45 protein-coding genes are annotated in these 47664 nt (G+C 36.9%); 16 read left to right on the forward strand and 29 right to left on the reverse strand.

Features of this window, described 5'->3' with window-relative positions:
• On the forward strand, positions 1 to 275 hold a 275-nt coding region (locus tag WBG45_RS11540; protein ID WP_424414701.1), incomplete at its 5' end, for an AI-2E family transporter.
• 1038 nt (positions 276 to 1313) lie between these two features.
• Here WBG45_RS11540 and WBG45_RS11545 read toward each other — a convergent pair.
• The 7 genes from WBG45_RS11545 to cyoE form a co-directional block, all read right to left on the reverse strand.
• Positions 1314 to 1775: a DUF420 domain-containing protein gene (locus WBG45_RS11545; RefSeq protein WP_424414703.1), complete on the reverse strand. Its 462-nt coding sequence runs from the start codon at positions 1773 to 1775 to the stop codon at positions 1314 to 1316.
• 39 nt (positions 1776 to 1814) lie between these two features.
• The gene (gene ctaG / locus WBG45_RS11550; RefSeq protein WP_424414705.1) at positions 1815 to 2729 is read right to left on the reverse strand and encodes a cytochrome c oxidase assembly factor CtaG; all 915 of its coding nucleotides are present in this window, start codon (positions 2727 to 2729) and stop codon (positions 1815 to 1817) included.
• Positions 2730 to 2870: 141 nt separating this feature from the next.
• Entirely contained in the window at positions 2871 to 3203 is a 333-nt protein-coding gene (gene ctaF / locus WBG45_RS11555; protein ID WP_424414707.1) for a cytochrome c oxidase subunit IVB, read from the reverse strand.
• Between the two features lies 1 nt (position 3204).
• Positions 3205 to 3831 carry a cytochrome (ubi)quinol oxidase subunit III gene (locus WBG45_RS11560; RefSeq protein WP_424414708.1) on the reverse strand — a complete coding sequence of 209 codons (627 nt, stop codon included), beginning with the start codon at positions 3829 to 3831 and terminating at the stop codon, positions 3205 to 3207.
• Positions 3831 to 5696, reverse strand: coding sequence for a cytochrome c oxidase subunit I (ctaD, locus tag WBG45_RS11565; protein WP_424414710.1), 1866 nt, complete (start codon positions 5694 to 5696; stop codon positions 3831 to 3833). The genes WBG45_RS11560 and ctaD overlap by 1 nt, the downstream gene beginning before the upstream one ends.
• Before the next feature lie 33 nt (positions 5697 to 5729).
• On the reverse strand, positions 5730 to 6821 hold the full coding sequence (gene coxB, locus WBG45_RS11570; RefSeq protein ID WP_424414712.1) for a cytochrome c oxidase subunit II: 1092 nt from the start codon (positions 6819 to 6821) through the stop codon (positions 5730 to 5732).
• Positions 6822 to 6917: 96 nt separating this feature from the next.
• Positions 6918 to 7835 carry a heme o synthase gene (gene cyoE / locus WBG45_RS11575; protein ID WP_424414714.1) on the reverse strand — a complete coding sequence of 306 codons (918 nt, stop codon included), beginning with the start codon at positions 7833 to 7835 and terminating at the stop codon, positions 6918 to 6920.
• A 324-nt stretch (positions 7836 to 8159) separates the two neighbouring features.
• On the opposite strand from cyoE, the gene WBG45_RS11580 reads away from it, so the two are divergent.
• A complete protein-coding gene (locus WBG45_RS11580; RefSeq protein WP_424414716.1) occupies positions 8160 to 9080 on the forward strand; it encodes a COX15/CtaA family protein in 921 nt (306 codons plus the stop codon).
• A gap of 764 nt (positions 9081 to 9844) precedes the next feature.
• Here WBG45_RS11580 and pyc read toward each other — a convergent pair.
• The 3 genes from pyc to WBG45_RS11595 all read right to left on the reverse strand — a co-directional run bounded on the left by pyc (position 9845) and on the right by WBG45_RS11595 (position 14812).
• The gene (pyc, locus tag WBG45_RS11585) at positions 9845 to 13285 is read right to left on the reverse strand and encodes a pyruvate carboxylase (protein ID WP_424414718.1); all 3441 of its coding nucleotides are present in this window, start codon (positions 13283 to 13285) and stop codon (positions 9845 to 9847) included.
• Positions 13286 to 13301: 16 nt separating this feature from the next.
• Positions 13302 to 14465 (reverse strand): FtsW/RodA/SpoVE family cell cycle protein, encoded by a 1164-nt coding sequence (locus WBG45_RS11590; RefSeq protein WP_424414720.1) that lies wholly within the window; start codon positions 14463 to 14465, stop codon positions 13302 to 13304.
• 62 nt (positions 14466 to 14527) lie between these two features.
• Positions 14528 to 14812: a YlaN family protein gene (locus WBG45_RS11595; protein WP_024535125.1), complete on the reverse strand. Its 285-nt coding sequence runs from the start codon at positions 14810 to 14812 to the stop codon at positions 14528 to 14530.
• Positions 14813 to 14980: 168 nt separating this feature from the next.
• Here WBG45_RS11595 and WBG45_RS11600 point away from each other — a divergent pair, with 168 nt between their 5' ends.
• Genes WBG45_RS11600 through WBG45_RS11610 form a run of 3 tightly spaced genes read left to right on the forward strand, consistent with a single transcriptional unit; the run spans position 14981 to position 16152 of the window.
• On the forward strand, positions 14981 to 15481 hold the full coding sequence (locus WBG45_RS11600; RefSeq protein WP_024535126.1) for a hypothetical protein: 501 nt from the start codon (positions 14981 to 14983) through the stop codon (positions 15479 to 15481).
• Positions 15482 to 15493: 12 nt separating this feature from the next.
• Positions 15494 to 15697: a YlaI family protein gene (locus WBG45_RS11605; protein ID WP_024535127.1), complete on the forward strand. Its 204-nt coding sequence runs from the start codon at positions 15494 to 15496 to the stop codon at positions 15695 to 15697.
• Positions 15697 to 16152, forward strand: coding sequence for a hypothetical protein (locus WBG45_RS11610; RefSeq protein WP_424414723.1), 456 nt, complete (start codon positions 15697 to 15699; stop codon positions 16150 to 16152). The genes WBG45_RS11605 and WBG45_RS11610 overlap by 1 nt, the downstream gene beginning before the upstream one ends.
• Here the strand turns inward: WBG45_RS11610 and WBG45_RS11615 are convergent.
• Together WBG45_RS11615 and typA are read right to left on the reverse strand one after the other, a co-directional pair.
• Complete coding sequence (locus WBG45_RS11615; RefSeq protein WP_024535129.1) at positions 16149 to 16478, reverse strand: YlaH-like family protein; 330 nt, start codon at positions 16476 to 16478, stop codon at positions 16149 to 16151. The genes WBG45_RS11610 and WBG45_RS11615 overlap by 4 nt on opposite strands.
• Before the next feature lie 24 nt (positions 16479 to 16502).
• Positions 16503 to 18350: a translational GTPase TypA gene (typA, locus tag WBG45_RS11620; protein ID WP_024535130.1), complete on the reverse strand. Its 1848-nt coding sequence runs from the start codon at positions 18348 to 18350 to the stop codon at positions 16503 to 16505.
• 114 nt (positions 18351 to 18464) lie between these two features.
• Between typA and WBG45_RS11625 the strand changes: the two genes are divergently transcribed.
• Entirely contained in the window at positions 18465 to 18650 is a 186-nt protein-coding gene (locus tag WBG45_RS11625; RefSeq protein ID WP_424414725.1) for a DUF5325 family protein, read from the forward strand.
• Between the two features lie 251 nt (positions 18651 to 18901).
• Here the strand turns inward: WBG45_RS11625 and WBG45_RS11630 are convergent, their stop codons facing one another.
• Together WBG45_RS11630 and WBG45_RS11635 are read right to left on the reverse strand one after the other, a co-directional pair.
• Entirely contained in the window at positions 18902 to 19693 is a 792-nt protein-coding gene (locus WBG45_RS11630) for an inositol monophosphatase family protein (protein ID WP_424414727.1), read from the reverse strand.
• Positions 19694 to 19801: 108 nt separating this feature from the next.
• On the reverse strand, positions 19802 to 19999 hold the full coding sequence (locus WBG45_RS11635; protein WP_424414729.1) for a hypothetical protein: 198 nt from the start codon (positions 19997 to 19999) through the stop codon (positions 19802 to 19804).
• 162 nt (positions 20000 to 20161) lie between these two features.
• Here WBG45_RS11635 and WBG45_RS11640 point away from each other — a divergent pair, with 162 nt between their 5' ends.
• Positions 20162 to 20788: a YktB family protein gene (locus WBG45_RS11640; protein ID WP_424414731.1), complete on the forward strand. Its 627-nt coding sequence runs from the start codon at positions 20162 to 20164 to the stop codon at positions 20786 to 20788.
• A 12-nt stretch (positions 20789 to 20800) separates the two neighbouring features.
• Here WBG45_RS11640 and WBG45_RS11645 read toward each other — a convergent pair whose 3' ends face one another.
• Together WBG45_RS11645 and WBG45_RS11650 are read right to left on the reverse strand one after the other, a co-directional pair.
• Positions 20801 to 21079, reverse strand: coding sequence for a UPF0223 family protein (locus WBG45_RS11645; protein ID WP_424414733.1), 279 nt, complete (start codon positions 21077 to 21079; stop codon positions 20801 to 20803).
• Between the two features lie 18 nt (positions 21080 to 21097).
• Positions 21098 to 22054, reverse strand: a complete 957-nt coding sequence (locus tag WBG45_RS11650; RefSeq protein WP_424414735.1) for an NAD(P)H-dependent flavin oxidoreductase — start codon at positions 22052 to 22054, stop codon at positions 21098 to 21100.
• A 285-nt stretch (positions 22055 to 22339) separates the two neighbouring features.
• Here WBG45_RS11650 and WBG45_RS11655 point away from each other — a divergent pair, with 285 nt between their 5' ends.
• Positions 22340 to 23809 carry an aminotransferase class I/II-fold pyridoxal phosphate-dependent enzyme gene (locus WBG45_RS11655; RefSeq protein ID WP_424414737.1) on the forward strand — a complete coding sequence of 490 codons (1470 nt, stop codon included), beginning with the start codon at positions 22340 to 22342 and terminating at the stop codon, positions 23807 to 23809.
• 74 nt (positions 23810 to 23883) lie between these two features.
• Here WBG45_RS11655 and WBG45_RS11660 read toward each other — a convergent pair whose 3' ends face one another.
• From WBG45_RS11660 to WBG45_RS11685, 6 genes are all read right to left on the reverse strand, one after another.
• Positions 23884 to 24711, reverse strand: coding sequence for a polysaccharide deacetylase family protein (locus WBG45_RS11660; protein WP_424414738.1), 828 nt, complete (start codon positions 24709 to 24711; stop codon positions 23884 to 23886).
• An 851-nt stretch (positions 24712 to 25562) separates the two neighbouring features.
• On the reverse strand, positions 25563 to 26975 hold the full coding sequence (gene lpdA / locus WBG45_RS11665) for a dihydrolipoyl dehydrogenase (protein ID WP_424414740.1): 1413 nt from the start codon (positions 26973 to 26975) through the stop codon (positions 25563 to 25565).
• A 4-nt stretch (positions 26976 to 26979) separates the two neighbouring features.
• The gene (locus tag WBG45_RS11670) at positions 26980 to 28383 is read right to left on the reverse strand and encodes a dihydrolipoamide acetyltransferase family protein (protein WP_424414742.1); all 1404 of its coding nucleotides are present in this window, start codon (positions 28381 to 28383) and stop codon (positions 26980 to 26982) included.
• Between the two features lie 41 nt (positions 28384 to 28424).
• A complete protein-coding gene (locus WBG45_RS11675) occupies positions 28425 to 29402 on the reverse strand; it encodes an alpha-ketoacid dehydrogenase subunit beta (protein WP_424414744.1) in 978 nt (325 codons plus the stop codon).
• A 3-nt stretch (positions 29403 to 29405) separates the two neighbouring features.
• Complete coding sequence (gene pdhA / locus WBG45_RS11680) at positions 29406 to 30527, reverse strand: pyruvate dehydrogenase (acetyl-transferring) E1 component subunit alpha (protein WP_424414745.1); 1122 nt, start codon at positions 30525 to 30527, stop codon at positions 29406 to 29408.
• Between the two features lie 257 nt (positions 30528 to 30784).
• The gene (locus WBG45_RS11685; RefSeq protein WP_424414747.1) at positions 30785 to 31429 is read right to left on the reverse strand and encodes a YkyA family protein; all 645 of its coding nucleotides are present in this window, start codon (positions 31427 to 31429) and stop codon (positions 30785 to 30787) included.
• A gap of 138 nt (positions 31430 to 31567) precedes the next feature.
• Between WBG45_RS11685 and def the strand changes: the two genes are divergently transcribed.
• A complete protein-coding gene (gene def / locus WBG45_RS11690) occupies positions 31568 to 32122 on the forward strand; it encodes a peptide deformylase (protein WP_424414749.1) in 555 nt (184 codons plus the stop codon).
• 79 nt (positions 32123 to 32201) lie between these two features.
• Here def and WBG45_RS11695 read toward each other — a convergent pair whose 3' ends face one another.
• Positions 32202 to 32972: a Cof-type HAD-IIB family hydrolase gene (locus WBG45_RS11695; RefSeq protein ID WP_424414751.1), complete on the reverse strand. Its 771-nt coding sequence runs from the start codon at positions 32970 to 32972 to the stop codon at positions 32202 to 32204.
• A 277-nt stretch (positions 32973 to 33249) separates the two neighbouring features.
• On the opposite strand from WBG45_RS11695, the gene WBG45_RS11700 reads away from it, so the two are divergent.
• Together WBG45_RS11700 and rnjA are read left to right on the forward strand one after the other, a co-directional pair.
• Entirely contained in the window at positions 33250 to 33459 is a 210-nt protein-coding gene (locus WBG45_RS11700; protein ID WP_108584429.1) for a DNA-dependent RNA polymerase subunit epsilon, read from the forward strand.
• Positions 33460 to 33464: 5 nt separating this feature from the next.
• On the forward strand, positions 33465 to 35132 hold the full coding sequence (gene rnjA / locus WBG45_RS11705) for a ribonuclease J1 (protein WP_424414753.1): 1668 nt from the start codon (positions 33465 to 33467) through the stop codon (positions 35130 to 35132).
• Between the two features lie 341 nt (positions 35133 to 35473).
• Here rnjA and WBG45_RS11710 read toward each other — a convergent pair whose 3' ends face one another.
• From WBG45_RS11710 to WBG45_RS11735, 6 genes are all read right to left on the reverse strand, one after another.
• Positions 35474 to 36133: a potassium channel family protein gene (locus WBG45_RS11710; RefSeq protein ID WP_424414755.1), complete on the reverse strand. Its 660-nt coding sequence runs from the start codon at positions 36131 to 36133 to the stop codon at positions 35474 to 35476.
• A 62-nt stretch (positions 36134 to 36195) separates the two neighbouring features.
• Positions 36196 to 38010, reverse strand: coding sequence for an ABC transporter ATP-binding protein (locus tag WBG45_RS11715; protein ID WP_424414757.1), 1815 nt, complete (start codon positions 38008 to 38010; stop codon positions 36196 to 36198).
• A 15-nt stretch (positions 38011 to 38025) separates the two neighbouring features.
• Positions 38026 to 39771: an ABC transporter ATP-binding protein gene (locus WBG45_RS11720; protein ID WP_424414759.1), complete on the reverse strand. Its 1746-nt coding sequence runs from the start codon at positions 39769 to 39771 to the stop codon at positions 38026 to 38028.
• 595 nt (positions 39772 to 40366) lie between these two features.
• Positions 40367 to 40819: a TlpA family protein disulfide reductase gene (locus WBG45_RS11725; RefSeq protein WP_424414761.1), complete on the reverse strand. Its 453-nt coding sequence runs from the start codon at positions 40817 to 40819 to the stop codon at positions 40367 to 40369.
• A gap of 161 nt (positions 40820 to 40980) precedes the next feature.
• Complete coding sequence (locus tag WBG45_RS11730; protein ID WP_424414763.1) at positions 40981 to 41523, reverse strand: peroxiredoxin; 543 nt, start codon at positions 41521 to 41523, stop codon at positions 40981 to 40983.
• Positions 41524 to 41729: 206 nt separating this feature from the next.
• Positions 41730 to 41999 carry a hypothetical protein gene (locus tag WBG45_RS11735; protein WP_424414765.1) on the reverse strand — a complete coding sequence of 90 codons (270 nt, stop codon included), beginning with the start codon at positions 41997 to 41999 and terminating at the stop codon, positions 41730 to 41732.
• Positions 42000 to 42068: 69 nt separating this feature from the next.
• Between WBG45_RS11735 and WBG45_RS11740 the strand changes: the two genes are divergently transcribed.
• The 5 genes from WBG45_RS11740 (at position 42069) to WBG45_RS11760 (ending at position 47531) form a co-directional block, all read left to right on the forward strand.
• A complete protein-coding gene (locus WBG45_RS11740) occupies positions 42069 to 43517 on the forward strand; it encodes a hypothetical protein (protein ID WP_424414766.1) in 1449 nt (482 codons plus the stop codon).
• A 236-nt stretch (positions 43518 to 43753) separates the two neighbouring features.
• Complete coding sequence (locus WBG45_RS11745; protein WP_424414768.1) at positions 43754 to 44860, forward strand: ABC transporter ATP-binding protein; 1107 nt, start codon at positions 43754 to 43756, stop codon at positions 44858 to 44860.
• A complete protein-coding gene (locus WBG45_RS11750) occupies positions 44850 to 45674 on the forward strand; it encodes an ABC transporter permease (RefSeq protein ID WP_424414770.1) in 825 nt (274 codons plus the stop codon). The genes WBG45_RS11745 and WBG45_RS11750 overlap by 11 nt, the downstream gene beginning before the upstream one ends.
• Positions 45658 to 46461, forward strand: coding sequence for an ABC transporter permease (locus tag WBG45_RS11755; protein ID WP_424414772.1), 804 nt, complete (start codon positions 45658 to 45660; stop codon positions 46459 to 46461). Before WBG45_RS11750 ends, WBG45_RS11755 begins: the two co-directional genes overlap by 17 nt.
• On the forward strand, positions 46458 to 47531 hold the full coding sequence (locus tag WBG45_RS11760; RefSeq protein ID WP_424414773.1) for an ABC transporter substrate-binding protein: 1074 nt from the start codon (positions 46458 to 46460) through the stop codon (positions 47529 to 47531). Before WBG45_RS11755 ends, WBG45_RS11760 begins: the two co-directional genes overlap by 4 nt.
• Positions 47532 to 47664 lie beyond the last annotated feature (133 nt).

Genomic DNA, 47664 nt, shown 5'->3' on the forward strand with positions numbered 1-47664 from the left:
TTGGGCCATGGTCAATATACCAATTTGCTACCGGAGACATTGCTTTAGGCACTAAACTAGCAATACTAGCACTTGTGTTACTTGTTATTAGGCGCTCAGTGGAACCAAAACTAATGGGCTCACAAATCGGCTTATCGCCTCTAGCAACATTAATTGCCATGTTTATCGGTTTACAAATATTTGGCTTCTTAGGTTTAATAATAGGACCATTCGTCGTCATTATTTTCACTACAGCGAAAGAGGCTGGCATTATTAAAACTAATTTCAAATTATAAAAAGCGCCATTCACTGAGTTTACACTGGTGAATGGCACTTTTTATATAATGTATGGTTAAAGAATGGTGTTGATATTAAATTGTTTCTTTCAAGCGGTACGTGCCACTATCGCACATGTACAATAAACTACAGTGTAGATTAACAGAGCTTATAATGTTAAAACATTTTAGTGAAATTCAATGTTTGTAAGTATTTCAATTCAAAATCTTGATTTTACATTATGAACATGCAGGTTTCCAGTTCGCTTAGAACGCTTTACCTGCTGCTCAATAATCTAGAAAATAAAGAGGATGGGCTTGTGACTGCGTCACTCGCCCATCCTCTTTATGTTAGATTATCCTACGACGGGTGTGCATCCTTCGCTCCCTTGCAACCTGGACGTACACAATAACTTTATTTTGGTTAACTAATGATTAGAAAGTTTCTTTAGCTAGATGGTCGGTTGAAGATGCAATTTCGACCTCTTTCTGCTTTATTTATTTTTGCTAATAATGGTTTCTGATATATAAAACATACAAAGGCATTTAACGTGCCTTTTATACCGCAAGAAAGAATATGAGTATATCCAATTATCCCCTAATTTAAAGTAAGTGAAGACACATGAGCATTTTATCTGTGCCTACATTCGAATATTGTAAACAGGTATAATATTCAACTTTTGCACATGATGAAACTATGGTTGATTGGAGTGGAAGACGGCGATTACAGAGGGAATAGCAGATGTTTTCGTCACCGAAAGCGAAACGGCAGGTGCATGAGCTGAAGACCCCTCAGAGAACAATTGTGCATTTTTTTTGCACAACATTTTGATCGTCGAGAAGGCTGAGGCCATGCCCGCAGAAAGCGTCCGCCTGAATGGAAATCAACCTTCCACTAAATATAAAAGGGAGAATCCTTAGTCATATTTTATGACTAAATACAAACACAATTTAATGGAATCTATAAAAAAATTATAATGTATTATAGACCAAAAAAAGTACATTTGCTGCGAGCGCAAATGTACAATATACAACTATTTAGTTTAACAAAACCGTTATTTAAAATCCTAATATGGCTTTGAACACGGAAGTCGTTTCTCCACCTTGATAGATAATGTACAGCAATAAATATACCATTACTCCTGTAATTGCTGTAAAGAACCAAATGATGCTTGTGACTGGCCCAATTTTACGATGTCGTACTAGATTATTTTTATAACCAGCCAATATCGTTACAATTCCAAATACTGCCCCTGTTGTAGCTAGTATGATATGAAAAACCAAGAAAATAGTGTAATAGATTTTGTATTCATCAGGTCCACCAAAAGCAGTGTTCCCAATGAATAACGTTCGTGAAACGTAAATAATAAAGAATGTTAATGCTGAAATAGCCGCAGCAAACATCGTTTTTTTGTGAGCTTCAATTTTTTTGTTTTTAACTAATGCCCAGCCAATTGCAACTAGTACTGCACTTAAGACGATAAAGAACGTGCTTATTGAGGATAATAATAGTGAACTCATCTTTTTTTCTCCTAACACTCATCTACTAAAGAAAGTTGATTATTTGTTTGCTGCATATGCTTGACGCTCTAATAACGCATTATTTGTAATCTCTTCTGCATTTTCTTGTTCGGATTTATACCACTGGAAGAAAACCATGGCCAAGAGAACACCGTAAATAATTTCTTGGATAATCTTCATTATCACTCCACCAAGTTGTTGATCATCCACTGGAGGCATATTTGTAAATAGTTCAGGACCTGATAATGTCAAACCTGACAATGTGGATGCCGGTACACATAATTCCATTGCTTTTAACCATGCATCTCCATTGGTATAGGTTGCATACATCGGTTGATCCGCAAAAATGATTAATGCACATGCAGGTGTAATTAGAATCGCACTGCCAATAATATAACCAATTTTACTTAGCCCATGAACTTGATGCTCACCTTGTAATTTATTCATAATCGGCCACCATAAAAACATGGATGATAAGAAAAGAATGAGAGTAAATAAACTGTGATAGAATTCGTTTTGTTTGATTACATCAAAAATGAGAGGGATATGGTAGATCGAAAACAGTCCACTAAAAACAATTAATGCTAATAATGGTTTTGTAAAGAAACGAAATGAAGGTTGCACAAACTTATTTTCAACGATTGGTTTCCAAATCCAAACTGGAATCCCTGCTATTAATAATGGTGGCACCAGCATTAACAGTAATGCCATTTGAGCCATATGGACAGAGAATAATATATGTCCTAATAGATCTGCTGGAGAACCTTTAACGATATACAATAAGACCATTCCAATTACAAATGCGCTAGCTTCCTTTTTACTTAAGGGCTGGTTCCCTTCAAACAGATGCCGCTTTTTTATCGTAATGAAAAAATAAATAGCTATGACAACTAATGTTGAAATTATAAAAACTGGACTCCATAAAGCTTCAAATCCAAATATATTTAAAGGCATCGAATATCGCTCCTTTTTTCTTCAGTAGTTCTATTATAAATCTCATCCTTCATAACATCAATGAACGAACTATGAACATTATAAGACCATAAGAAAAAGAGCTAGGAAAAATTAATTCCCTAGCTCTTTTTGCATCTTACTTTACCACCAAACGACAGTTAAAAATGCTAATACAGTAATGAAAGCTACAACTACACCACTGAATAAAAACAACTTCGCATTTTCATGGCCTTTGTGGCTCATATGCATGAAGTAATACAATTGCATAATAACTTGTATTACTGCTAATAACAAAATGATTGGTACGACTAAGTTTGCAGAAAAACCAGCATACACAGCTGTAAATGAGATTAATGTTAAAAAAATCATTATCGCAAATGTTGTCACTTGGCCACGCATTTCGTTTGCAGAACGGCGACGGCTATATTCAAACTCAGTTTGTGTTCTCATTTGATTTTGTACATCGTGTGCCATATTAACCCACAACTCCCATCAAATAAACTACCGTGAAGATGAATACCCACACGACGTCAATAAAGTGCCAGTATAGTGAAGCAACATAGAATTTAGGTGCATTATAAAGATTTAAACCGCGTTTTGAATTGCGAAGCATTAATAGGATAAACCAACCAAGACCAATTAATACGTGTAGTCCGTGTGTTCCAACTAGTGTAAAGAACGCTGAACTAAATGCACTTTGATTATAAGTGAATCCTTCATGTACATAATGGTAAAACTCATAAATTTCAAATCCAAGGAATGCAGCTCCAAGGAGAACAGTAATCATCAACCAAGCTTGCATCGATTTAAAATTATAGTTTTTCATATGGTACATGGCATAAACACTTGTTAATGAAGAAGTTAAAAGTAACATTGTCATGATAAATACTAGTGGTAACTGATACAGTTCTTGAGTAGTGAACTCCATACCTTCTGGTCCTTTGTTCTTAAGAGCTAAGTAAGTAGCAAACAAAGTAGCAAATAAAACTGTCTCACCACCAAGGAAAAGCCAAAAACCTACGAATTTGTTTTTCCCTTCAAGTGTCGAGCTTTCTGAATGTTGCGGCCAAGATTGTGGGGTGTACTTAGTATTCAAGTCCATTAGTGTTTACCCCCTTTTGTATCCATTAAATCTTCTTTGTGAATGTGGTATCCAAGATCATCTTTCAACGAACGAGTCGCCATAGAAGCAAATGTAATCAGTAATCCTAAGATTAATACCGGTACTGCCCATGGTTGTTCTCCGTTATACAAAGCTCCAAATGCTCCCACGAAAAGACCAAATGACATGACTAAAGGAATAATAGAATTGTTTGGCATATGAATATCACCAATTGGCTCTGCATATGTCATACCTTCTTTATTGCCTTCTTGTTTTTCAATCCAGAATGCATCAAGACCACGAACAAGTGGTGTTTGTTTAAAGTTATAGAAAGGAACTGGTTGAGGAATAGCCCATTCAAGTGTTCGACCATCTCCCCAAGGATCGCGACCTACAGCTTTATTTTGCATAATTGTTTTCACAATGTTTACTACTAATATTGTTACGGCTAACGCCATGAAGATGGCACCAATAGAACTAATTAAGTTAAATAAATCCCAACCTTGATCCTCACCATACGTGAATACACGACGTGGCATACCAAGTAACCCTAGGAAATGTTGAATAAAGAATGTTAAGTTGAATCCAAATAGGAATAACCAGAAAGTTATTTTACCTAACGTTTCGTCTAACATCGTGTTAAACATTAATGGCCAGTAGAAATGCAAACCAGCTAATAATCCTAACACTGTTCCACCAACAATTACGTAATGGAAGTGAGCAACGATGAAGTAAGAATCATGTAATTGGTAATCAAGTGGCGCTGACGCTTGCATGACACCCGTTACACCACCCGCAACGAACATAGGAATGAATGCAACAGCATATAGCATAGCTGTTGTGAATTTAATACTTCCGCCCCACATTGTTAATAACCAGTTAAAGATTTTAACTCCTGTTGGTACAGCGATTGCCATTGTAGCTACAGCAAAGATTGCGTTAGCAGTTGGCCCCATTCCTGTTGTAAACATATGGTGAGCCCAAACCATGAAACCTAAGAAACCGATTAATACAGTCGCAAAGACCATTGCCGAGTAACCAAACAAGCGCTTACGAGAGAATGTCGCAAATATTTCAGAGAAAATACCAAATGCAGGTAAGATTAAAATGTATACTTCAGGATGTCCGAAAATCCAGAATAAATGCTCCCAGATTACTGAGTTACCACCCATAGTATGGTCAAAGAAATTCCCACCAAACATACGGTCAAAGATCATAAAGAATAATCCCACTGTCAATGGAGGGAAAGCGAATAAAATTAGAGCAGATGCTACAAACGTAGACCATGTAAATAATGGCATACGCATATAAGTCATACCTGGAGCACGCATATTGATAATTGTAACTAAGAAGTTAATTCCGGCAATTAACGTACCACCACCTGAAATTTGTAATCCTAGTGCATAAAAATCAATACCATGACCTGGAGATGCGATAGATAATGACGCATAAGATGTCCAACCAGCGTCAGGTGCTCCGCCCATAAACCAAGATAAGTTCAAGAAGATTCCTCCAAAGAAGAACATCCAGAAACCTAAAGAGTTTAAGAATGGGAAAGCTACGTCACGTGCACCAATTTGAAGTGGCACTACGGCATTCATAAATGCGAATAAAAGTGGCATGGCGGCCAGGAATATCATGGTTGTACCATGCATGGTGATAATTTCATTATATAATCCTGCACTTACAAAATCATTATCAGGTTTTGCAAGTTGGATACGGATAAGCATAGCCTCGATACCACCAACGATGAAGAAAAATCCGCCGGTTACGAGGTAAAGGATGGCAATCTTCTTATGGTCGACTGTTGTTAAATAGTCCCAAAGAACGGCTCCAAAGCCTTTTTTCTGTGCGATTGAACTCACAACTTTAACCTCCTCTTGTCATTCTCTAGAAGATTATTCTTCTACAGATAGTCCCATTAAGTATTCTGTCAGAGCTGTGAGCTCTTGATCTGTAAATTTCTTGCCATTATTTATATCTTCTGGTTGAGGCATTATGTTACCTGGTTTATGTTTTTCAGGATCATTAATCCATGCCTTAACGTTTTTATCTGTTTTATCCAAGTAACCCGCGACACGATTTCGATCGCCGAAAGTCGCTAAGCTTGGACCTTGAGCACCTGATGTGCCGGCACCTGAAACAGCATGACATCCGATACAGCTTTTGTTAGCAAAGAGATCCTGACCTTGTTGAGCTACATCAGATTCAGGTGTTTCTTCTTTAGTAGCTTTCATATCTGCAGCCCATTTATCAAAGTCTTCACGGTCTAAAGATTTCACTTTAAAGTCCATTAGTGCGTGTGAAGGACCACATAGTTCCGCACACTTACCATAGAACACGCCATCTTCAAGACTTTCAGATGGGTTGTCGAATGTTAAATAGAATTTGTTTAGGTTATCAACATTCGTATCTAATTTACCACCTGCAGCAGGTATCCAGAATGAGTGCTTTACATCAGCAGCTTTCAGGTTAAAGTAAACTTTTTCTTGAGTTGGTACTACTAGTTCTTGAGCAGTAACGATTCCTAAATCTGGATACTCGAATTCCCACCAGTATAGGTTTGCTGTAACGTTAACGGTAACTGCTGTCGCATTACCTTCTGCATCCTTTTTATCCATTCCACTTACATCCGCTAAGTTGTATGTAGCAATTACAGTTGGAACAGCCAAAATTAAAAGTAAAATAATTGGAATGATTGTCCAAATAAGTTCTAGTGTGTGATTTCCTTCAACTTGCTTTGGAATCACATCTTCGCCCACTTTAGAACGACGGAACTTAATGATTGTAAGAAGATAAACAACTAAAACTACAACAATTACTAGTACCATGATTCCTGTTGAAAGTACCATTAAATTTAATTGATCTCTACCAACTTGTCCTGCTGGTGTTAGTGTCGATAAGTGCTCTCGACCACCACATCCAGATAAAAAGACCATTAGAGCAGTCACAAGTGAAAAAAGACGCCATTTTTTGATCCCTTTTATCATAGCTTAATCAACCCCCTCTTTCGTTTGAGTATTCAAGTTTAAAGCGGTCTGGTTCTATTCTATATGAATTCTACATTCAAAGAAAGAATCCCAAAGTTAGCTAAAAATCGAGAAAATAATCATCGAAACAAACATAATGGTCATGTAATTTAAAGAATAAATAAACATACCTTTTGCCCATTTTAAATCATCTTCCGCTTTAAAGCCTTTTAAAGCAAGTGCGAGCCAACCTAAATTCAATACAGTTGCTAGAACGAGGAACCAAATTCCAAGTTGCATGAGTAGGAATGGGAGTGGGAAAAGAACTAAAATCCATAAAAGCATTGAGCGCTTTGTATGAGCAAATCCTTTAACTACCGGCAACATGGGAATGCCTGCTGCTCGATATTCTTCCGTACGTTTCATAGCAAGTGCGTAAAAATGTGGTGGTTGCCATGCAAACATGATGAGAAATAGTGAAAGTGCTCCCCATCCAAGTGCTGGTTCAACAGCAGCCCAACCAATGACTGGTGGAATTGCTCCAGAAATACTACCAACAATTGTATTGCTTACATGCTTTCTTTTTGACCACATGGTGTATAAAACGACATAACTGATAATACCAGCTAAGCCCCATACTCCAGCGGAAACCGATGCCATAAATAACAAAATCTCACCAACAACTAAAAAAGATAGAGAAACGGACAATACGGCAGTAGGTTTAAATCTGCCCGTCACAGTTGGTCTTGATTTAGTTCTTGACATAACTGGGTCAATATCACGATCGATGAAGTTGTTCATTGCTCCTGAACCAGCAATAATCAATGCTGCACCAAATAATGTATAGAACATTAAGTCTAGTTCGTCTAAAAAGTGACGATTTGAAAATTGGAAAGCTAACCACAATCCAGTAAACGTAGTTACCATATTTGAGTTTACGATTCCAATCTTGATTAAAGCAAGAAAGTCCTTAACAAATGATGTTGTTACAGGATTCACATCTGAACTTGCAGTAATCGCTCTACCGTTTGACATGAAACTCCCCCTTTCAAAGTTGTAAGCATATTCCGCTACCTTTACTATATCGAAAAACTGATGTTAATTCTATATATAACTAGAAATTCGATAAAAAGCATTAAGCGGTTTCTTGTCAACGATACACAACATCTCTATACTAAAGCATTTTGGTAAAAGTTTTGTGAATGGAAAAAGAATTTTTTATGAACAATTTGTGAAAAGGCTATTCATATACATTTAGATTGTAGGCTAGACATTGTATTTTCGCCGTTTCTTAGCTATTATCAAACATGCAGGTTATCGCGTTTTTCGCGATCAGTATATACAAAGTAGGTGTCATTCATGCAACAAAGTAAATACTTAAAATGGTTTGCTGTTGCTGCAACAATCGGCATGTTACTCATTCTCCTTGGTGGTGCACTTGTCACCAAAACAGAAAGTGGCATGGGTTGTGGTAGGCATTGGCCAGGGTGTAATGGACAATTAATTCCAGATGAAATTACTCCAGAAGTGTTAATTGAATTTTCTCATCGGGTCGTAACTGGATCTGTAGGTTTTCTTATATTAATATTATCGGTTTGGTCATGGAAAGTGATCGGTCATATCCGCGAAACGAAATTTTTAGCTGTAATGGCTATGTTTTTCTTAATTCTCCAAGCTTTAATAGGAGCTGCACAAGTATTGTGGGGACAAGGTGATTTTATATTAGCACTTCACTTTGGAATCTCCTTACTATCATTTGCTTCCGTATTATTGTTAACACTTCTTATATTTGAAGTCGATCGAAAATTTGACGCTGATAAATTGAAAATAGGTTCTAAGTTAAAATGGCATACAGTTGGTGTGACCTTATACTCTTACATTGTTGTATATACAGGCGCTCTCGTTAGACATACAGATTCTGGTTTAATTTGTGCAGATTGGCCATTGTGTAACAATGATAAATTCGCGTTACCTTCTAACCTCTATGAATGGGTTCAAATGGGACATCGCACTGCAGCAGCATTAATTTTTATTTGGATCGCATTTATAGCTTGGCATGCAGTTAAACAGTATAAAGACCAACGAGTTTTATACTTTGGTTGGATAACTGCTTTTGTTATCGTATCTCTTCAAGTTATCGCAGGTATGCTAGTAGTATTAACCAAACTTAATTTATACTTCGCGTTAGTTCATTCTCTATTGATATCCTTATTATTCGGCTTATTGTGTTATATGATTTTGTTGCTTTCACGAAGCCGATCTAAAAAAACACAAAAATAAATGGACTTGGTAATAAGTCCCTAAATAAAAACAGGTGGAGGAAAACGACTCGTTTTCCTCCACCTGTTTTTAAGTTTTACCATATTTCTCAAGAAAGTAGTACCCACTACTTCCAAAAGATTATGGGCTAATGCTACAATCCCTAACTCATTTTAAGGTTGTATAATTACTTTTTACAAGTTGCGACGAGTAACCGCAGGAACAAAGTTTACCTACATGACTAGGAAACTCAACAACTATCCAACACCCTCCTAATTTCTCGGTCAAAAGCATTCTATTTCTTCATAATGTGAAATATGGAGTAACAGCGTAGACTCCAGCGGGAAAATGTCGAAATCCACTCGAACTCATAGTTCTAGTTAGTTCGGGGCAAACCCGCGGAAAGCTTAGCTGTTTTGCGGAATATCAACCTAACATGAATTGATTATAGACAACAAAAAAAGAAGAGAACAACTTAAAGAAAGTGCCAGGCTTCCGAAATTGCATCCCTGCAGGCCTTATTAGTAAAGATGTACCTCTTCTTTGTGAACCCAAATCCAAAACACCATATCATATTGACTTTATTTGAATTCATTTCTCATGGCGTGTGGGATGTTCCATCTAAGTACGATAATCGATAAAGAAAGAGCGAAGTGACTAAAGTCAATTGGCATAACAGTTTCTGCATCAGCCTTTAATCTCCTTTTCTCCGAAAGTTGAATTAATGTATAAAGGGGCAGTCCTTAAAAGCCATTTTAATGACTTTTGGACTGCCCCTTTTTATTTTATTCTTTTTCCATTTCTATTAATAAATCACCAGTTGCTATTGCAGTTCCAGCTACCACATGGATTTCTTTAACCACTCCATTATATGGAGCCTGAACTGTTGTTTCCATCTTCATTGCTTCCGTAATTAGTAAATGATCTCCGCGTTTTACTCGACTACCGTTTGCAATAACGACTTTTAACACAGTTCCTGGCATTGTTGCACCAATATGATTTGGGTTCGAGACATCTGCTTTCTGCTTTTGTGTAATGTCTGATTCAACCGTCATATCTTGAATAATTACTTCTCGTGGTTGCCCATTCAATTCAAAATAAATCACACGATTGCCGTCTGAATGTGGTTCACTTATGGATACCATTTTGATAATTAATGTTTTACCTTTTTCGATCTCTACTTCTATTTCTTCCCCTAAACGCATTCCGTATAAGAAAGTCGGTGTATCAAGAACCGATACATCACCAAATTTTTTCTCCATGATTGAATATTCATCAAACACTTTTGGATACAACGCGTACGCTAGTGTTTCGTGACTGCTGACTGGACGACTAAGTTTGTGGAAAAGTTCTTCTCTTAATTGTTCAAAATCAACAGGTTCCAACAATTCGCCTGGACGTACCGTAATGGCTTGACGATCTTTTAATATTACTTTTTGTATTTCTTCTGGGAAGCCACCATACGGTTGTCCAATATACCCTTGGAAAAACTCAATAACTGAATCAGGGAAATCAACCGTTTTTCCTCGTGTTAACACCGTTTCTTCAGTTAAATCATTTTGGACCATAAAGAGAGCCATATCCCCTACTACTTTGGATGAAGGAGTAACTTTTACTACATCACCAAACATAATATTAACATTTGAGTACATTTCTTTTACTTCTTCAAAACGAGCACCTAGTCCGACTGATTTCGCTTGTTGTTGCAAGTTCGAGTATTGTCCACCAGGCATTTCATGCACATAAATTTCTGTATGAGGACTCATCATGCCAGATTCGAATTCTTTATAATATTTACGTACATCTTCCCAATATTGAGATAGTTGTTCGAGAGCTTTAATATCTGTACGAACTTCACGTTTACTGCCCTTTAAGGCATACGATAGGGAATTCGCACTTGGTTGAGATGTTAATCCTGCCATTGTACCAAGAGCGGTATCTACGATGTCAACACCAGCATCAATCGCTCTTGCATATAAGTAAATACCATTACCACTCGTATCGTGCGTGTGTAAATGAATAGGAAGGGATACCGTTTCCTTTAACTCTGAGATTAAACGATATGCTGCTTCTGGTTTTAATAAGCCAGCCATGTCTTTAATCGCTAAAATATGAGCTCCGGCTGATTCTAACTCTTTGGCCATTTCTTTATAGTAGGCAACCGTATATTTAGCGCGAGTATCATCTAAAATATCGCCAGTATAACAAATAGCTGCTTCTGCGATTTTACCAGATTGACGAGCAGAATCGATTGCAACTTCCATTCCTTTAATCCAGTTCAAGCTATCAAAGATGCGGAATACATCGATACCTGCTTCTGCTGACTGTTGGATAAATTCGCGAATAACATTGTCTGGATAGTTTTTATATCCAACAGCATTAGCTCCACGAACGAGCATTTGCAGTAAGACATTAGGAATCATTTCACGCAGATTAAGTAATCGATCCCACGGATTTTCTTTCAAGAAGCGGTAAGCAACATCAAATGTTGCTCCTCCCCACATTTCAAAAGAAAAAGCATTATGCATAGCTCTCGCTGACTGCTCTGCAATTTCATACATATCATTTGATCGAACGCGAGTCGCCAAAAGTGACTGATGTGCATCACGGAAAGTAGTATCTGTTATCAACACATCTTTTTGTTCGTGAATCCACTTAACAAGTCCTTCTGCTCCACGCTCATTTAAAATTTGTTTTGTACCAGAAATTGGTGGAACCAACAAATCAATTTGTGGTTTTCTTGGAATAGCGAAAACAGGCTTTGAAGCTTTTTCGATTCCAGGGAATCCATTGACTGTTACGTTTCCAATATAATTTAATAATTTAGTCCCACGGTCTTTCCGAGTTGGGAACAGAAATAATTCTGGTGTTGAATCAATAAAGCTTGTATTGAAATTTCCCGTAATAAAATTATGATGTTTGACTACATTTTCTAAGAAAGGAATATTAGTTTTAATCCCGCGAATTCGGAATTCTTGTAAATTACGATCCATTTTTGCAGCTGCTTCTTTAAACGTTTTACCCCAAGTTGATACTTTGACTAACAATGAATCGTAGTAAGGAGAAATGACAGCACCTTGGAACCCATTACCTGCGTCTAGACGGACACCAAAGCCCCCGCCAGAGCGATAGACCATCAATTTCCCAGTGTCGGGCATGAATTGATTTAATGGATCTTCCGTTGTTACACGAGACTGTATAGCGAAGCCAAATAATGGAATGTCTTTTTGAGCTGGCATGCCAATTTCTTCTTCATGCAAAGCTGAACCATCAGCAATATGAATTTGAGTATGAACGATATCAATTCCCGTAATCATTTCCGTAATCGTATGTTCTACTTGAATACGTGGATTTACTTCGATGAAAAAGAACTCATCGCCAGATACCAAGAATTCAACTGTTCCTGCGTTTATGTATTTCACATTGTTCATTAATTGGACCGCTGCATCGCATATACGATTTCGCAAATCCTTTGAAATTGAGTTAGAAGGAGCAATTTCAACTACTTTCTGATGTCTGCGTTGAATTGAGCAATCACGTTCATACAGATGAACCAAATTACCATGCTTATCTCCTAAAATTTGAACTTCGATATGTTTAGGTTTTTCAACCAGTTTTTCAACGTATAATTCTTCTGATCCAAATGCAGCTTTCGCTTCTGAACTAGCGCGCTCAAATGCTGATTCTACATCCGCTGCAGTGGGAACAACTCGCATCCCACGTCCACCGCCGCCTGAAGAAGCTTTAACCATTAAAGGATAGCCATTCGTCTCGCCAAAAGCTTTCACTTCTTCTACTGTTTGAACAGGTCCATCACTACCAGGTATAACTGGTATACCAGCTAATATAGCTTGTGTTCGAGCTTTCACTTTATCGCCGAACATGTTTAAATGCTCAGAAGTAGGTCCGATGAATATGATTCCTTCTTCTTCACAGCGTCTTGCAAAATCCGCGTTTTCAGAAAGAAATCCGTATCCTGGGTGGATCGCATTTGCTCCACTATTTTTAGCAATAGTCAAAATTCCTTCAATGTCTAGATATGCATCTATTGGTTTCTTCCCATCCCCCACTAAATACGATTCATCTGCTTTGTATCGATGGAATGAACCACTATCTTCTCTTGAGTAAATTGATACGGTAGGTAGGTTTAATTCGGTACAAGCACGGAAAATACGAATTGCAATTTCTCCGCGGTTAGCAACTAAAATCTTTTGAATCGTTTTCATAATGTGACGACACCCCTTAGATTCGCGTTTTTTCGAATTTCACAAACATTGAGACATTTAACAATATCCCCATAGCTAAAGATAACAAAATGACAGACGTTCCGCCATAACTAATAAAAGGCAGCGGCACTCCAGTTAGTGGGATTAAGCCTAAAAGCCCACCTAAATTGATGAATGTTTGAAAACCAATGTAACTACCAAAGCCTGCCGCTATCATTCTAGCATGTGGATCTTGAGCTTTTAAGGCTATTGTTAATGCACGCAACACAATAAATCCTAAACCACCGATAACTATTAGCACCCCAACAATTCCTAACTCTTCGGCAATAATCGCCATGATGAAATCTGTTTGTGGTTCTGGTAGGTAGCCTTGTTTTTGAACAGATTGACCTAAGCCTAACCCTTTTAAACCACCTGCACCAATAGCTAAATATCCATTAACAACTTGATAACCAAATCCTTGTTCATATTCAAATGGATTTAAAAAGGCTTCAAGACGTCCTAGGCGACGTTCTGTTATTAATGTGTCACGCAGTAAATAGAGAACGGGCGTAATAAGGGCAAGTGCGCCAATAATGATTCCACTGATTTTGACAAACGTGCGGATTTGAATTCCACTAGCTGCCATTACTGAAATTGCAGTGAAAAAGATAATCATGGCAGAACCCATGTCTACTTCACTGAGGACTAATGCAACGGCTAGAACAAGTACTGTAACTGGAGGTGCAATAGACTGGTTAAAGCTATCAATCGGTCCTTTTCTAGCTTTATTTGCAAATACTCCTGCAAAATACAGTACCATAATTATTTTTGCTAGCTCAGATGGCTGTAAGTTTCCAAATCCAAGATTAATCCAACTTTTTGCCCCTCCGGCAGCATACCCAATAAAATGCACTGCTACCAATAACGTAAACATAACGACCAACATGGCAACCATCATTGGTTTTTTCCGATAATGTTTATAAGGGAATAAAGCACCGATTAAAAATACAGGCACTGCTAATATTAAATTTAACACTTGTTTCTTATAAAAGTGATCCGGCTCAAAATCGTATCGGTTTACAGACCAAACCATACTGGCACTATATATCATTACTAATCCAAATAGACATAAGAACATGTATGTAATAAATAATGGGTAATCAAAGTTTTTTGTGTAGCGCTTTAAATATGAAATCATGGGGAAACCTCTTTTTCTTTTATCTAGCAAAAAAACTCAAACACATACTGAGTTTGAGTTTCTTACTTTTTATTTGTATAAGCATCATGCATGACCGATAATTCTTTTTCAAGTGTCGAAAGAAGTACCTGTCCTTCTTCACGCTCCATAAGACCTAGTTTCACGGCGAAATCGATTTCTTTAGATAAACCATACATTTGGGTATCTAAGACTTCTTCGTAAAGTGGGCATTGTGGCAATGTCAAATGATCAATTTGAACTTTGATCAATTTTGCTATTTTTTCTGCATCGGCTTTTAAAAGTTCAACAGCTTTTTGCTGATACGATTGTTGTGATGTAGTATCCATGAGGACGCCCCCATTACCTAATATTGTCTTAGTAAATTGTATCTTTCTAGAGTCAAAATTGCAAGTACTGCTTCTAAAACCGATGTTTAGAAACTTAATTCTTTGTTACCTATAGTCAAAGCGTTATACTAGAAGGTGAAACGCAATTGTATTGGAGGCACCAAAAGAATGGAAAACATTATTCCTATAAAAGGCGAAGTGAAATTCCAAATAACATTGGATCCAGCTGTGTGGATTTTTGATGATCGTCGCATCGATTTAACTACATTTTTTACGGAACAACAAATCGAAAAAAATGAGTTGGATGAATACACAAAAAAAATGTCTGCTCATTGGTCCCGTGAAATTATGGAAGGTGCAACTTTTCCACCAACTTTAAAAACTGAAAAGAAATATGAGAGAACAAAAATGTTAACAGGTACGTTTGGGATCTACTTAAAGCATTTTTTAAAAAATGCTGAATTAAAGGACAGTGCAAAAGCTGTTATTATCGAAACATCTAGTGGAGAAGAACATTCGTTTTCACTAGAACAAGCTGACTCTATTATCTTCAAATATAGTCAAGACGGTAAACCGTTACGTGAAGATGGACCTGTCTATGTACTTCTAGCAGATGGCTCTAACTTAGATAATCCCATTAAACATGTGAATGCAGTTCGAGTAGATTAGGAGGTTAATTCGATGCGTGTAAAATGTGTCATTTGTGATAACATCAATCAATTAGTTGATGATTCACCTCAAGCAAAAAAACTTCGTAATCGTCCAATTCATACGTATATGTGTGATCCTTGTCATGAGCGGATTGAACAAAAAACAAACGCTCGTTTAGCAACTGGAGACTTTGTCTTTTATAAAAGTTCCCGCAAAATTGAAGAAGAATTTTAATGAGTAGCCGTAAAATTATCAATTCTTTATACATTGGTGTTCCCAGCGGCATTTTGTTAGGTTTCCTCTTGAAGTTAATTGAATCAGTTAGTCAGATACGGGTATACACCTTATTGTTAAATGTGGATTTCATCCCATTAATAGGTCAAGTCAAATGGTCTGAACCGATGGAGTTTTTATTTCATATAGTCATTTCCATATGTATTGCTTTTGCATTTATTTTTTTAGCAGATTTTCTAAATTTACAGACCTCTCTACTAAAGTTATGGCTATTGAGTTCGATATTATGTTTACCTACATTAGGATTGTATTTTGTTTTGAGCTCATTAGCCATCAAAGAAGTGCCTGCCTGGAACGATTGGCAAGCCTTTGCTTATTGGACCATCGCTCATTTAATTTATGCTTGGATATTACCACTTCTATATTTAAAAACATTAAAAAAAGAGAAGCACTAGCTCACGCTAGCGCTTCTCTTTTTTTCATTATGCAAACGAATTTTATATAAAATTAAAATCATCGCTGCAACTATTAATCCTTCCACAACGGGTAAGAAGAAAGCTAAAAATGTTAACATTATGCATCCCAAGAACAAAAAGAGATAGATAACGATATTTTGAGACATCTTTAACTTCTTAGCAAATCCGAGCTTATAAACTAATACAGAAAGTACGAAGATGACAAGAAAAAGTGCATATCCTGCCACCTCGTAGTTTGGAAGGAATTCATAAAAAAACCGAGCAGTTGGGTACATTTTGTCATAGACAAATTGCTGTTCTTCCAAAATTCCTCAACCTTTCAATCACTCTTAGTTATTTTCAGCTGTTTTACTCTTTTTCGTTACGCGTTCACGTTCAGCTTTATCAAGTACTTTTTTACGTAAACGAATTGATTGAGGTGTAATTTCACAGTACTCATCATCATTTAGGTATTCAAGAGACTCTTCTAAAGTCATGATACGTGGTTTTTTTCTTGTAGTAGTTGCTTCTTTATTAGCAGAACGAATGTTGTTGGCTGCTTTCATTTTCGTAATGTTAACTGTTAAGTCATTATCACGTGTATGCTCTCCAACAATCATTCCTTCATAAATTTCAGAACCTGGCTCAGCGAAAATCGTACCACGATCTTCAATACCTAAAATCCCGTATTCAGAAGCAGTACCTGTAGACATAGCTACAAGAACACCTTTACTACGTCCACCTACACGACCTTTTTGCATCGGTTGGTAGCTATCGAATGTGTGGTTAATGATTCCGTATCCACGTGTTAATGTCATGAAATCAGTAGTGTATCCGATTAATCCACGAGCAGGTACCATAAATACTAAACGTACTTGACCTGAACCGTTATTAACCATATCAAGCATTTCACCTTTACGTTCACCCATTGATTCGATGATTGAACCAACATGTTCTTCAGGTACATCAACTTGTACACGTTCAACTGGCTCACAACGAACGCCATCGATAACACGAACGATAACTTCTGGTTTAGATACTTGTAATTCGAAACCTTCACGGCGCATGTTTTCAATCAATATTGATAAATGCAATTCTCCGCGACCAGAAACTACCCATGCATCAGGAGAATCTGTAGGTTCAACACGTAATGAAACGTCTGTTTCAAGTTGAGATTGTAAACGCTCATCAATTTTACGAGATGTTACCCATTTACCTTCACGTCCAGCGAATGGACTGTTGTTCACTAGGAACGTCATTTGAAGAGTAGGCTCATCGATACGTAAAATTGGTAAAGCTTCAGGATGTTCTGTTGGACAAACTGTTTCACCAACGTTGATATCTTCCATTCCTGATACAGCAATTAAGTCACCAGCGTGAGCTTGTTGAATTTCAATACGTTTTAGTCCCATAAATCCGAACATTTTTGTAACACGGAAGTTTTTCACTTTACCGTCTAATTTCATAAGTGATACTTGTTGTCCAACTTCCATAGTTCCACGGAATACGCGACCAATACCAATACGGCCAACATAGTCGTTGTAATCTAAAAGAGAAACTTGGAATTGAAGTGGCTCTTCTTTGTTATCAACTGGAGCTGGAATGTGTTCAATAATTGCATCATAAATTACTTTCATGTTTTCTTCTTGGTCTTCAACGTCAGAAGAAAGACTTGCAGTACCATTCATACCTGATGCAAAAATTACCGGGAATTCTAATTGCTCATCGTTTGCTTCAAGTTCAATGAAAAGTTCAAGAACTTCGTCCACTACTTCTTCAGGACGTGCAAAGTCACGGTCAATTTTGTTTACAACAACGATAGGTTGTAAATTTTGTTCTAGTGCTTTTTTCAATACGAAACGAGTTTGTGGCATACAACCTTCGTACGCGTCAACTACAAGTAGAACACCGTCTACCATTTTCATAATACGTTCAACTTCTCCACCAAAGTCAGCGTGGCCAGGCGTGTCAAGAATGTTGATCTTCACATCTTTATATTGGATCGCTGTATTTTTAGCTAGGATAGTTATACCGCGCTCACGCTCGATATCACCAGAATCCATGGCACGCTCGTCCACATGTTCATTTGAACGGAAAGTACCTGATTGTTTTAACATTTGGTCAACTAAAGTAGTTTTACCATGGTCAACGTGGGCAATTATTGCAATATTTCTTAGGTCGTGACGTAAATTAGTCATTGTTTCACTCCATATTCTTTTTTCGAGTCCTTAACTGTGTTATTATAGCACATGTTATACATATTTGTCTGATTTTGAATTGAAAAATTTAAATTAATAGGTGGAGGACTTTTCGTGAAAAATTTTAAATGGGTATTTGCACTCTACTCTCTGTTGGCTTTACTCTCAATGTTCTCTATTGGAATTTCTGTAGGATTAAGAAGTATTCCAGGTATTCTAATCAGTATTTTATTATTAATACTTGTCATGGGATTTGGCTTTAAAACAAAAAAGAAAATGCGTGACCAAGGTTTATTATAGAAATAGCTGAAGGTGCTACTTGGTGGAAGCACTATATAATAATGAATTAAAGCAAGAAATGGAGGACTCCATGTCTTGGTTTTTATTTTTAGTGTACGTAGAGAATGCCTTTGATTAGAAAGAACAAACTATTAGGGCATAGCATGCCTCAAGAACATAAAGAATGAGACCCACAAGTATGTGGTTTTTATAATTGTTAGCTCATGCGGAACCTGCGGCCAGCAAAAATGTAAGATGACTGCTGTATGAACCTATTTTAAAGTAATGTATTTCTCTATCAATATATCATGCAGACTTTTTCGTGCCACAAGAAATGTATCTTGTCCTAATAGCTTTAAGGATTGTCCATTTAAATTAGTTGCAACAGCACCTACTTCTTGGGCAATCACGACGCCTCCCGCAACATCCCAAGGTGATAAACGCATGGACATGTAAGCATCTATTCTCCCTGTCGCTACATAGGCTAATTCAAGTGCAGCTGATCCGTATGAACGTATGCCTCTGACATCCTTTACAAGCCTTATAAGTCCTTCATTTTCAATATGGCGGTTAGGTACTACCCAACTGGCATTCATTCCAATAATAGCTTCTGAAATCGTTGTTGATTCTAGTACAGGGATTGGTTCATCATTTAAATATGCCCCTTGTCCTTTCTGTGCACTATATAACTCATCGTGTATTACATCATATATGTATCCGAGGACTCCAATTCCATCCTTGTAAATACCTAATGAAATGGCGAAATTTCGTTTTTGATGGATAAAATTCATCGTGCCATCAATTGGATCTAACATCCATACATATCCATCGAGGGTTGTAAGGGAATCACCGAATCCTTCTTCACCTAAAATGAAGTGCCCTTCATAGTCTTGTCGAATATGATGAATAAAAAATTGTTCGATCTCTTTATCTATATTGGTCACCAAATCATTTGCATCAGCTTTTGATTCGATTGCCAGTTCGCTCGAAAATGACTGACGAATTTTTCTACCCGCTTCTTTAATTAATGCTTTTGCGTAACGATCAAGTTTTTGAAGTTCCAATAGACCAGCCGCCTTTCTAAATCATTAGCCTTTAGTATAAACAAAAAAGCACCTTATGTCAGAAATAGACCATTAGGTGCTTACGTATTTATATGAATAGCTCTATTTTTAATATAAGGCATGCAAGGCCTCCAACTCAGAATGAATCTCACTTAGTCTTGCTTTGCTCTTATCAATTTCACTTTGATTTTCTTGTTGAATCGCATCGAACAGAGAGGCAAGTTCGTAGTCAAGTTCTAATTTTAATCCTAAAATTAACTTTTTCTCTACTTCTTGCTTGCGAATGATATGAACAACTTGTTTCATGGTCTTACACCCCTTTTCTGATTATAAATCAAAATATTCTGAATGTTTTATATACAATATGTCACGAAGTTAATTTTGTCAACTTCATTAAGACTACTTACAAGATTTTTTCCCATATTTTGATTAAACTAAACATAGGAAATGCGAAAGGTGGAAATAAATTTGAAATACACATGGGAACAACAAGATTTTGAGGTTTTCCAAATAGAAGGTTTAGAACATCGTATGCAAGCTTTGATTGAAAAAGTCCGACCAAAATTTGAGGAATTTGGGCATACATACGCATCATTCTTTTCAAGTAAAACAGGAGATGAATTCTATCCTCATGTCGCGAAACACGCAAGACGCTCTGTGAATCCCCCAAAAGATTCTTGGGTTGCTTTTGCTCCTTATAAAAGAGGATACAAAGCTATTCCACATTTTCAAATTGGCTTATGGAAGACACATGTCTTTATTATTTTAGCTGTTATTTACGAAGCTCCTGACAAAGTACAAATTGCTGAAAGATTATTGAAGAAGAAAAGTTTATTTAAAAAGATGCCACAAGACTTTATCATTTCGGGTGATCACATGTCTCCTGAAGCTTTCCCTTTGAAAAACGCTCATAAAGAACTTTTACCGTCGTTATTGGATCGTCTGCGTGAGGTGAAAAAAGCAGAATTTATTGTGGGTCGACATATTTCGAGCGAACAAGCGATAGAGATGACTGAAGAAGCGTTTGATATTTTTGTAGAAGAAACTTTTGAAGCACTTCTACCTATCTATAATGTGATGGTTAATAAAAAATAAAGGAGCAAGGGATTATTTCCCTGCTCCTTTTATAATTGCACCTTTTGTAGTCTCTTTCATTTTTTTGATAATTGGATAACAAATATATCCGCTTTCTTTTTCAAAATCTCTGAAATAGGTTTTCTCTTCAGCCATTGATGGGACAACCTCTTTAAAACCTCGATACTTTTCCATCAATACTTCTCGGTTAACACCTTCTAAATAAGCAAGTTCTATAACTTCAAAAAATTGAACGACGGCGATAATTTCTTTCGTCGACCAATCTTTTGAAAATGGATATGAAAAACTCATGGTTGCTTCACCCTTTCCTTACTTCCATTTTACGCGGAAGTCTTCTGCTTGGGAAATCATTCTCGCAAATAATTCTTGCACGCTAGGAATATCGTCAATCAAGCCTGCTACTTGACCTGCCCATCCAAACCCTTGCGTTTCAAAACCATCATAAATATAGTGTTTGTTTGCTTGACCGCTAATATACTCTTTTAATGCTTCATACGTCGGAGTAGAAGCTTCAATTTCATGAATTTTTTCTGTCCATGGATTTATGAGTGCTCTCGCAGGAGCTCCAATCGACCGTTTAATAACTGTTGTCCCAGTTTCGGAGCTATTTACTAATGCTTGTTTATATACATGTGAAGCATGGACACATTCTTTTGTCGCAATAAATCGCGTTCCCATTTCAATCCCTTCCGCACCTAGCGCAAGTGCGGCCATTAATCCACGGCCATCCCCGATACCTCCTGATGCAATCACCGGAATCGACACAGCATCGACGACACGCGGTACAAGAACCATAGTGCCAACATCGTCACGCCCTAAGTGTCCTCCGCCTTCTTGACCTACTACCATTACGGCATCAGCACCAAGTTCTTCAGCTTTTTGAGCTTGTCTAGTTGCTGCTACTAAGACTAACTTTTTAATATTAGTACCTTTCAGTTGGTCGAATATTGGTGTTGGGTTGCCACCAGTCATCGATACAACTGCTACATTTTCTTCAATTGCCACATCAAGCATATGAGAAAACGGTCGCCCCTGCTCGCCAATTGCGAAATTAACACCAAATGGCTGATCAGTCAAAGAACGAACTTTATGTATTTCTTTACGCAATGCTTCCGGCGATTCTAAACTCATCGCTGTAATCTGTCCAAGTCCTCCAGCATTCGACACTGCAGCTGCCAAATCCGCATATGCTAGGTAAGCAAGTCCTCCCTGTATAATAGGGTATTGTATATCTAGTAAGTCGGTAATGCGCGTTTGCCAGTTCATATATGACACTCCTTCTAACTTTATATGTAGTTTATTCGTCTCCATTGTCGAAATTCCTTTAAATATTTATGGTCATCCTCAAGTCAAAATGCTATAATTCACTTGTTTTTCATTTTAATTATTTGTTCAAAAGAAGCTTAAAAAGAACTGAGTAAGAAATACGCTGCATGAAATAATATTTCTATGCATCTATTGAACCGTTAGAGACACACTGTCTACTAGTACCTTGGTCATTTTTCGCGAACTGTTTGAACTATCTTTTTAGAAAGTTGAGGTGGTACGACATTGTCACAGTTAGAAACCCCTTTATTTGATGTCTTGCTAAAACATCGCAATAGACATCCTGTTCAATTTCATATTCCAGGTCATAAAAAAGGTAATGGTGTCGATCCAGCTTTTCGTGAATTTGTTGGCGATAACATTCTCTCCATTGACTTAATTAATATTGCTCCACTTGATGATTTGCATTCACCTAAAGGCGCTATTAAAAAAGCACAAGAGTTAGCTGCAGAAGCTTTTGGAGCAGATTTCACATTTTTCTCTGTTCAAGGGACAAGCGGTGCTATAATGACGATGATTTTAAGCGTTTGTGGCCCAGGAGACAAAATTTTGGTGCCACGTAATGTTCATAAATCCATCATGTCTGCCATTGTCTTCGCTGGAGCTACGCCAGTGTTTATACACCCAGAAGTAGATCCAGAACTAGGGATTTCTCATGGTATTTCTGCAGAGTCTGTCGAAAAAGCACTTGAAGCTCATCCAGATGCTAAAGCAGTACTTGTAATTAACCCTACTTATTTTGGTATTGCAGCAGACTTGAAACGTATTGTTGATATTTCACACAGTCATAATATTCCCGTTTTAGTAGACGAGGCACATGGTGTGCATATTCATTTCCATGAATCATTACCTATTTCGGCTATGGCTGCAGGTGCAGATATGGCCGCTACTTCGGTACACAAACTTGGGGGCTCAATGACTCAAAGTTCAGTTCTAAATGTACGAGAAGGGTTAGTATCTTCTAAACGTGTACAATCTATATTATCGATGCTAACAACAACTTCTACATCGTATCCAATCCTAGCTTCTTTAGATACAGCAAGACGTCAATTGGCCATTAATGGACATGACTTATTGACAACAACGATTCGATTAGCTAAAGACGCAAGAAAACGCATTAATCAAATTCCGAACTTACGTTGTGTAGGTAACGAAATACTACGCACATCTGCAACTTATGATATGGATCCTACCAAATTATTAATTAGCGTTAAAAACTTAGGTATTACCGGACACCAAGCTGAAGAGTGGCTGCGTGAAAAAGCTAATATTGAAGTGGAATTATCGGATCTATATAACATTTTGTGTATCGTGACGATTGCTGACTCTAAAAAAGAATTAAATATATTAGTAAATGCTCTTCAACGTATGGCTAAAGATTTTGAATCTGAAGTCACAATCATTGAACCTTTTGTAACGATGCCCGATATTCCGCGTTTAGCCATGACTCCACGCGATGCTTTTTATGCAACGACAGAAGTTGTTCCGTTTGCTGAATCTGTTGGCCGAATTTCAGCTGAATTCATCATGGTTTACCCGCCAGGAATTCCGATTTTCATTCCTGGTGAAATCATTACTGAAGACAATATTGCCTATATTCACATGAATATTGAAGCAGGATTACCGGTTCAAGGTCCAGAAGACGATGAATTGAAATTGATACGTGTGATCAAAGAACATAAGGCTTTCTATTAAGCGACTGAATGATAAAGGCTGAGCCTCCTTATTAAGGATGGCTCAGCCTTTTAGTATGAAGAAAAATGTAGTGGTTATTCAGTAGGTACACCTTGAATCGTAGCAGGATCAATCATTTCATACCCTTTTTTGCGCAGACCTTCCACAATCCCTTTTAACGCAGAAGAAGTCCACGTGCGATCGTGCATTAATAAGTTAGCACCGTTCGTCAAGTACTCACTGTTAACCATAATGTCTGTTAAAGCTGTTGCATCTTGATACTGAGATTCCCAGTCATAGCCGTATGTCCAATTCATTAAAAGCATACCTTGTTCTTTAACTAGTGCTTTACTGAAATCGGTATTAGATCCGAATGGCGCACGGAAGTATTTTGGTTTCTCGCCGATAACAGCTTCAACAGTTTCTGAAACTTGCATGATTTCGGCACGCTGTTGTTCCTCGGTAAGTTGTTTTAAATCTGTATGAGTTTGCGTGTGATTTCCAATTGCAAAGCCCATGTTGTGAATTTCTTTTAATACGGCTTTTTCTTCATCTGTATCTAAAAAGTGTCCATTTACAAAGAAGATTGCGGGTGCATTTAATGCTTTTAACGTTTTCGCCATTTCTAATGAACGCTTATCTGGTGCGTCATCAATTGTTAATAAAACAACTTTAGAAGGTGCATTAGCAATTGGTTTAAACGACCAATTGGCTTCATTTAACGTATATAGGGGTTCAGTCGTTACTGCTTCAGTTTCCTCTTCTTCAACCACTACTTCTTCTGTTACTTCTTCTTCAACAACTTTTTCTTCTTTAGCTTCTTCTTGTGCAGGAGCAGATACTGGTGTTTCTACTTCTTTTTCTCCACATGCCGCTAGTATTAATGCCAAAAAACTCAAACTCATTAATTTTGTGTAATTCATGTTGTATCACCGTAATCCTTTCAGAAATAATTTTAGCAAAATTCGACAATTCATTCCACCATCTTATTAACAACGATGAACCAACTTGCAAAATATGTATGTATTAAGTTCAAAACGTAACTATCCTTACTTAGGAAGTTAGGTTTTTCTGGTCACTTCAAACGCAGTATCTCCCGTACCGTGTTCTAGAGAACTAAACGGAGATATTAGACCTGATTTTTATTAGACCACAGTACAGGAGATAGTCGTGACACAAAAAATAAACGTTGGTAGAAAAAGAGAATCTTGTTTTCTATTCTTTTGAATAATCTCAGTCTGACTTTTCGGCGTTGACGTCTGAAAAAATGGTGTTGACGTCTGAAAAAAACGCCTTGACGTCTGAAAAATAGCCATTGACGTCTGAAAAACATTAATCGCACAAAATATAGACCAATACATTTACACAGCGAGGTTTCCAAATCGCTCCTTTGTTCCCTTGCAACCTAGAGATAAAAGTTAGGACGTTTGGTTAACTAGAGAATTGTTGATTTCTTTATGTAGTTATTCGTCCGAAGATTCTATTTCGGCTACTATCTGCTTAATTATTTTCACATCACTTTATATAAAAAATTTATTAATGCGTGCCAGTGATAGACACGAATGCTTCTCTAGTGTGCCTCCTTATCTGTGAAATGCATTCTCGCGGAACATCTATCCTCGTAAGAGCGAAGAAGGTATCCAAGCCGCCTATTCTTTAAACATTAGGCAAAGATGCAGCACAGCGCCTTCCTAATGTCCTCATATAACCTGATAGATAATAAATATGCACAAAAAACCGTACAGGAAATCCTGTACGGCTATAAAAATTCATTTTATTTTGAAAGAATGTGAATTGGGTGACCCATTACAACTTCAGCAGCTTCCATTGAGATTTCTCCCAATGTTGGATGTGCGTGAATTGTCATAGCAATGTCTTCTACAGTCATTCCTGATTCAATCGCTAAACCAAGTTCAGCAATCATGTCAGAAGCACCTTGACCAACGATTTGTGCGCCAAGTAGTAAACCATCAGATTTACGTGAAACGAGTTTCACGAAACCATCAGTAGCGTTTAATGCTAATGCACGACCGTTTGCTCCGAATGGGAATTTCCCAGCCGTCACTTCAAAGCCTTCTTTTTTAGCTTGCTCTTCGTTTAATCCAACAGTTGCAAGTTCTGGATCTGTGAAACAAACAGCAGGAATAGCTAAATAATCTACGATAGACGTTTGTCCTGCAATTACTTCAGCTGCTACTTTACCTTCGTAAGATGCTTTATGAGCAAGTTGAAGTCCTGCAACTACATCTCCAATTGCAAAGATGTTTTCGATGCTAGTGCGAACTTGTTTGTCGACTTCAATCAACCCACGTTCGCCCATTTTAATTCCAATTTCTTCAAGGCCCATTTCGTCTGTGTTTGGACGACGACCAACTGTTACTAATACATAATCCGCTTCGACTTTCTTCTCTTCGCCGCCTGCTTCGAATGTAACAACAACGCCAGTTTCTGTTTCTTCAACGCCTTTAGCAACTGCTTTAGTAACGATTTCCACGCCTTTTTTCTTCAAGCCTTTTTTGACAATTGTCGTCATTTGCTTTTCAAAACCAGCTAAGATATCGTCTCCACCTTCAACAATTGTTACTTGTGAGCCTAGGTTTGCATAAGCTGTACCTAATTCAGTTCCGATATAACCGCCGCCAATAACGACAAGTTTTCCTGGAATTTCAGTTAGGTTCAATGCACCTGTAGAGCTCAATACACGTTTAGAAAACTTGAATGCAGGAATTTCCACTGGTCGAGAACCAGTTGCGATAATCGCATTTTTAAACTTATATGTTTGTGATGATTTTTCGTCCATTACACGAACTGTGTTTGCGTCAACAAAATAAGCTTCACCGCGAACAACTTCAACTTTATTCCCTTTAAGTAAACCTTCAACTCCACCCGTTAATTTCTTAACGACACTGTCTTTAAATGCTTGTGCTTTTGAAAAGTCGATTTTTACATCAGATGCTGTAATACCCATATCATCTGAATGTTTTGCATGGTCGAAACGATGACCAACTGAAATTAAAGCTTTTGATGGAATACAACCAACGTTTAAACAAACGCCACCAATATGTTCTTTTTCAACGATTGTTACTTTTTGGCCAGTTTGTGCTGCTCGAATTGCTGCAACATATCCGCCAGGGCCTGAGCCAATTACGAGCGTATCTGTTTCGATTGGGAAATCTCCTACTACCATGATTTTACGCCTCCATTAATAAAAGTTCTGGATTGCTAAGCAAACGCTTAATGTTATTTAATGCGTGCTGAGCAGTCGCACCGTCGATCATTCGATGATCAAAGCTCAAAGATAATGCTAACACAGGAGCCGCTACAATTTCACCATTTTTTATGACAGGTTTCTCTGCGATTCGACCAATTCCTAGTATAGCAACCTCTGGATGGTTAATAACTGGTGTGAACCATTGTCCGCCGGCTGAACCAATATTTGTAATTGAACATGATGCACCTTTCATTTCTGAAGGTGATAATTTACCATCACGTGCTTTTCCACCAAGTGTATTTATTTCATCTGAAATCGCAAATACTGATTTGCGGTCTGCGTGTTTGATAACTGGTACTAGCAAACCTTTTTCTGTATCTGCAGCAATTCCGATGTTGAAATAATGTTTTTGAATGATTTCGCCAGCTTCATCATCAAGAGAACGATTAAAGTCTGGGAATTCACGAAGTGTATTCACTAATGCTTTTACGACATATGGTAGATACGTTAATTTGATATTTTTTTCAAGTGCTAATTCTTTGAATTTCTTACGGTGTGCAACCAATTCTGTCACATCTACTTCATCCATCAATGTTACATGTGGAGCAGTATGTTTAGAATGAACCATTGCTTTAGCTATAGCTTTACGAATACCAGACATTTTTTCACGAGTCTCTGGGAATTCACCTTCTAATGCTGGAGCTGCAGGTTTTGCTGCTTTATTCGCTTTTTCTTCAGTAGATGATGTTTGTTCATTTGTAACGACTACTTCTTTGCTAGTTGTTTCAGACGCTTGTCCACCATCCATAAATGATTCAATGTCAGCTTTCATGATGCGACCATTTTTACCTGAACCATTGACTTGAGAAATTTCCACTTCATTGTCACGTGCAAATTTACGTACAGAAGGCATCGCAATAACACGACCGTTTGGATCTTTTTCTGCCTTTGGCTGTACTTCTGTTTTAGGATCAGCTTTAGTTGGTTCTATTGATTCTTTCTCAGGAGCTTGCTCTTTAGCAACAGGTGTTGCTTCTTTTTCTACTGCTTGACCAGCTTCTGCTGTAGCTTGAACTTGAGATTCAGTTTTTTCTTCAGCTTTCGGCTCATCTTCGTGATCGCCTTTAAACTTAAGATCTTCATAGCCTGGTGCATCAATACGGATCAATACTTGTCCTACTGTTGCAACTGTGCCTTCCTCCACGACTACTTCTTCTACTTTCCCTGCTACTGGAGAAGGAATTTCAACGACAGCTTTATCGTTTTGAACTTCACATAAAATATCATCTTCACCAATGGTATCTCCTGCTTTGACGAACCATTTTACGATTTCACCTTCGTGTATACCTTCACCGATATCTGGTAATCGAAATTCAAATGCCACAAAATTCACCCTTTCTGTTGTAAGCGTTTATTAGATATGTTTTAGAATGTTAATACTTTTTTCGCTGTCGCAATAATATCTTTCGAATTAGGCAACCAAACTGTCTCTGCTTGAGAGAACGGGAAAATTGTATCAGGTGCAAACACGCGCAATACAGGTGCTTCTAAGCTTAAAATAGCACGTTCGTTAATTTCAGCAACAACATTTGCTGCAATACCTGCTTGTTTTTGTGCTTCTTGAACGACGATTGCACGACCTGTTTTTTCAACTGATGCAATGATAGTTTCAATATCCAATGGTTGAATTGTACGTAAGTCAATTACTTCAACAGAGTAATTTTCCTTCTCAAGTTCTTCTGCAGCTTTCAAGCTATCATGAACCATAGCGCCGTAAGTAATAATTGTTAAATCTTTACCTTCACGTTTAACTTCTGCTTTACCTAAAGGAATTGTGTATTCTTCTTCAGGTACTTCTTGACGGAATGAACGATATAATTTCATATGTTCTAAGAAGATAACTGGGTCGTTATCACGAATTGCAGAAATTAATAATCCTTTTGCATCGTACGGAGAAGATGGAATAACAACTTTTAAACCTGGTTGAGCTGCCATTAATCCTTCTAAACTGTCTGCATGCATTTCTGGTGTATGAACGCCGCCACCAAAAGGAGAACGAATCGTGACTGGTGCACTGTATTTACCACCACTACGGAAACGCATTCGAGCTAATTGACCACTAATAGAATCCATTACTTCATAAACGAAGCCAAAGAATTGTATTTCAGGAACTGGACGGAAGCCTGTTAAAGATAAACCTACAGCTAAACCACCGATACCTGATTCTGCAAGTGGTGTATCGAATACGCGATCTTCCCCAAATTCTTTTTGTAAACCTTCAGTTGCACGGAAAACTCCACCGTTATTTCCAACGTCTTCACCGAAGACGAGGACGTTTTCATCATTCTTAAGCTCTGTACGGAGTGCATCCGTAATTGCTTGAATCATCGTCATTTGTGCCATCGGTTACTTCGACTCCTTCTCTTTGTAAAGTTCATATTGTTCTTTTAAGTTATATGGCATTTCAGTATTTGGATCATACATAATTTCCATTAAATCAGTCACTTTTTGTTTCGGAGCAGCATCTGCTATTTTGATCGCTTCTTTTATTTCTTCTTTAGCTTTTTCGATTACTTCATTTTCTTTTTCTTCATTCCAAAGTCCTTTTGCTTCTAAATAAGCACGGAAACGGACCAATGGATCTTTCTTTTCCCACTCAGAATCTGTATCAGATGTACGGTAGCGAGTTGGATCGTCACCAGCCATTGTATGGGGTCCATAGCGGTAACATAGTGTTTCAATTAATGTTGGGCCTTCACCATTGACAGCGCGCTCACGTGCATCACGAGTCGCCACGTAAACTGCAAGTGGATCCATTCCATCAACTAATATACTTGGGATACCAGCGGCTATACCTTTTTGTGCGATTGTTTTTGCAGCTGTTTGCAATTCACGAGGTGTCGAGATTGCAAATTGATTATTTTGAACGATGAAGATTGCAGGAGAACGGAACGCACCCGCGAAGTTAATACCTTCATAGAAATCACCTTGAGAAGAACCACCGTCACCTGTATATGTGATGGCAACTGATTTTTGCCCACGTTTTTGCATTCCAAGTGCTACTCCAGCAGCTTGAATGAATTGAGCACCAATAATAATTTGTGGTGGCAGTACTTTTACATCTTCAGGAATTTGATTACCCATGAAGTGTCCACGTGAGAATAAGAAAGCTTGTGATAATGGTAAACCGTGCCAAATCAGCTGAGGTACATCGCGGTATCCTGGAAGAATAAAATCTTCTTTCTCAAGAGCGAAGTGAGAAGCCAATTGTGAAGCTTCTTGACCAGCAGTAGGGGCATAGAATCCTAAACGACCTTGTCTGTTTAAAGAGATTGAACGTTGGTCAAGAATTCGTGTATACACCATACGACTCATTAACTCTGTTAATTCATCATCTGATAATTTAGGATCTGCTTCTTTGTTAACGATTTCGCCTTCTTCGTTTAAAATCTGAAGCATTTCAAATTTTTCTTCGATCGCTTGTAGTATTTCTACTGGACCTTCTTGCTTAGCATTTTTTGCTGCCATGTTAACACCTCTCCTTATATATCTGTATTAAACAATCATTAAAAACTGAGTGATACAATTTTCATTCTTCCCTAGTATACTCAACTTTAAATTAGTGGTCAATCAATGGTAACTCTCGTTATATACGAACTTATTATTTATTATGTATTCGCACAATACAAAACTGTACTAGTACAAATGATTCTCTGTATCACAATTTATAAGCACATCCCAATAGCCGCCAATGCACAAAAAAACGACCTCGCTAGGAGATCGTTTTACTTTTCTTCGTCTAATGAATCATACACAGACGATTTCGTTTCATTTAATTTTTTTGTCGCTTCGTTAAAAGCATTAATTGCAGATTGCACAACATCATTTTGTTTATTAACTTTATCTACTTGTTCTTGAAGTTGAGTTTGTTGCGTTTTTTCATCTGCTAACAAATCATAAAGCGAGATTTGTAAATCCGTTAATTTTTCATATTCATCACTTACCACTTCATGGGCATCATAGCGAGATTCAAGTGACGCTTTCAAATCTGTTAAGGAAGTTTTTATGTTTTCTTCCTTTTCGTCTTTTATTATTTCTTCAAATGACGATAACGACTCTTGTGCATTGTTAATCGATTCATTTTCTTCTTTTAATAAAGTTAATCTCTCAGAAAGGGAAGCTTTTAATTCTTCAACTTTTAAAAGCACTTCATCTTTTTGTTCTTGGGTCAATTTCATGGCTTCGTTAAAAGTACTCTGTTCTTTTTTCTCTAATTCAGCTAATTTCTGCTGTGCGTCACGGTATCCTTGTTCTTCTTCATAAACTTTTGCTAACGTATCAGATAACTTATCATCATTAGATGCCCCTATTGAGCATGCAGAAAGTAAAAGTGAAGTGGAAAGAAATGTTCCTATTACAATTTTTTTCATTTATTAACCTCCTAAATCATTTACTACTATAGACCTTCAAGGAAAAAATTTCAACATTCTAAAGATCCTCTTTTTGTTGCACGAACGTCAACCTTCGTTATACTTATTAAAGAATCAAAGTGGGAAAGGAAGACCAAAATGTTTGAACTGAAAGATATTATTCGCGAAGGACATCCAACTTTGCGACAAAAAGCTGAAGAAGTAGATTTTCCTTTATCTCCTGAAAATGCAAAACTAGCACAAGACTTACTTGACTATGTTAAGAATAGTCAAGATTCAGAAATGATTGAACGCTATGATTTACGTCCTGGTATTGGAATTGCTGCACCTCAAGTTAATGTGTCAAAACGTATGTTTGCTCTTCACATACCAGATGATGAATCTAAATTAAGCTTTGTTGCCATTAACCCAAAAATTATTAGTCATTCAGTAGAAAAAACATACATTTCTGTAGGTGAGGGTTGTTTATCTGTTGATCGAGTTATAGAAGGGTATGTTCCGAGATATGCGCGCATTACAGCAAAAGGCTTTTATCCAGATGGACGCGAGTTTAAACTTAGATTAAAAGGTTTAGCAGCTATCGCGTTTCAACATGAACTCGACCATTTAAACGGTATCATGTTTTATGATCGGATTGATAAAGAAAATCCATTTGCAGAAATACCAGATGCCATTCCATATGAACGAAAATAAGGAGAAGGTTCCCAAAAATTAATTTTGGGAACCTTTTCTTTTCATAGAGTCCTGAAACTTGTCTCGGTTCACCTAGAATCTAAATAAGTTTTAAATACCTCAAAGCATTCACTAAACCATCGTCGTCTACATGAGTCGTAACATGTTTGGCTCGCTTAATTGCTTCTTCATGGCCATTCCCCATTGAAACACCGAACCCTACTGCTTCCAACATTTCAATATCGTTTAATCCGTCTCCGAAGGCAATCGTATCTTTCAAGTCGATATTGTATCTTTCACTTATAAATTTAATGGCGTTTCCTTTTGAAGCACCTTTTGGCAATATATCAACAGACACACGATGCCATCTGACAAATTTTAATTGCGGGAAAGCTTCATGATACGAACTCTCCTCTTCTATTGAACAAAAAACCAATGATTGAATAATTGGCTGGTTAAGATAAAAATCTTTTTCGTACTTCGGATGTGGTAACTTTAACGTCCTAATACTTTCTTCAACGTGAGGATGATTTTCAATAGATGCAACCATTTTTTCGTCATTCATATATACCAAAGGATGATTATTTCGTTCCGCAAATTCTGAAACTAATTGTAGTTGATCTATATCAATTTCATTTTGATAAATAACTTCATTTTTATAAACAACATATTGACCATTAAAACAAATATAAGAATCTATTTCTAATTCTTTCAAAATCTCTTTAATCATGAATGGAGCACGTCCTGTAGCAATAAAAACTTCATGACCATTAACCCTAGCTTCAAAAATGGCTTCTTTTGCCTTAGCCGGCAATTGTTTATTAGAATCATAGAGTGTGCCATCTATATCAAAAAATAAAAATTTCTTCATAATAATCACCCTTTCTATCTAGTAAGAATTGTACTAAAGACAAGTAGCCTTTACAAAAAACGAAATATTCTGTATAATAGATATGAGGAGTGATTTGCCATGTTAAAACGTCTAAAAAGGAAGATTTTAAGGCGGTTAGGCGGCATACTCGGGAAAAAAACAATTGCATAATTTTTTGCCCTGCTATTTATAGTAGGGCTTTTCTTTATTTTAAAAGAAGCACGTGATAATATAGAGAGAGTGAAATTATTATGAACGTGAAAAAGGAGACCAAAACATGATTTACAAAGTATATTACCAAGAGAACGTGCTTGAAGTGCCAGTTCGCGAAAACACAAAAAGCCTTTATATTGAAGCATCCTCTGAACGTGAAGTTCGTTACGCACTAAAGGATCGCAAATATAATATAGAATTTGTTCAGCTTCTTGAAGGTAATCATTTATCTTATGAGCAAGCTAGCGAAAACTTTAAAGTGGAGAAAAAATAAAACTTATGAAATTTGTTAAGAATGATCAAACAGCGGTATTCGCTCTCGGCGGACTGGGCGAAATCGGTAAAAACACATATGGAGTTCAATTCCAAGATGAAATTATATTAATTGATGCAGGTATTAAATTCCCTGAAGATGAGTTACTCGGGATTGATTATGTTATTCCTGACTACTCGTATCTTGTGAAAAATGTAGACAAGATTAAAGGTCTATTTATTACACATGGTCACGAAGATCATATCGGTGGTATTCCTTATTTGCTTAAACAATTAAATGTACCAATTTACGGGGGCAAACTAGCTCTTGGACTATTAAGAAACAAGCTTGAAGAACATGGTTTGTTGCGTACGACAAAAATGCATGTTATTACAGAAGATGAAGTAATCAAATTCCGTAAAACATCAGTTAGCTTCTATAGAACAACTCATAGTATTCCAGATGCATTTGGTGTCGTCGTTAAAACACCACCTGGAAACATTGTTCATACTGGTGATTTTAAATTCGATTTCACTCCAGTTGGAGAACCAGCTAACATTACTAAAATGGCTGAAATCGGTCGTGATGGCGTGTTATGTCTATTATCTGATAGTACAAATGCAGAAGTACCAGAATTCACAATGTCTGAGCGAAAAGTTGGAGAAAGCTTATCGGAGATTTTCCGTAAAGTGGATGGTCGTATTATTTTCGCAACCTTCTCTTCTAATATTTATCGTTTACAACAAGTTGTAGAAGCAGCTATACATCACGGTCGTAAAATTGCTGTCTTTGGCCGAAGCATGGACAATGCCATTACAATTGGACGTGAACTAGGGTATATCAATGCTCCAAAAGAAACTTTTGTTGACACACAGACATTAAATCGTCTTCCTGCAAATGAAGTAATGATTTTATGTACGGGTAGTCAAGGTGAGCCTATGGCTGCACTTTCTCGTTTAGCAAATGGTACTCATCGTCAAATTCAAATCCAACCAGCGGATACGGTTATTTTCTCTTCTTCCCCGATTCCTGGAAATCGTAGTAGTATAAACCGTACAATCAATTTATTATTCCGTGCAGGAGCGGATGTTATTCATGGTTCATTAAATAATGTTCATACTTCAGGTCACGGTTCTCAACAAGAGCAAAAATTGATGTTACGCTTAATGAAACCAAAATTCTTTATGCCTATTCATGGTGAATATCGTATGTTGAAAATACATACTGAACTAGCTGTGGATTGTGATGTTGAACCAGAAAATACGTTCATTATGGACAATGGTGATGTATTAGCTCTTAGCCAAAATGAAGCAGCAGTAGCTGGTCGTATTCCGTCTGGAGATGTTTACATTGATGGAAGCGGAATCGGTGATGTTGGTAATATTGTTTTACGTGATCGTCGAATCCTATCAGAAGAAGGTTTAGTCATTGTCGTTGTTACAACGGATCAAGAACGTCAAAAAATCGTTTCTGGACCGGACATCATTTCACGAGGGTTTGTTTATATGCGTGAATCAGGTGCAATGATTAATGAAGCTCAACATATGTTAAACCGTCATCTACAAAAAACAATTCAATCAAAAGCTACTCCTTGGTCAGAATTGAAAAATGAAATTACAGACGTTTTAGGACCATATTTATATGAAAAAACAAAACGTCGCCCAATGATTTTACCAATCATCATGGAAGTATAATAAATAGAAAAAAGCTATGCAGAGTATCACGATATGTGATATCTGCATAGCTTTTTTTATTGTTGTGTCTAGCTACGCAGGCCAGACCACACCTAAGTTTCAGAATCTCCTGCGGAAACTAGTCTCCGAATCGTTTCTTCCAACGTCGGTGTCGGTCAATAGTGACCTGATTCGCTTTTCTTAGTGTCTAGCTCCGGGCGCCAGCTCGCACTTCCGCTTCAAGCCCTCTTGCGGAAACGAGTTTCCGAATCGGTCTTTCCACCGGCAGAGTCGAGCTTGAGTGGCGTCCTCCGCTTTTCTTAGTGTCTAGCTCCGGGCGCCAGCTCGCACTTCCGCTTTTCTTAGTGCATTGCTTTCTTTTCGAAGCGAATTATATCTGCATCTGCACCAATGACGATTAGGACGTCGTTAATTTGAATTTTTTCGTCAGCTTGTGGGGATACCAGAATTTCTGTGCCACGTTTAATACCGACTATGTTAATACCATACTTCGCTCGAATGTCCAGATCAATTAAGGTAGAGCCAGCTAATATTTCATTGGCTTTTATCTCCATAATGGAGTGCTCATCAGACAGTTCTAAATAGTCGAGAACATTATTTGTCATAATGTTATTGGCTATTCGAATGCCCATATCGCGTTCTGGATGAACCACTTGGTCTGCACCTATTTTTCGTAATACTTTTTCATGATAGTCATTTTGTGCTTTTACAGTGATTTTATTTACACCTATTTCTTTTAACATTAATGTTGTTAAAATGCTAGATTGTATGTCTTCACCAATTGCTACAATGACATGTTCAAAGTTTCGAATTCCTAGCGATTTTAATACAGATTCATCCGTTGTATCTGCCACGATTGCTTGTGTAGCAATAGAAGCAAATTCATCTACACGGTCCGCAAATTTATCAATGGCCATAACGTCTGCCCCTTGATCAATAAGCTCCCGAACAATACTTCCGCCGAAGCGACCTAACCCAATAACTACAAATTCTTTTTTCATCTTTCAACCTCCGTACGGAACGAATGGACATAGTGTATCACAACTTTGAATTGTGCTCAAATTCAGTTTGATATGTCTCCGAACTGGGACATAACCAGTTGGTGATAATGTCCTTTATCTTTCATTAATGAATCATGATTTCCTGATTCAAGGACACTTCCATTTTCTAAAACAATAATCTGATTTGCTTCTCGAATTGTCGATAATCGATGTGCAATCATAATGGCCGTTCTATTTTTTAGAAGTGTACGCAGTGCTTGCTGAATTTGAAGTTCCGTCTCCGTATCAATGGAAGCAGTTGCTTCATCTAAAATAATGATTCGTGGATTTGCAAGAAGTGCTCGTGCAAATGACAGCAACTGTCTCTCACCAACGGATAATATATTGCCTCGTTCTTCAACTTCAGTTTCATAGCCATTAGATAACCGCTCAATAAAGCGATTTGCACCAACTGCTTGTGCTGCAGCTATTACTTCTTCGTCTTTCGCATGAGGGTTACCAAAGCGAATATTATCCATTATGGTTCCAGAGAATATAAATGTTTCTTGCAAAACAATACTAATTTGTTCACGTAAATCGCTTAATGATAAATCGCGAATATCGGTTCCATCCATTTTAACCATACCACTTGTCGGGTCATAAAAACGTGACACTAAGTTTGCAATTGTTGTCTTACCTGAACCGGTATGACCTACTAATGCAACCGTCTCTCCTGCTTTCATTTCAAGCGATATCCCTTTTAATGCTAAGCGGTCTTTTTCATAACCAAATTGAACATTTTCAAATTCAATATGACCTTTTAGTTGACCTATTTTTATCGGATTCTCTTTTTCATTTACAAGTGGTTGTTCATCCAAGAATTCAAAAATACGTTCGGATGAAGCCATCCCCATTAATAATTGGTTATACACCATGCCTAGTCGCGAAATAGGTTCCCAGAACATGCCGAGATAAAAAGCAAAAGCGACGAATGCACCAAGATCCAATTGACCATTTTTTATCAAGTAAGCTCCGTAAATAATCAACACCACTGAACCAATAGCATTGGTCATTTCAACAAATGGACGGAACATGGAGTTCTTTTTCGTTGCTACACGCCAAGATTCAAAACTTTCTTCATTGATGCCGTTAAAAAAGGCCATATTTTCATTTTCTTGTGTAAAGGATTGAGTAATGCGCATTCCTTGAATACTTTCATTTAAATGAGAGTTAATTTTTGCTTGTTTCATACGTACATCTTGCCATGAACGACGAATGTTTTTACGTAACGTAGTCGAAATAAAGAACATCATTGGCAAAATAACGAGAACTGCTAATGCAAGTGGTGGACTAAGTGTAAATAAAATAATAAGAACACCCATAAGTAACAGTAAATCCATTAACAAGTTAATAACACCATTAGTGAACAATTCTTGTAGCGAGTTAATATCGTTCATGATTCGAACGAGAATAGAACCAGCTGAGCGTTGATCGAAAAATCGATGCGATAACCATTGTACATGCGTAAATAAATGTTTGCGCAAATCGTAAATTACATTTTGACCAAGTTCATTCATCCATCGTATTCGATATCGATTGGCGATTGTATTAACAACATACAACACTGCAATTGATCCTACGAGAATGGACAGCAATTCCACGTCTTTCGTTTCTAATGCCCGGTCAATTACATACACTCCTATTAGTATTGGGATGAGTAGTCGAATAAGAGTAGTAATTGTTACAGCAATGAAAGCTTTCGGTAGTAAAGAACGTGAATAAGGTTTCACATACGTAAATAACCGAGCGAGTTGGGACCAGTTAAATGGTGCATCAATTACATCATCCGTAGAGTAGCGGAATCTTTTTAATACACTGGGATTAATTTGTTTTGTCATAATGATTCCGCCTTTCTATGCATAAATATTTTCAAGTTGGTCTTTATATTGAATTTCATAAATCCGTTTATATAGACCTGTTTGATTAATTAATTGCTCATGTGTGCCTCTTTGAACAATATTGCCATGTTCGAACACAATTAACTCATCTGCATGTTTCACGGATGAGATTCGATGAGCAATGATAAACGTTGTACGGTCTTTCATGACTTCTTCAAGCGCTTGTTGGATATGAAGTTCTGTTTTCATATCAACGGCACTTGTAGCATCATCCAAAATCAAAATTGCTGGGTTTTGACAAAGTGCACGTGCAATCGCAATGCGTTGTTTTTGTCCTCCAGATAAGCCTAGTCCCCGCTCTCCTAACATCGTGTCGTATGCTTCAGGTAACTCCGTGATAAAATCATGTGCATTTGCTCGTTTTGCAGAGTCAATGATTTCATCCATGGTAGCATCAGGTCGGCCATACGAAATATTAGCTTTAATAGAAGATGAGAATAAAAATGACTCTTGTAAAACAAAGCCAATATTTGAACGCAACGATGTTAATGAATAGTCCTCAACTGGAATGCCATCAATTTTAACTTGCCCCTCAGTTGGTTCATAAAAGCGTGTTAACAATTGCGTTAAACTTGTTTTACCTGAACCTGTTGCCCCAACTAAGCCGACTTGTCTGCCAGCCTTTACTTCTAGATTTACTTTATTTAATGCGACTTGGTCCTCTTCACGATATTGAAGTGTGACATTTTCAAAAGCCACATGCCCTTTCATTCTTGAACCATCAACAGCATTTTCCTTTGTTTGAATTGGTTCAGGGGCTTCTAGCACTTCTAAAAGACGTTCTCCTGAGGCTTTGGATTGAGAAAATAAATTGACGGTAAAACCTAAGTTCATTATTGGGAAAATGATGTAGCCAAGTAAACTGTAAAATGCGACGAGTTCTCCTACAGTTAATTGGTTATTCATAACTAGGAAGCCACCATAACCGAATAAGAAGACAACACTTATATTGCCGAGGAACTCCATAACCGGGAAGTACTTTGCCCATATTTCCGTCGTAAACAAATACCGCTCTTTATAATCACAATTTGAGTCGTTAAATTTGTTAATTTGAAATGATTCGCGAGAAAGTGACTTTACTGTATGAATTCCACTTATGTTCTCTTGAACATTTGTATTTAACTTACCAAAGGATTTACGAATGTCTCGGAATGCAGGATGCACTTTTTTATCAAAGCGGAACACTGCCACGATTAACAACGGCATTGCTGCCATGGAGACAAACGTCAATGGAATTGAATAATAAAACATGACACATAAAGATACAGACACAAGAAAAATTAATCGGAATAATTCAACGAAGCCAAACGATAAGAAAAATCGGAAGCCTTCAACATCTGCCGTTAAACGAGACATTAAATCACCGGTTTTTGCATTATCGTAATAGCTGAATGGTAAACGTTGTAACTTTGCGTATAATGCATTGCGCAATTCATATACCGAGCGAATACCAAACATATCACCGGTGTATTGACCTATATAAGTCGCTATTCCTTTGACTATCATAAGCGCCATAAAAATACCAGCAAGGGTCCATGCTAAATCATACTGCTGATCTTTAATAACGCGGTCAATCGTTTGTTGTAAAATGATTGGATATGCAACTGTAATCACCAAAGTAATTAGGAGCATGAACAAAGACCAAAAGAATAAATGTTTATTTGGCCAGTAGTAATCCTTTAATTTTTTGAAAATTTCCAAACTGTTTTCCCCCTAATTCAAAAGACATAGTATTAAATATAACGGAAGCCGAAATAAAAGACTACCCCCTTTTGACTGATATTTGCATTAAATCTAAATTTTCTCTTAAGTGCTTACTGAGCATCTCAACTTTCGCATAAAAAAAACAATCTCCAATCTTAGGGGATTATAGGCTGATGCAGAAACTGGTATGCCAATTGATTTTAGTCACTTCGCTCTTTCTTTATCGATTATCCTACTTAGATGGTACATCTCACACGGCATGGGAAATGAACTCAATGTGAGGTTGATATTCCGCAAAACAGCTACGCTTTCCGCGGGCTTGTGCCGAACTAACTCGAACTATGCGTTCGAGTGGATTTCGACACTTCGCTTTTTCCGCTGGAGTCTACGCTGTTTTACTCCATATCTCACAATATGAAGAAATAGAAACCTTTTTGACGGAAGTCTATTTTCATGCCGCGAAAGTTGAGTTATCATCTTTAAACTTAGCTTAGTAATATAAAAAAGTGCCAGACACCGAAGGAATTTGAAGGACATAAAACGTCCTAAAATTCGTCGGTGCCTGGCACTTCATATCATTAAATTACTACTGTTAGGCGTTGCGCATTTCATCTAGAACACGGTTTACACGTTTTTCCAGCATTTTCATGCCACTACCGCCTGCTTGGAAATGACGAAGTTGACCCGCTTTATCAAAAACGTAATATGCAGGTACATATTGATTGTCAAAAGCGTCTGTTAGTTTCATATCATTATCAACATAAATCGGTTGAGTAATGTCATGTTGAGCAGCAATTTTTTTAATATCTGTTAAGTCCATGTCTTTTTCAGATCGTGGCATATGAACTGCAATCACATTTAACTCATTTTTGTATTGGTCACGGAAAGCATTTACTTCTGGCATCGCTTCTTTACAAAGGCCACAACTAACTGACCAAAAGTGAATTAAAGTAGGTTTACTGCCGATTAATTGTTTCTTGGAAACTTCTCCATTTAACCATGCTGTAGCGCCTGTTAAGTCAGGCATGGGCGAGCGTAATTTCATCTTAATTCCTCCTAATTCATATCAGTAAAAAATTCCCCACTGCGTATCGTATGCGTGGGGAATCGATGGTGTCTGATTAAAAGCGTATTTAGAATATCCAAATAGCGATGTAACCTCAAAGCTAATAAGAATTCGCTGAAACTTAATTTCTTGTCAAAAAATTAAAGTGTTTTTTGACCTGGGCGCCAGTTTGCTGGACAAAGACCACCAGTTTGAAGGGCTTGTAATACGCGTAGAGTTTCATCTACATCACGGCCGATATTATTATGGAATACTGTTTGATATTGCATTTCACCTTCAGGGTTTACAATGAATAATCCACGAAGAGCAATACCTTCTTCTTCTATTAAAACACCATACTCACGAGAAATTTGGTGATTCGTATCTGCAGCTAAAGGATATTTTAGTTCGCCTAAACCATTGTCTTGACGAGCAGTGTTAATCCAAGCTAAATGTGTGTGAATTGTATCAGTTGAAACGCCAATGATTTCAGCGTCTAAATCTTCGAATTCGTCAAAGCGATCTGACATTGCTGTGATTTCAGTTGGGCATACAAAAGTGAAATCCATTGGATAAAAGAACAATACCGTCCATTTATCTTGTTTCATATTTTCTTCCAAACTTACTTTACCAAAAGACTTATCTGCAAGCACTGCATCCATAGTAAAACGAGGTGCTTGTTTACCTACCATACGTTCTGTCATGTGAAAACCTCCAAGAAGTATTAATCTGCCAACGAATTGTATTCGTAATTAGCACAATTTAAAGGATAACAAATACCTCCTTGCAAAGCAATTTATCGGCATTCATAAAATTCCTTAATATAATCTTTTCGTCCAATTCGTGTCGAATAATTAGTATGTTCAGATTGATGATACCCATACACAAAAAAAGACCTAAACTAACCTTATTAAAAAGGTCGCTCAGGTCTTATTTTGCAATATTCACATGTAGGATCATTACAATCGTCCTCTTTCCAAGCATTACATGGTTCACAGTAACAAGTATCATATTTTTCATGATAAGACAAAGGCTCAAAACAATCATTACAATAATCACGAAGTTCTTCTTTTGCAATGACACGCTCATTGATTAGTAAAAATGAATTTTCTATTTGTTTCTGTCTTACTGTATGTTTGCGTTCTTTAGGATCTAAAAATAACATCATTGATTTCTCCACAATTGTCACTCCTTCTTCATTTCATGGTAACATATATAAAGTTAGGAACAATAGTGGAGGTCTTAAAAAATGGATGAACAAACAAAAATAAATCCTCTATTCCTAAATCAAGCATACATGACCTTTCTTTTTCCATTTTCTTTTAGAGAAAAGGAACGAGGGAATCTTGTAGAGCATTTACGAAAAAATCATTTCACCTTTTTTTCGTTGGATCAAAAAGATTTAGAGAAAGAGTATTATGGTGAAAATATTAAAGTTCAACATGAAGAATTGGACCAATATTTTTTGCCGTTTTTAGAACATAAATTGTTTCCTTCGCGAACGGATCAACAAGGATTTTTACGTTTTTCAAAAAAGGTGAATGAAACATTCACTCTCGAGGTACATGACACGAATTTTTCATTTCTTATAAATAGTATTGATATTATGGTTTGTCCATTTGGTATTGGATTAATTACAATTCGAACAGAAATGGATCAAGAGCAAGAACAATTGTGCGAAGTGCTTGATTTTATGAATCATTTTCGTGTGTTAGAACCTAAACTCGACGAAGAAAAAGGTGCGATAATTCACAAGGGGAATCGAGAATTCCACACAACGAATGAATTTGTATTCGGTTATCTTTGCCCTACACTCAAATCTTTCATTGTTCATGATGAAAAACGTGCAGGATATTTCGGGAGTCTTCCTTTCTTTGAAGATGAGCGCATGATATCATCAGGTTTTTTCATTGCAAATGGTGAGCATCAAATAAAGAATGATCACTTATTCCGTATGGGTCAACTAGATGGGAAAAATCCAGAAGGAAAATCCTTTATGTCAAGTACAAACAAAGAATATATAGAGCGATATTTGAATAAACATTTACATGATCGATGGGCACCAGATTCTTATACGGTTACTTCAGACCATGCCCAAATTACAGTATCCATAAAAACACCACAACAATTAGATCGACCACTTTCTCAATTTATGGGGACTCACCATTATAATTTGATGCTTCATTACTTTTATAAAATCATGTTGCTCCGTATGTCGTTTGAATATAGTCAGGTTCAATGGAAGCAAGATGAAGATTATGTAGAAGAATTAATCGAATTAATTTCAAAATTTTCTGCTCGTTATTATTTTGGCGAAGTATCTGCTCGAAGTGAAGGAAAAGAATTAACACAAACATACCGTGAAGTATTCCATTTGAATAGCTTATACGAAGAAGTGAAACAAACGTTAAATGAGCTTTACCGTGCACAGGAAAACCAAGCAAATAAACGTCATAATATGTTGTTATTCATGCTTACCGTCTTTACGGTTGTTTCTGGTATTTATGGAATGAATTTAGTTATCGAAGATTGGAAAGGCAAAACGGATTGGTCGAAAGTTCCTGGCTATTCATTCTTCGAGTGGATTTCATTAATTACTGCATTAGCTGGTATTTCACTATCAATTATCTTACTTGCAACAACTGGTGTAAAAGGGCTTTGGAAAAAGTTCAGAAGATGGAAACGTGATCAGTTTTAATTACTTCTCATCCTAGGATGAGAAGTTTTTTTGTTCAATAAAAAAATTGACGATATTTGTAAATTAAAAGATATTTATAGTAGAATCAAAGAATTGAGAGTTTTCCTACATAGTTCAGAGAACGGTTAACATTGGACATAATTTAACGTTATTATCTAAATTCAGCTAACAATAGTGCCATTTCAAAGAGTTAGTAAAAGTTATATATATTTCATTTAAAACCTAGGAGGTCAATTATGACGGACAACACGATTATACGATTTGACAATGTTACGAAAGCATACAGTGGATCTACACCGGTATTGGATAAAGTTAGTTTTGAAATAGAACGCGGTAAATTTTATACACTACTGGGTCCTTCTGGGTGCGGGAAAACTACTATACTTCGTTTAATTGCAGGATTTATGGAACCTACTAGTGGAGAGATTTATTTTAATGGTAAGAAAATTAATGAGGTCCCCGCAAATGAGCGGCAAGTGAACACAGTTTTTCAGGACTATGCTCTCTTCCCTCATTTAAATGTATTTGAAAATGTGGCATTTGGATTACGCATTAAAAAAATTAAAAAAGATGAAATTAATCGCCGTGTATTAGAGGCACTCAAATTTGTAAACTTAAATGGTTTTGAAAATCGTGAAATTGTAGAATTATCAGGTGGACAAAAACAACGTGTTGCCATTGCACGTGCGATAGTTAACGATCCCGAGGTCATTTTACTTGATGAGCCATTGTCTGCTCTGGACTTGAAATTACGCACAGAAATGCAATATGAATTACGAGAATTACAACAACGACTAGGCAAGACTTTTATTTTCGTTACACATGATCAAGAAGAAGCACTTGCGATGTCAGATGAAATTTTTGTAATGAATACAGGTGTGATTCAACAGAGTGGCACGCCGATGGATATTTATGATGAACCAATCAACCGATTCGTTGCGGATTTTATTGGAGAATCAAACATTGTCTCTGGTACCATGATTTCGGATTACCGTGTGCAATTTGGTGGAAAAGAATTCGAATGTACAGATAAAGGTTTAAATTCTAATGAAAAAGTTGATATTGTCATTCGTCCAGAAGATTTAGAAATCACGACAATCGATCGAGGCAAAATGACAGTAAAGGTTGATACACAATTATTCCGTGGTGTTCACTATGAATTATCTACATTAGATAAAGATGGCAATGAGTGGCTCGTTCATTCGACGAAAAAAGCAGCTGTTGGAGAAGAGATTGGATTAGATTTTGACGAAGAAGCAATTCATGTCATGCGATTAAATGAAACAGAAGAAGAATTTGACAAGCGCCTGGATTCTTATGGAGAGCAACAAAATGAAAACTAATTCAAATCGATCGTTTTATTTAATACCTTACGCCGTTTGGATGGTAATGTTTGTCATTGCCCCCATTGTACTAGTAGTCTATTTTTCATTATTCGATTTACATGGAAACTTTTCATTTGAAAATTATCGAAATTTCTTTACATCTGTTTATTTAAAATTAACGTTAAGCTCTTTCTGGTATGCATTTATTATTACGGCTTTTACGCTCTTAATTGCTTACCCCACTGCCTATTGGCTTACCAAAACAAAGCATAAACAGCTTTGGTTATTGCTTATTATCATCCCTTCATGGATTAACTTATTACTAAAAACATATGCATTTATCGGCATATTTGGCGTTTTCGGACCAATTAATAAATTCTTAGAAATGTTTGGTATCGGAACGAAACAAATATTATATACAGATTTCAGTTTTATTTTTGTTTCCGTATATATTTTTATTCCGTTTATGATATTACCAATTTTTAATTCACTTGATAAAATGAACCCCACTTTAATAGATGCCGCACGTGATTTAGGATCAACAGCTTGGACCACATTTACAAAAGTGATTTTCCCTTTAACAATCAATGGTGTGAAGTCAGGTATCCAAGCAGTATTTATCCCTTCCCTATCTCTATTTATGATTACTCGATTAATTGCTGGCAATAAAGTCATTACGCTAGGAACTGCAATCGAGCAACAGTTCTTAGTTACTCAAAACTGGGGAATGGGTTCAACGATTGCTGTATTCTTAATTCTTTTCATGGGTATAATCATGATTTTAACTGGTCAGAAAGATAAGGGGGCTATTGTAAATGGACACAACAAGTAAATTTTCTAAAATTTATTTAGCTCTCGTCTTTGCCATTCTATATGCCCCCATTTTTTACTTGATTTTTTACTCATTTAATAGCGGTGGCACCATGTCTAATTTCGAATCGTTTACATTAGAGCATTATGCTTCAGTTTTTGCGGATACTAGACTCATCATGATCTTAATCAACACCATTATCATTGCCCTATTGTCTGCGCTTATTTCTACAGTAATCGGAGTGATTGGTGCAATAGGTATCGTTTATTTACAAAAACGTAAGTCGCGCAATGCACTTCTATCATTAAATAATGTGTTAATCGTCAGCCCTGATGTAATTATTGGTGCTTCGTTTTTAATATTATTTACAATGGTCGGCGTGAAATTAGGTTTCGCTTCAGTACTGATTTCTCATATCGCCTTCAGTGTACCAATCGTAGTCATCATGGTATTACCAAAATTACAAGAAATGAGTAGCACATTAGTCGATGCCGCACTTGATTTAGGGGCTTCAAAACGTGATGTCTTAACTCGCGTTATTATTCCTTATATTAAACCTGGTATATTTGCTGGATTCTTTTTAGCACTAACTTATTCTTTAGATGATTTTGCTGTCACTTTTTTCGTAACCGGGAACGGATTTACAACATTATCAGTAGAAATTTATTCAATGGCAAGAGCAGGAATTACTTTAACAATCAATGCTTTATCTGGTTTGATCTTTATTTTCACATTACTATTAGTACTAGGTTACTATTTCGTGACAAACCGTTCAAAAAACCCACTTAGAACTGGGGTGCCAAAATGAAAGATATCACCCGTGCTGTAGTGGCAATAATAGTTATTTGTTTAGTATTATTTATCATCAATTTGCAGTTAGACAAAACTTCGGGACGCTCTGGTAAAGACTCCTTAAGCGTATACAACTGGGGTGAATATATTGATCCTGAACTCGTGACTCAATTTGAAAAAGAAACTGGTATCAATGTAGTCTATGAAACGTTTGATTCCAATGAAGCGATGATGACTAAAATTGAAAACGGTGGAACTTCTTATGATGTTGCAATGCCTTCTGAATATGCAATTGAAAAAATGAAAAAAAATGATTTACTTATTCCCATTGACCAAAGTAAAATTCCAAATTTAAAAAACATTGATCCTTACTTTTTAAACTTACCTTTCGATCCAGGAAACAAATACTCAATTCCTTATTTCTGGGGAACAGTAGGAATTGCCTTTAATCCAAGTTTACTAGATGGACAAACTTTCGAAAGCTGGGAAGATCTTTGGGATCCATCCTTAAAACAAGAAGTTATTTTAGTTGATGGTGCACGAGAAGTCATGGGTATGGGATTAAATACTCTGGGTTATTCACTAAACACTAAAGATGAAGAACAACTTCAAGAAGCTACTGATAAGTTAAAAACCTTGTCTCCTAATATTAAAGCCATAATTGGGGATGAAATTGTCGAAACCATGCGACGCAGTGAATCAGCAGTTGCACTTGTTTGGTCAGGTCAAGCAGCTGACATTATGTATGTGAATGAAGATATCGATTATGTTGTTCCTAGTGAAGGGTCAAACTTATGGTTCGATAATATGATCATTCCAAAAACCGCTGCAAACGTTGAAGGTGCACATAAATTTATTAACTTTATGCTAGACCCGAAAATCGCTGCACAAAATGCAGATTATGTTGGATACTCGACGCCAAATGAACAAGCCATTAAATTAATGGACCCAGAAGTAACCGGAGATGAGCGTTTTTATCCTACCGAAGAAATGCGAGAACGCTTAGAAGTCTATAAAAATTTAGGAGTAGAAACTCTTGGAAAATATAATGAGCTATTTCTAGAATTTAAAATGGACGCTCAATAACTAAAAAGTTGAGTAAATTCAATTTAAGTTACCCAACTTTTGCATATAAAGAACATTCACCAATCTTAGGGGAATATCGGCTGATCCATAAACTGATTTCCATCGACTATTAGTAAATGCGCATGTCTCTTCG

It is taken from the genome of Paenisporosarcina sp. (assembly GCF_049671445.1).
GTDB lineage: Bacteria > Bacillota > Bacilli > Bacillales_A > Planococcaceae > Paenisporosarcina.

Excerpts from the sequence above, each read along its gene's own strand:
- WBG45_RS11545 (WP_424414703.1), bottom strand. The coding sequence starts at position 1,775 with ATGAGTTCACTATTATTATCCTCAATAAGCACGTTCTTTATCGTCTTA.
- ctaG (WP_424414705.1), bottom strand. The coding sequence starts at position 2,729 with ATGCCTTTAAATATATTTGGATTTGAAGCTTTATGGAGTCCAGTTTTT.
- ctaF (WP_424414707.1), bottom strand. The coding sequence starts at position 3,203 with ATGGCACACGATGTACAAAATCAAATGAGAACACAAACTGAGTTTGAA.
- WBG45_RS11560 (WP_424414708.1), bottom strand. The coding sequence starts at position 3,831 with ATGGACTTGAATACTAAGTACACCCCACAATCTTGGCCGCAACATTCA.
- coxB (WP_424414712.1), bottom strand. The coding sequence starts at position 6,821 with ATGATAAAAGGGATCAAAAAATGGCGTCTTTTTTCACTTGTGACTGCT.
- cyoE (WP_424414714.1), bottom strand. The coding sequence starts at position 7,835 with ATGTCAAACGGTAGAGCGATTACTGCAAGTTCAGATGTGAATCCTGTA.
- WBG45_RS11580 (WP_424414716.1), top strand. The coding sequence starts at position 8,160 with ATGCAACAAAGTAAATACTTAAAATGGTTTGCTGTTGCTGCAACAATC.
- pyc (WP_424414718.1), bottom strand. The coding sequence starts at position 13,285 with ATGAAAACGATTCAAAAGATTTTAGTTGCTAACCGCGGAGAAATTGCA.
- WBG45_RS11590 (WP_424414720.1), bottom strand. The coding sequence starts at position 14,465 with ATGATTTCATATTTAAAGCGCTACACAAAAAACTTTGATTACCCATTA.
- WBG45_RS11595 (WP_024535125.1), bottom strand. The coding sequence starts at position 14,812 with ATGGATACTACATCACAACAATCGTATCAGCAAAAAGCTGTTGAACTT.
- WBG45_RS11600 (WP_024535126.1), top strand. The coding sequence starts at position 14,981 with ATGGAAAACATTATTCCTATAAAAGGCGAAGTGAAATTCCAAATAACA.
- WBG45_RS11605 (WP_024535127.1), top strand. The coding sequence starts at position 15,494 with ATGCGTGTAAAATGTGTCATTTGTGATAACATCAATCAATTAGTTGAT.
- WBG45_RS11610 (WP_424414723.1), top strand. The coding sequence starts at position 15,697 with ATGAGTAGCCGTAAAATTATCAATTCTTTATACATTGGTGTTCCCAGC.
- typA (WP_024535130.1), bottom strand. The coding sequence starts at position 18,350 with ATGACTAATTTACGTCACGACCTAAGAAATATTGCAATAATTGCCCAC.
- WBG45_RS11635 (WP_424414729.1), bottom strand. The coding sequence starts at position 19,999 with ATGAAACAAGTTGTTCATATCATTCGCAAGCAAGAAGTAGAGAAAAAG.
- WBG45_RS11645 (WP_424414733.1), bottom strand. The coding sequence starts at position 21,079 with ATGAGTTTTTCATATCCATTTTCAAAAGATTGGTCGACGAAAGAAATT.
- WBG45_RS11650 (WP_424414735.1), bottom strand. The coding sequence starts at position 22,054 with ATGAACTGGCAAACGCGCATTACCGACTTACTAGATATACAATACCCT.
- WBG45_RS11660 (WP_424414738.1), bottom strand. The coding sequence starts at position 24,711 with ATGAATTACACAAAATTAATGAGTTTGAGTTTTTTGGCATTAATACTA.
- lpdA (WP_424414740.1), bottom strand. The coding sequence starts at position 26,975 with ATGGTAGTAGGAGATTTCCCAATCGAAACAGATACGCTCGTAATTGGC.
- WBG45_RS11675 (WP_424414744.1), bottom strand. The coding sequence starts at position 29,402 with ATGGCACAAATGACGATGATTCAAGCAATTACGGATGCACTCCGTACA.
- pdhA (WP_424414745.1), bottom strand. The coding sequence starts at position 30,527 with ATGGCAGCAAAAAATGCTAAGCAAGAAGGTCCAGTAGAAATACTACAA.
- WBG45_RS11685 (WP_424414747.1), bottom strand. The coding sequence starts at position 31,429 with ATGAAAAAAATTGTAATAGGAACATTTCTTTCCACTTCACTTTTACTT.
- def (WP_424414749.1), top strand. The coding sequence starts at position 31,568 with ATGTTTGAACTGAAAGATATTATTCGCGAAGGACATCCAACTTTGCGA.
- WBG45_RS11695 (WP_424414751.1), bottom strand. The coding sequence starts at position 32,972 with ATGAAGAAATTTTTATTTTTTGATATAGATGGCACACTCTATGATTCT.
- WBG45_RS11700 (WP_108584429.1), top strand. The coding sequence starts at position 33,250 with ATGATTTACAAAGTATATTACCAAGAGAACGTGCTTGAAGTGCCAGTT.
- rnjA (WP_424414753.1), top strand. The coding sequence starts at position 33,465 with ATGAAATTTGTTAAGAATGATCAAACAGCGGTATTCGCTCTCGGCGGA.
- WBG45_RS11710 (WP_424414755.1), bottom strand. The coding sequence starts at position 36,133 with ATGAAAAAAGAATTTGTAGTTATTGGGTTAGGTCGCTTCGGCGGAAGT.
- WBG45_RS11715 (WP_424414757.1), bottom strand. The coding sequence starts at position 38,010 with ATGACAAAACAAATTAATCCCAGTGTATTAAAAAGATTCCGCTACTCT.
- WBG45_RS11725 (WP_424414761.1), bottom strand. The coding sequence starts at position 40,819 with ATGAAATTACGCTCGCCCATGCCTGACTTAACAGGCGCTACAGCATGG.
- WBG45_RS11730 (WP_424414763.1), bottom strand. The coding sequence starts at position 41,523 with ATGACAGAACGTATGGTAGGTAAACAAGCACCTCGTTTTACTATGGAT.
- WBG45_RS11740 (WP_424414766.1), top strand. The coding sequence starts at position 42,069 with ATGGATGAACAAACAAAAATAAATCCTCTATTCCTAAATCAAGCATAC.
- WBG45_RS11745 (WP_424414768.1), top strand. The coding sequence starts at position 43,754 with ATGACGGACAACACGATTATACGATTTGACAATGTTACGAAAGCATAC.
- WBG45_RS11750 (WP_424414770.1), top strand. The coding sequence starts at position 44,850 with ATGAAAACTAATTCAAATCGATCGTTTTATTTAATACCTTACGCCGTT.
- WBG45_RS11755 (WP_424414772.1), top strand. The coding sequence starts at position 45,658 with ATGGACACAACAAGTAAATTTTCTAAAATTTATTTAGCTCTCGTCTTT.
- WBG45_RS11760 (WP_424414773.1), top strand. The coding sequence starts at position 46,458 with ATGAAAGATATCACCCGTGCTGTAGTGGCAATAATAGTTATTTGTTTA.